Below are 52,179 nucleotides of genomic sequence, written 5' to 3'. Positions count from 1 at the left end.
GAAAATGTATATCGTTGGCAGAAGAAATTATTTAGACCAATCATCAAAGACTTCATTGATGACTTTATTCTCGATAAAAATCATCTCCTACCACAGAGAATCTATAAATAATAGTGCGTAAGTCCTATATATTTCAGGCTGTGCAGATGAACAGCATTTGATTGCTATTCAGAAGCAATTGCAGGAGGCCATTGAGCTTGGTACAGATCTGAATTGTTTTCGGTTATACCATTCGGACTACAAAAAAATCACTAATCCATTGTTACTACATTATCGTGTTGAAAACTCTCAATATGGCAACGATGTAGAACAGGGAAAGTTGTACCAATGGAAACATGTTTTTTTTAACCCATATGCGCAGTTCATTTTGCAATATTTAAAAAAGTTGAAAGCTACTCAGAAAGAATTTTGTCTGCAACATTCAGTTGAAGATTGTATTTTAGAAAGCTTGAGTAAGATAGGCAGGAAAAAAAGTCTTGGGGATCTGCAATATCAAATTAAACGCCGTGGATTTCGTGCATTTAATGATGTGCAAATGGTACTCGAATTTAATCCAAACCTCAGCATAGATATATTTTTGAGTAATGTGCTTCAGCAAGAGATTAATACTGTTGCTTTAAGGCCATCCGAATTTAGATTGCTGTGGAATAATGATTACAATCAAGTCACAGAACCAGATAATCGCCCTATTCATTTTGAACAAGAGCAGTTACTTCCTGAAGTTCCGACTGTTCAAAGCAAATTACAAACGATTCCGTATGAGTTGATGTTGTTTGGTCAAAAGAAACGTAAAGGTCAAAAAGTTGAGCGTTTAGATAAAAAGAGGAATAAAGAAGAACGCACGCTACGTTTTTGGCAAGAAACTAGAAGGGTGTTAGAGGAGAAGATAGTTGATGCTAATACGGAGGAAAAGTCTTTAATTGATGCTCAACTACGCTTAATTCACTGGTTAATGCATTTAAAAAAACGAGGGCTTCAATTATCAACTATTGAAAGCTACTTAGGATCGTTTGGCAAAGAATTTATATTTGAGATTTGGCTCAATAAATTAGATTTAAAGCAACAATCCATAGATGACTATGAGGATTTATATCGGCAGCTATTGAAATACAGCAGTGAACGTGATGAAAAAGCAGTTCAACGAGATTCGGTGAAAGGAAAAACCTCTCGTAAGATGCACCAAAGCGCAGAATACCGTTTTGGTCGCCTAAAAGATTTTCATCAATTCTGTATAGAGAATTATGATGCTCCAGGGGTATTGGTGTTACAGAATTCAAGTTTTAAGCATTTACAAATTTGCAATGCACGGCTAGTGAGTCCTTTGCTATTTGGCAAATTATTGGAAAAACTAGAAAATTTAAGTCAAGAGCCAACGGCATCAGAGTGGGTCGATCATCTGAGTTGTTTAAAGCTGATGTATTTACTAAGTTATAGAACTGGACTTCGATTAAATGAAGTTCGTTGTCTTAAAATACAAGATATTATTTGCCCAGAGCTACTTTATAAAGAAAAAGAAAATACAGTTTTTAATAATATCACGCTTCATATCCAAGACAATTCATATCGCCGTCTGAAAACGCGAAGTGCGAATCGTCAAATACCATTGAAAATTGCATTGTCAGAACATGAGTTTTTAGTAGTACAACGTTACATACAACATCGTTATGAGCAATATTTGGTTAATCAGCAGGATGATCAACTTTTTAGTGTGAATCATCGTGTATTAACTGATCAATGTATCAGCAAAATTACAGTAGATTTGTTTAGTCAAATATTAGGTATGCATCATGGCTTTAGTTTTCATACATTACGCCACAGTGCTGCTAACTATCTAGCAATAACTTTGCTCGGTTCAAAAGAAATGATCAAGACCTACACAGATTGTCCTTGGGTAAAAGCAAAAAAGATGAGGGATTTATTGTTTGGTATGAAAGCACGTGCTCAAGAAGAGATTATTCAACATAAATGGCAGGTGCTCGCCTCTTGGATGGGGCATAGCAGTATTGAGCAAACGGCTTCAAATTACCTTCATGTTTTGGATTTATTAGCAGTCGATCGAATTTATAATTCGCCGTGTATCATTTCAAAAAAAGTATTAGAACAGTGTTTTGGTCCAGTGAAGTCAAGTACAGAGTACATAAACTTAAATCGTTATACTCAGCAGCAGAAATGGTTTGATTCTTATCATCAGCAAACACAGCCATTCACAATGGTTGGCCAACAAGAGAAGAAGTTTAGTATCGAGAATAGTACTCTGACACCTTATCAACGTTTGATAAATTTTAGAGATGCCCGTAGCAAAGATCCCCAAGCTCAAGTATGGCTGCAGCGATGTCAATTGATGTGCACTAAATGGATGAGCCCCCAAAAATTTAACTTAAAAGTTGAAAATATTGAGGGAGAGATTATAGATGAAGGTTGGTTTGAGGATCTTCACAATAAAGCCAGGAAATTGTCTCGTTCTAATGAACGCAATACCTTCCTTGATTTGTACGATCAAGAAGAGAATAGGCCTGACATATATCAAAGAAAGAACAAGATTGATGCTCTAAAAATATTATTACACTTTGGTAAGTTACGTAAGAATTTTTTGCATTTTGTATGTCGAGATCAAGACGATGAGCAACGAATTAGAAGTTTTATTGCTGGAATGAAGCCAATATTAGGAGAAGAGCTAAATTTAGGTATACAAAATTATCCAGTTAATATGAATGCACCTGAGCGAAGAGTTCAATTCAGTTTTCAAAGAATAGACTCTAATAAAAATGTGACAGTTCTGGTTTTATTTAATCTAATGTTAAAAATCATGCAGGAAGATGAGCTTTGGATTAAATAGCCTAAGCTAACTAAAAGGTATTGTTTAAAAATTTCTTTGGTCATAAGTAAACGGCTTTTTTGCTCAAGCCTATACCTTAAGTCTACCGTACAACGAATTGGTGCTCTTACAATAAATCCTTGATCAATCGAGGAAACATATCGATAGGGTAAGCTCAACCACAAGATAAACAGGGATCAAATTAAGCTTATTCTGAGGCAGCTTGGGCAAATTTAATCTTCAAATCTTTGGGCAACAAAGCCGAGCGTTACCGAAATCGAGGTAAAAGACTGCGTATGGGATTTCTTTTAATTGTTGGAATTTACAATATAGAATTGAGAAAGAAATGATTTGTGTAAGAGAACTATTGTTATTCGTATAATTTTAAAACAAGATATCAACTATTTAAAATTGTGATTTTAGCATTTTAAGCATGCCATTAATTCGGTTTGATTAAATTGCAAAGGGGATAATAATGCTAGAAGATGAAAATAACCAACAACTTGATCCAAAATATTCATTGCAGGTTGATTGTGCTTCAGCTTTGAATTTTGTTTTACAGCAAAATTCAGTTCCTCTGATTCGACAAATCCTAATCTCTTCAACTGAAACGATTTCTGGTTCTCGAATCGTTATTCGTTCTAATCCTGATTATTTCAAAGAACACACTATCAATATTGCGAACTTGGAAGGCAATCAATTCTTGGCTCTTGATAAGCCAAAATTAGTTTTTGATATCAAACTATTGCAGGAGTTACCTGAGAATCTTAAAGGCAGTATTGAAATCCTTTGGTTGAATGAAAAGGAAGAGATACTGGCAGAGCAGCGGGCAGAGATTGATTTATTAACCATTGATACTTGGGGTGGGGAACGCCAACCCATAGAATTATTGGCGAGTTTTTCACAACCCAATGCTTCAGCACTCAGCCCAATTTTGGTTAAGGCCAGTGAAATTTTAAAAGCAAAAGAACTAGGTTCATTAAGTGGTTATCAAGAGCGAGATAGAGATTCTGTGCTATCTCAACTGAATGCCTTATGGGAGTCTTTATTACAACAAGATATTCATTATATTGTTAACCCAGCAAGCTTTGTTAAATCGGGCCAAAGAATACGTTTGGCAAAGCAGATTTTTGACGAGAAGTTAGCATGTTGTTTAGACACGACAATACTTTTAAGTGCCTTGGCTGAACAAATAGGCTTAGATACTTTACTTATTATTGAAGAAGGACATTCGTATCTTGGGGTTTGGTTAAATGAGACGCCAAATGTTGACTTGATCATTGATGATATTCAAGCATTAAGAAAGCGTTATGATTTGGGTGAAGTTGTTTTTATAGAAACAACGCTGCTCACACAACAAGTAAAGTTTGCATCCGCACTTGAAACAGCAAAACAGTACATTAAAGATGAATCCCGCCAGCATAAGTTCTATCTTGCGATTGATGTTCGCCAGTCCCGGTTGCGTGGCATTAAACCAATTTCCTCATATCAGGATAAGAAAAATCATCTGGATGAAACAGAAATTGAATGGGCGCCTGCATCTATTCCTGTATATGATGTTGAACGTCCTGTAGAAAGTAAAGCCACGCGGGTTGACCGCTGGTTGCGCCGTTTGCTTGATCTAAGTCTCCGTAACAAGCTCTTAAACTTTAAGGACAATCGTTACAGCATACCCTTACAATGTTCTGAGTTAACACTGGGGAAACTTGAAGATGCATTGGCGAACCAAGAGGGTTTCTTATTTAAGGGGATTGATAGCATCTCGCTAAAAGATGTCCAGCGTGACAATGAAAGCCAACATATCAATCAATATGTTGATGATAGCCTGTCCAGAAAACTATTGTTTAGTCCACTTGATACACCCTTACTGGAAAAGCGCCTAATTGAGGTTTACCGTGCCTCACGTACTGCTTTAGAAGAGGGAGGAGCGAATACACTATTTCTTGCTATTGGCTTTCTGGAATGGAAAGAGTCAGAGCGTTCAAAACGCACTTTTAAAGCGCCACTACTACTTATTCCTGTGCAGATCACCCGCGAGACCGCTAAAACAGGTTATCGCCTGTATATGTATGATGATGAGCCTCGCTTTAATTCAACTTTATTACAATTATTAAGACAGGATTTTGAACTAGATATTTCGGGTTTAAACCCTTTGCCGGCAGATGATTCTGGGATAGATGTTAACCAAGTCTTACATATTGTGCGTAAGGCTATTGTGAATATACCAGGATGGGAAGTTAAAGCTGAGGCTGCCATTGGTCAGTTCTCATTTTCAAAATATTTAATGTGGCTTGATTTGTCTACACGAATGGATCAACTTAAAAATCAATCTGTAGTAAATCATCTGATTGAATCACCACGAGAACCATTCATTAAACAGGATGATTTTCCGCAACCCGCTCAACTAGACCAACGATATCAACCTCAACAATTTTTTACACCGTTATCATCTGACTCGTCACAGTTAGCAGCAGTTATGTCCGCCGCATTAGGACGTACTTTTGTACTTTCTGGCCCTCCTGGGACAGGTAAGTCCCAGACCATTACAAATATGATTTCACAGTGTCTAGCAGATGGTAAATCTGTGTTGTTCGTTTCTGAAAAGATGGCAGCTTTAGAGGTTGTCTATCGTCGTTTGACACAGATTGGCTTGAGTGAGTTGTGCTTGCAGTTACATTCTTCCAAAGCGCAGAAAATGCAGGTTTTGGATCAACTGCGGGAAAGAGCACAGAAGAACAATGACCCATATTTTCTAAGTGCTCAGCTAAAGACAACAGAATGGCAAAAGTTGTCGGACAAATTAATCCAGTCTCGTGATGAACTGAATCAGCATGTAAATAATCTCCATACCGTACATGCGATCGGTTGGAGTCTGTATGCCGCAATGAGTGATGAACTTTGTTATCGGGATACACCACATCTACGTTTTCCTGAGATTGAAATTTCAACACTAACATCAGAAAAGCGTGAGTTGCTGAATAAGACGGTGACACAAGCAGTAAGCTTGCGTCAGCTAGTAAATGAAAATGCTAAAGACGTATTGGATGGATTTGCGGAGGGCTTGTCCGAACCTATCTGGAATCTGGCATGGCAGGAGCAATATCAACTATTACAGGACCAACTTGTAGGTCAGATACAACAATTACAAAAGTCTATTTCTGCTTGGCAACAGGTTTTTGGATTCAGTGAAAAGCAGAATCTGAGTCAGGTTAATCAGGATGTTGCGATTTTTAAAGCAATATCTAATCTGGTTCAGCAAACAGACTTAAAACTCTTAAATGCGATTAAAGATATCGATTTAAAAACCATTACCCAGACAAAACACTTAACGCAAGATCTTAAGCAACAGCGTTCTTCATTAGTAGGGAAATACCAATCTCAAATTTATCAAGCAGATTTAAGTCAAATTGGCTTTAAATGGCGTGAAGCAGAATCAAAAATGTTCCCATTTTCATGGTTTGCTAAATTCCAGCTGAGAAACTTAGTCAAAACTTATCAAGACTCAACTCAACGCCCAACAGCTTTGGCAGTTGCCCATGACTTACCAATCTTGCAGCATATCCAAAGCCAACAATTACAATTTACTGAATGTGAAAAACTGTTAGCGAGTAAGCTTGGTTCTTATTGGCAGGGTGAAGATAGCGCATGGCAAAGTTTTGAAGCTATTCACAATCAGTGGCAAGAAATTAAGCAGATAGTTGCGTTGTCAATTACTGATCAAGCAACTTTATTAAAAGCTGTAGAGTTTAGTAAAAATCATACTTTGGATGAGCTGACACAGAATATCGCTCAGGTGGAGAATACGTTTAGGCAATTGCTGAATGATCATGTCCTGAAGAGTGATACTGCGATTACCTCATATTCAGATATTGATTTTAATAAAATTATCGAAAGACAACAGCAGTTGCAGCAACACAGTTCATCTTGGAGACATTGGTTAAATTGGCAGGCTATAAAGAGCCAGTTGATTCAACATGGGTTAAAACCATTGGCATTTGAGCTTTTGAATGCCCCATTGAATGTGGATGATGCCCTAAAACGCCTGAATATTAATTTAGCGAGACACTGGATTACGCATCAATTTAGTCAGCATCCAGAGTTAAACCAATTTAACAGCCAACAACATGAACAGAAAATAATGTCCTTTGCCCAGCAGGATAAAGAACACCAACTTTCTGCAAGTCAGGAAATTATTCACCGTTGGAATAATATTTTTATAGAACAAAACCACTACAAAGGGCAATGGACTGTTCTTAACAAAGAGTTGGGTAAGAAACGCCGTCATATTCCTGTACGAGAGTTGATGCGTCAAATTCCTGATGTTTTAGTTGGCTTGAAACCATGTTTATTAATGAGTCCATTATCAGTTGCCCAATATCTGGACACAGAAGCAAAATTTGATGTAGTAATTTTTGATGAAGCATCACAGATTCCTGTATGGGATGCAATTGGTGCATTAGCGAGAGGTAAACAGTCAATCGTGGTGGGTGACAATAAACAAATGCCACCAACCAGTTTCTTCGGTAAAGGCGATTCTGAAGAAGAGGTTGATGAGGAGGTGACTGAAGATCTGGAGAGTATTTTGGATGAATGTCTTGCTGCTCAGTTACCAGAATTAGCTTTGAATTGGCATTACCGTAGTCGTTATGAAAGTCTCATTCAATTTAGTAATCAGAAATACTACAAAGGTGGTTTATTTACTTTCCCTGCACCTGTTGCTAAGGATACAGCTGTAAAACTACATGTGGTTGAGGGTGTATACGACAAAGGTGATACACGTACCAATAGTAATGAAGCAAAGGCAATTGTTGAATTTATTATTCAGCATTTACAGTCACAGTTAGGGCAAGAGAATCCTTTGACTTTAGGTGTGGTCACTTTCAATATGACTCAGCAGAAGTTGATTGAAGATTTGCTGGATAATGAATTGGCTAATCACCCTGAGTTAGAGACATTGAGTAAGTCAGGCATTGAACCTTTATTTGTTAAGAATTTAGAAAATGTGCAAGGAGATGAACGTGATATTATCGTTTTCTCAATTACTTACGCAGAAGACCGTGATGGTCGATTATCTATGAACTTTGGCGCGCTTAATCGTCAAGGTGGTCAGCGCCGTCTAAATGTAGCAATTACTCGCGCTCGTCAAGGATTACATGTTTTCTCTGCTTTGAGTCCTGAAGAAATTAATTTGGCACGCACTAATAGTGAGGGTGTAAGGGATTTAAAAGACTTCTTAGTTTTTGCTCGTAGTGGTCAGTTGCATTTAAATTATGCTGACCAAAGTAAACAGCAGGCTAAAAAAGAATTCCTACAGTACCTACAAACTAAGTTGCAAGAACAAGGCTGGAGTGTGGACCTTGGTATAGGTCAGGGAGATAGTTGTGTAGATATAGCAATTAAGGATAATTTGAATTCAGGTAGTTATCTTGCAGGTATTATAGTAGATGGTGAAAACTACGCTAAAGCAGCTACAGCAAGAGACCGTGATCAGCTCAGACCAACAGTATTAAATGGGTTAGGCTGGCAGGTATTATCAGTGTGGACAGTTGATTGGTGGCTGGATCCAGAGCAGAACTTAGCTAAATTGGTAAAAGAATTGGATGAGATCAAAATTAATCAACAGGTTGCTTAAATTGTCTGAAACCTTAGGGATGAAAAGCATGCTTTAAATCAACTCATTGACTTGGGTTGCATGGTCCATGCGAGTCGTAAATTCTATGAACTATATGTGACGGGGAAAAGTCAGATCAATGAACAGGCATTTTTAAGGGTCATCAGATTAAGTGCATTTTGATAATGAATAAAGCGCCGTTTGGCGCTTTATTCATCCTAGGGACCGCTCACCACCGAGTCCGAGAAGAGCGAGCAAAAAGGCTTTGCCAACCTGCTGATCGGCCTGTTCGGCGCCGTGCGCAATCCGCTGACTCATGCGCCCAAGGCGAATTAGCCCATGTCCGAACAGGATTCACTGGACATCCTGACGCTGGTATCGCTGATTCACCGCAAGCTGGATGGCACCACGAAATTAGCGGCCGTATCGCCATAAGGGAAAGACAAGAATGGACGAGGCGATCGTAGTCTTCTCTCGGAAAGGGATTTTCCAGACTACGATTGCCGCGCGTGACGTTCGCAGCCGGGAACATGCACGCAAGCTGTGGCCCCTGGTGTCTCCCGGCGCATCACGGCAGATGGTGACATGGGTCAGCCCCTCCTTTGAGAGCGGGAAGTTGCGTCGGAGATCCCACTTCCGCGTGCTTCCTGCCCAACACACCTTTAATCCGAAAGCGCACTTCGACGATGAAGAAGCCAGCCGGTGGCGCGCTGTGCAGGAAAGCCCCGAACACCGACAGGCGAAAGAACTTGTCGCTGCCGAACTCTCCCGACGCTTGAATGCCGGGCTTGCGATGCCGTGGGCGTTCAAAGATACGGATGCGTCGGACTATGCGCTGGAAGGCAACTTGTTGCTGGGTGCCGACCGGGTGGCAACCGAGCATCCTCTGGAGACGCCATTCGGCAGCAAATTCCGGCTCGACGTTGCCGTGCTCGGGCCGCCGGTTCAGGTCGAGCCGATGGTGCTTGGCGGCGTTGAAATCGAACTCAGCCACGCCTTCGACGGCCGCAAGGCGCTGATCGGGAAGTCGCTCGGATTTCCGTTGATCTCCATCGACATCACGGAGATGATGCTGGACGAACTCACGCCTGAGTGGGCACAGCGGGTACTGACCACAACCACGCGGAGCCACGAGCAAGGACGCCGGCAGACCTACATCTATCTCCACGACCTGCTGTACCACCTCTACGCGCAATTGCCAACGATGAGACGCTGAACAAGCTGGTGCGCTGGATGAACCTGCTCGCGGAGAAGCTAGAGTACCCGAAGGGTACGGTCGCCGTTGCCTTGGTCAATGGAAAGAACTAACAGTCGCGCAAGATGCTGGAACGCGCGGGACAAGTCGTTGGCCCCGACTGGAGTGAATTCAATGACCAGCGCTGCTTAGGGCTGACCTTGCCGCGCCCCAAAGGCCCAGCCGATCTCCAAGCCCATCGCTTCCACATGACGATGGCGCGCATCCTGCTGTCGCACACTGATGCGCACGTTAGCTACAAATACTGCAACTGCGTGGACAACAACCACCCCGAAGAAGACGTGTGGGTGGCGCATCGCTGGATTGCCGACCTGAAAACCCATACCCGGCACCGCGTATTGCCGGAGTCACCTTGCGGGCAAACACTACAACGGAGCCAGGCGCCTGTTTGCTTGTTGGACAGTTCTCAGTCCGTCGTCGGTTTTGGTGCTCTTTTCCGCGGAGCCGAAGAAGGCAAAGACGGCAAGCACTCGAATAGGCGTTCTGCATAGACGAACCCCATCCGCCTGACTGCGCTCTGATCGAAATACAGTAGCCAAGCGGCCAGTAACGCCAGCGAAATGAGCAGCGTTAGGCCAGCAGCCAGCCCCGGATCAGCAAAATGCACAGGGTCAAAATGTGGAGGCGCAACCTGCAAGATTTTTGCAATCAGCAATCCATAAAGGATACCCAAGAGGCACGACAAAATGCCAACAGGTTTCATCGCTAACATATTGCGATGGAATCCGTATGCAATATTCTCTTTGAGTAGGAGCTGCTTGTTGGAACGGGTGAGTTCACGAAGTCGCTTGGTTGCCCCAATGTAGGTATCGTCCGCCTTGTCCTGATCTGCTGATTCCTCCTCTGCGTTCGGCATGGCAATACCCAGCTTAGCTGTAATCGCGGTGTGATATCGCTGCTTGCTGACGCTATCCAGAAATTTGTCGCGATGGCGCAGGGCTATGGTTGTTGGCATTCCGCCCCATTTTTTCACTAGGGATTCTTCCAACTTTTTTCCCCGCCCACGGGCTACGCTTGCGAGTGCATAAATGGCACCGCAGCCACCCAGCAGTCCAATCACGCCTGTAAGTACCGGGTGCTTTGCGCCGTAGACACACAACAAGGGAACGAGCAGCGGCAAAGCTACAAGAAGTCCTGGAATTACGCGCGCCTTGCGCTCGTAGGGGTCTTTGACCAGTTCAAAAATATTCGTCATAGGTGCTTAGCTTTGGGCCGACAAGGCATCAATATAGGGTTGAATTTCATCGCGGTTTTTCAAAGTGATCTGCTGCGCGAGGGGGTCGGGTGCTTCCTTGGTATGCAAGCCCAAACGCCTCAGTGTGTAGTACAGAAACGCTTGGCGGCATGGAAGTTTGACCTGTCCACCCTCCATTCCATAGTCCAACTCCAGGACTCGTTTCTTGGCAGCGGGTAAATCGGGATGCGGTGCAAGCACCAGCGTCAATACAGTTTGCCAATGCGAATCCTGGCTGGCGTCCACTTGGCTCGCCTCGAAGCCATCGATGCGCAGGATTCGGGCGAGGACGAAATCGCTGAAGCGCTGGCGCTTATGGCAAAACGCGCGCATGTGCCAGCGAAAACCGTCGTTGCCCAGAGCGTGCGGCGACAGCAGACGAACCGATTCGTCCAAGGACGTCATGGACTGGTAGCTCACCCAAATGGCTTCCTGCTGCCGAATTGCCCGGACCACTGCTTCGACGGTTTGTTCATTGATGGTGCGCCAAGGGGACGGTGCCCAATCTGCCTCAGGCGCTGAGCCAATAAAGCTGGACGCTGGTTCGATGACGCCCATCTTGGTGGCCAGCAGCTCCGCTAGATAGTGTTGCACCGAACTTCGCTGGTAAAGCGGGTGAAAACTCGGTGCTGCCGTGTAAGTCTTGGAACTGCGGTCATAAATCAGGTTGTTCGGCGCTAACTCCGTGTACTTGGCAATGTCCAGTGAGGCCTGGGGAATCGATATGCCGAAGTGCTCGGTGAGATCCATTCGATTGATGCGCCGCTCCCAGCGCAAACGGAAATCGATGAATTGAAGTCTGCTCTCTAACCCCCAGCTTAGCCCTTTGGGCTCAGCGGGATCGGCGGCAGTTACAGGAGGCTCTTGCATTATTTGCGCCTAATAAGTAGACGGATATAAAAAATAGTCGTACATTAACTATACGCGATCATCCTTCGGTCGTCTACCCGGAGACCTCAATGCCCACAACCATCACCTTTTTCCCCGTCGACAACGGGGACATGACACTCATCAAGTTCGGCGATCTTGACGCGACGACCCTGCTGATCGACGTAAACATCAGACAAGATGCCGATGATCCTGGGAAGGACGTGCGCGATGTCGCCAAGGATCTGCGCGAACGACTGAAAAAAGACGAGAACGGCAGGCCATATGTCGATGCCTTTTTGTTGAGCCACCCGGACCAGGATCATTGCCGTGGGCTGACGCGGCATTTCTACCTGGGACCGCTGGACAAGTACCCGGATGACAAGAAGGACGACAAGGACAAGAAAATCGTGATCCGGGAGATGTGGTCGTCTCCCATCGTGTTTCGACGCGCAAGCAAGACGCACACTTTGAGCGACGACGCCAAGGTATTCAACACGGAGGCGCGTCGGCGGATACAACTGAACCGCGACAAGAACTTCGCCGTCGGAAACGGCGACCGCATCCAGATCATGGGCGAGGACATCGATGGAAAAACCGATGATCTCACCTCGATTGTGCGGAAGGTGGACACGCGCTTCTCGACGATCAACGGCAAGAGTTCCGCATTCTTCTCTGCGTTTCTTTTGGCCCCCCTGGATGCCCAGGACGACGAAGAAGAGGAAGAGTGCCTGGTCAAGAACCAGTCCAGCGTGATCCTGAACATCACGTTAGCCGCTGATGCTCAGACGCCGGATGGCGCAAAGTTCCTTACTGGTGGCGATGCTGAGGTGTTCATCTGGAACCGCCAGTGGCAGCGCCACGAGACCGAAGCCGATGTACTTGAGTACGACATCATGCAGGCACCGCATCACTGTTCTTGGCATTCGCTGTCCTATGACAGTTGGTCCGACTACGGCGAGAAGGCCAAACTCGATGCCGATGCCCGCAAGGCGCTTTCGCAGACCCGTGACGGCGCCGTCATCGTCGCCAGTTGCAAGCCGATTGCAGACGACGACAGTGATCCACCCTGCATCCGCGCAAAGCGTGAGTACGTGGCGATCGTAGACGAAGCAAAGGGCGAGTTCTATTGCACGGGCGAGTACCCGAGCGAGAAATCCTTGGAGCCCCTCGTTTTCACCGTCACCGCTCAGGGAGTGCAGCCGCCCTCGAAGAAGGAGTCCGGATCGAAGGCCGCTGCCGTGATCACCTCCGCGCGCACTCCGATGCCGCACGGGGCATCATGACGGGCGCCATCGCTGACGCACTACATCAACTTCAGCGGCATCGGGGCCTGATTCGCGTTGGCGAGCCCAAGGCAAGCGGTGCATCGACGCAAATAGAAGTCGATGTTGCCGTCCAACTGCCAAACAGGTCACGGCGTAACGGCGTCTCCGAAACCGGAGTGCGCGCTGTCGAGACATGCGTGCTGGTATTCGGCAGTGATTGGCCCCTGTCCGCGCCCAAGCCTTTCTTGCGTGCGGACTTTCCGCTCAATTTGCCGCACATCAACCCCCATCGCGAAGGTGAGCTGGTCTCGCCTTGCCTGTTCGAGGGGTCCTTGGACGAACTGCTGCATCGGTTTGGTCTAGACGCCATTGTCGATCAGTTGGTCGATTGGCTGCACAAGGCTGCGGCCGGAACATTGCTGGACTTGGAACAGGGGTGGGAGCCGACGCGCCGAGACAGTTGTCCTTCGACCATTGTATTCAGTGCCGAAAAGGTTGCGGCCTCCGCACCTGCTGACGGCACGATTCTGGTAGTTCCCGCAGGCTACGTGACGATTGATGGCGGGCTATACGCCATCCTCAATGCCGAACTGACCGCACAAATCGATGCAGTGTTCGTCCATGATGTTCACAACGACAAATTGGGCAAGTGGGGAAATGGCCATACTGCGGCCTTCATTGCGCGGGCTCCAATGACCGACGGCCACCCGCACATGGTCGGACGCTACCAACCGGAGACGGTTGTCGATCTCGCGACGCTGCTTGATCTAGCAGCGGAACTTGGCATTGATCGCGACGCGTTGGCCCAAGGCTTGGATGGTTATTACGGACGCTCGATCCTGGATATGCAGCAGGACTCGCGCGGCTGGGTGCATGGCTTGTACGCGATTGTAATTCTGACGGTACAACGGCCAGCGTCGCTTGTGGGTTCACCAGGGAGAAGTGTCGAGGTATTGCCCTACGCGGTGCGCTATGAACTCAACGCTAAAGCGCTCCTGGAGCGAAACGCCACGGTTCACCCAGCCTTTCACGCGCATGCGTTGTCTCCTGAGTTGCTAGCAAGGACATCCGGCATTCCACCAGCAGCCACATCGCAGCCGCTAGTCATACTCGGCTGCGGAAGTGTGGGATCGAAAATCGCGATGCAACTGGGGCGAGCAGGTTTCGGCTCAATGACTTTCGTCGACAACGAGTCCATGTCACCTCATAACGCGGCACGGCATGCACTCATTGAGCGGACATCGGTACTGGTCCCACCTCGGAAGTCGGCGCGGATGAAGACGGCCTTTGAGGAGCTGTCGCATCTTCAATCGCGCGCGTTCGACACCGACGCCGTGACCCTTCTGGTCGATCCGGCACAGTTCGCCACAGTCATTCCGCAGGATGCGGCTCTCATCGTGGATGCGACGGCCTCACTTCAGGTGCTGGCCGCAGAAACACAATCAGCAGTACTGAACCAGTCTCCTGCCCGCCTGGTACGGATCGCGATGTATGGTCAGGGCCGCTGTGTCGCGGTTTTGCTTGAAGGACCTAGTCGCGCCGGTCGGGTTGACGACCTCACGGCATTCTTGTTCGAGTGCTGTCGGTTTGTGCCGGAACTGCGGGCATCGATTGCTGGGGATACGTCGGAGCCGACGCGCATTTTTGTGGGCGACAACTGCCGTTCACTGACGATGCCAATGTCTGATGCCGTTGTTTCGCGTTCTTCGTCACTGGCCGGTCTGCAACTGGAACGCTGGCTCGTTGGCGGGCTTCCGAAGGAGGCGATGCTTTGCACCGGGATCTCGGATGCCGAAGGCCTCGGCATGGCATGGACCCGCGCCAGTCTTGGCCCGACCACTGTGCTCGACGTAGCTGATGATGGTGGCTGGAACATTCGGATTCTGCACCCAGTCGTGCAAGCGATCCATGCCGATGCGCTGCACTGGGGCGCTCTGGAAACAGGCGGAGCCTTGGTCGGCCGCATCTCGTTTGAAAATCGAACCATCACCATTGCGGGCATCGTGGACGCGCCGCCTGACAGCATTCGAGAGGCCGCCTGCTTCGTCCTCGGAACGGATGGACTTGTTCAGAATTTGCGTGCGGCAAATGGAGCCTCTTTAGGGTATCTCACCTTCATCGGAACTTGGCACAGCCACCCGAAAGGCGGCCCACACTCGGGCATAGACCGAAACACATTGCGCAACATCGCCGAGGATGCTGGTGGTCTTCCCGCCGTGTCGTTGGTATGGACTCCGACAGGACCCACATGTGCGGTGGATCGCTGGTAGGGGTAAAGCCACCAGCACTTTATTGGCATAAAACAAGAGGGATGTATGGCTGACTACTTCGAGATCGATTTTCTTGGCGTCGAAACAGCAAAAAGCGGAGATGCGATCACGCTTCGCTATTCTGTGAATGGCACTGAGGGCGTGCACGTCGTTGACGGAGGATATCTGGATACGGGAGATCAGATTGTCGAGCACCTGAAGACCTACTACGGAACAACAGTCATCGACCATGTGATTCTCACGCACCCTGATCGCGATCACGCAAATGGTTTGCGAAAAGTTCTAGAGCAGTGCACGGTCAGAAATCTTTGGATCAACAGGCCGTGGATCTATGCAGATCAGTTGATTGATCGATTCGAGACCTATGAATCGGTTGAGGCGCTGAGACGGAAGTTGCGCTCCATCTACGATGCCACGGCAATTCTTGAGGATCTGGCGGTAGAAAAGGGAATTCCAATCCATGCCCCCCTTCAGGGGCAGAGCATCGGCCCCTTCACTGTGATGGCACCAACCCTGGGGCGCTATTTCGACCTGATTGTGGACTCCACGAAGACACCGGAGGCTGTTGAAGAAAGTGCTTTGGACAGCGCGTTGAGCGGCATATTCCGGGCAATGAAGGCCGCGACCGCCTACATCAAATCCCTGTGGGGCGAGGAGTATTTTCCGCCTGAGCCTACCAGTCGTGAAAATGAAATGAGTGTGGTCCAGTCGGCTGTCCTGAACGGTCATCGTGTCATGCTTACTGGCGATGCCGGGCGTGAGGCGCTGCAAGAGGTTATTGACTACGCGCCATTTGCCGGACTCGCGTTGCCAGGCATTCGGTATTTTCAGGTGCCCCACCATGGCGGGCGGCACAATGTCTCGACTGAAATTCTGGACCAACTGGTTGGTTCACGGTTGGACAGTATGCCGATCCAGCATACCTGGAATGCCATTTGCAGTTCTGCCAAAGCCGATGAGGATCACCCGCGGAAGTCCGTAATTCGCGCTGTATTACACCGGGGTGGGCACTGGGCGGCAACCGAAAGCAAGAATCTCCGCATCGGGGCGGGCATTACCCGCGATGGTTGGGTATCAATTCCTCAAGCGGAGTACCCCGAAGAACAAGAGAGTTGAGTCTATGAATGCGATGTCGCTCTCTGAGTTACCAACTTCAGTGCTCGAACTCCACACATGGCCGTGGTGGCGAAGATATTGGAATCGACCGCCGGAACTGGTTCGGAAGCGGTGTGAAGCTTGGTGTGAACTATTGGAGCTTAGGGAGGCGGCAGGAAAAGGCGTGCGCCTCAACACCCCAAAATCGAAGATTTTTGATGACTCACGCCGTCGATGGAGCATCCTGGATAAACTCGACCGTGGCAACTTTACTTTGCGGAGTCGCTTTCCGGTCTCAGCCTGGGGCGCTAAGGAGGATTTTCCAAAGTCCACATGGATCGCTAGTGCAAGTGACGATGGCGCCTCACTTTGAATGCGACGCAAGCGATATAGAGGGCATCTCCTCAAGTAAGTCAGCAGGCATGCCGCACGAAAATGTGGATGTCTTTGGTGCCTACTATATTGATGAGCAGAATCGATATGCCAGAAAAGGAAAGCCCTCGCTCTGACTGGATGATGCGAGCTTAAAAGAGCTTTGTTCACATGGCGAAATCCGGCTAATGCACGGACGTGGCTCCGACACGTTTAGCGTGCGAGCTTGGGATGGCCGTTTTTCCTTGATAACAGTGGCGGATCTCACCATCTTGCGGGCGCCGTGCATGTCGCCACGCGCATTGGCGCGAGCATTCACCACGCCTCGAAACTCTATCTCTACCAGCTCAACCATTTGACTGTGCAATGGCTGCTCGATGGATTTCATCTGGTATTGCTCCCCAGGTATTTGGATGGACAGATGCTATGGACTGTGAAGAGCTTGGTAGGTTCTGGTTCGAACATGGAGTTCCCACCTGTACTGGGCGAAGGTTCGCTTTTGGCGTTCCCTCGGGGTTCGCAAATCGCCGAGTGCGTGATGGCAGAACTATTGAGTCAGGGGCACCACGATTTAGGCAATGATTTAAGGGAGGCACTGGCTGCGTAACAGCAGTTCTTGACTGAATCGACGACTCCATGGACAAAGCAATTTTCATCTCCAATCTGCTGACAAGGATGTCTATGAATCACAGATAGTTGGATTTCATGGCACAGTATCTATTCTTAGTAGTAATATTAAAAAATTAACCTTTAGGTTGAATATTTAATCCAATATGTTGAATAAAAGATAAAGTTAATATAAGATTGGTTAATACTGTAAAAAGTATTTACTCTTTCAATAATGAATGAGTAACGCAATAGGGTTACGAAAATGTCTAAACTAACAGATTTTGGAAAAGCGATTAGGAAACTTAGGATTGATTATGATACCAATCTTAATGAACTAGCGACTTCAATTGGCGTTAGTTCAGCTTTCTTATCAGCTGTGGAAACAGGAAAAAAGCCAATAAGTGCTGAATTAATTACAAAAATTACAAACGCATTAGGTTTAAGTAAAGCAGAGGAAAATTTGCTTACACATGCTGCTAGTCAAAGTGTTGATAATGTTACTGTTCGAACAAATAGCCCAGAAGAAGCAGAAATTGCTTTGATGTTTGCTAGACGAATTCAAGACGATACTTTGAATATGGCGCAACTTAGAAAAATTCTTGAGGAGAATTGATATATGACATCTGGATGTATGCCTAGAGGTGTTAAAGTCGCGCCTTTAAGTAAACAAAGCATAAAACAAAAAGCACTCATTATTCGTGACAAGATTTTTAAACTGTCACTAAATCAGTCAATAGATTTAAGTCGAGGCTTAGAACATCGATTGCATGAATTAGGTGTCATTTTAGAAGTCTGGGAAATTGAGGATATGCCTGATGTTGAGGCTTTAACTAATCCAGATGCTATGACTATTATTCTTCGTGCAGATACTTATGATGCTTTATGCGATGTATCTGATCCAAAACATTGCCGTGCGCGATTTACTGTAGCACATGAAATAGGGCACTTAATTCTTCATGAGGGTTTTGCCTTAGCACGTGGTGCAGTCAGGCATAAACATTATGAAGATTCTGAATGGCAAGCTGATACGTTTGCGGCAGAGTTACTGATGCCAACACAAGCATGTATTAATTTGTCTATTGAAGACATTCAAGAAAAATTCAAAGTTGGTTATAAAGCGGCTAGAAATAAATTTAGTTCTTTAAAATGAAAAAACTGATATGAAAGCTATCTTTCATATCAGTTTCGGATAGTACACCCAAGGGCTATTCGGCTTACTCAGATGACTACTATAAAGCGTGAGAACTTCATTGTAGATCATTTAAGTCAGCTTTTCAAATCTCCTTGGGAGAGGAGGTGAGCTATGTGCTTAAGAAATTAGGTACTCAAGAACCGCCGAAAGGCATGAAATGGATCTTTTGTAGATTCCGTAAAGTACGAGGCAATTCTGGCAAGGTGTTAGATGCGCATGAGTATGGTTATGAGGCATGGGCTTTTTTAGTTCCATGTGCAACTTAAGTGATCTGGTGCACAGGCATTCGTGCTTGTGTGCTTTCTAAAATTAACAATGGAGTATTAAATATGTCTAATTACTTAATCAATCACAAAAATTGCCCTGAATGTGGTGGGCGTATCAAAGGTTATTATTATTACTGTGGCCGTTGTGGGAATCAGGATGTCGTAAATTGGAAATTTACAGGCATATTCCTGATGATTGCAGGTGCTATTTTCTTTCTTGTTATGTATTTCTCAACAAAAAAAATCTGTGAAAATACCTTTTTCTCGCAAGCTATATTCTGCAATTTTTTTTAAATAATTTATAGGTTGAGTATTAACATGTTTGAAGGATTCATACCTAATTATTCATGTTTATTGCATGCTAGAGATCTTGAAGGAAATATAATCGAAATCCATTTTTTTTCGAAATATACGCCAGAGCAAGCAATTGAAAAAAGCAAAGATTATTGGACTTATGATCTTATAAGGTTTATAGATTTTCCGACTCCTCAAAGATTTGAGTGGGGGAAAAAGACTATAGTCCATCCATTGGATAAAAAAGAATATACTGTTATATATAAGTAGGTTAGGAATGAAAGTTAAAGATTTAATTGAAAAATTAGAAAAGTTTGATCCTGAATTAGAGGTTTTAATTGCCAATGAGGATGATGAGATCATTGGCCTAAACAACATGGTACGATTCTTTGATGTCAGTCATGTTTCTTCTGTTCATGCGGAAACACGAAGAAATGATGTAGAAAGGAATGTTGAATTTACATTCGTAGGAATGCCAACTAAACATTCTAGAGAGTTTATTTTCATTGATGTCGTTTCACAATTTTAGAATTTTTTTTTGAAATTACTTATAGAAGATTGTATGAACAATAATTGTGAAAAATGTACTGTTTTATCTATAGATAGTATGCCGTTAGGCTGGAATACAATAGTAAAAGAAGATTGGGTTGACGATCTAAGTGGCGGTACGGAATGGAAGCAATTTGAGTGTATCCATTGCAAATCTATTCATAATATTAAGTATCGTGATGTGGGTGCTAGTCGCTCACGTTGGTTTTTCAAAAATGAATTGCCAAAATACTTAGGATTTAATGATTAAATTCATGCAAAAATCTGAAAGAAAAAAGCGCCGTTGGGTGCTTTTTTTAATTGTTCAAACCCTTCCTATGATCCTAGACACCTAATTTCAGGGCGATTGCAGCTACAGACTTGTGTGAGGTTGAAAGTGCATAATCAATTGCTTGCTTTTTAAATTCTGGACTAAAGCCTTTAGCCATTTTTACATCTATAAAGTTAACGTTACGTTATCTTTAGAAGTAAGCATTGTCCATATGGGCTGGGCTAGGATCAGTATAAGACTTATTTAACATTGATCACAGATAAGTAAGTTGTTGGGAAATTAAATTAGAGGTGGTACTCATGATGGTTACTAAAACTAAAATATTTTCAATAATAAACATATAAAACAATATATTACAAATATATATGATGCGTAACATACGCATCATATATATTTTCTTCTATTTTGATATAATGGATCTCGTCAATCCGCTGATAGGTTTCATTTAAATTTCATGAGTCTTACTGAAATTAAAGTTCGCCAAGCTCATTGCAAGGAAAAAACTTGTTTTTTATCCGATGAAGATGGACTTAGCCTGAAGATTGAGCCGACTGGAAGAAAATCTTGGTGCTATCGCTATACAGATCCACAAACAAAAAAACGTCGCCGCATTCAGTTGGGGCTTTATCCTGATTTATCGCTGAAAAAGGCACGACAAGTCAAAGATGACTTTAAAGACAATAATTATTGTTTTGAGCATGATACTGTCTCTAATGTCATCACCTTTCGTAAGGTAGGGGAGGAGTGGCTGCAGTTCAAACTGAAAAATGCATTTAATGATTCACCCCGCTGCGGTGTACTACAGTTAGCAGAAAGATGTTTACAGCAAGATATTTATCCAGACCTTCAGGATTTACCTTTTCAAAACATCAAGCGTTATGACCTGGTTTCAGTAATCAAAAAAATAGAGGGACGCCAAGTAAAAGAACCTGTCAAGAAAGCTTGTAGTTATTTGAACCAAATTTATGACTACGCTGTAGCGATGGGTTATTGTGAATTCAACATCGCGCATGGTTTAAATAAAATCGCCATTAACAGTAAAATCAAGAAGAATTATCCGTATTTGAAAGCGGAGGATATATCAGATTTTAAGAAAAATTTATTAAAATTGGATGCCCATCCGATTATTAAAAAAGCACTGCTGTTCAAATTACATACTGGCGTGCGAGGGGCTGAATTGTTATTGGCTGAGCCTCATCATTTTGATTTAAATGAAAAAATCTGGAAAATACCTGCCTTGCATATTAAACAGTTTCGACGAAAAGTCATATTAGGCCATGAGATTCCCGACTTCTTAGTTCCACTTTCAGATCAGGCTTTAGATATTTTAAAAGACGTCATGCAATGGTCATACGGTGAAAAGTACATTTTTGCTAGCCCACGGAAACATAATCAACCGATTCATTTTAATACATTAAATATGGCTATACGTAAGATGGGCTATGGAAAACATCAATTATCCTCTCATGGACTACGTTCCACTTTTAGTACCATTTTGAATGACTCAGGTTTGTTCCAGGATAACTGGATTGAGGCACAACTTTCACATATTGATAAGAACCGTACCCGTGCCAGCTATAATCACGCTGACTATTTAGCCCAGCGGACTGAAATGATGCAGTGGTGGGGTGATTATTTAAGTACTGCTAAGTGAAAATCGTACTTTTATACATAGACTTAAAACATTATGGGGTTTCAAATGGATAGTAAACAATATACTTGCCGTGTTACATGGTCAGCAGAATATAATGAGTATGTTGGGTTGTGTGCTGAGTTTCCATCATTGTCTTGGCTTGATGCGGATCAGTCTAAAGCATTCTCAGGAATAGAGGAGCTCGTTGCTGATGTTGTCGCTGATATGATTAGCAATAATGAAAAAGTTCCTACACCACTCTCCGGGAAAATATAGTAGGCAGTTTGTTGTCCTTGTTCTCAGTGGTTCAACAAAAACTAGCCCTCGAAGCCGCAGAACGTGGCGTGGACATAAATTGTTTAGTATCAGTAAAAAGAGCGATGTAATTTTAGTACGAGTGAGTGATAGAGCAGGAACCTATGCTTCATATATTCAGTAAATGGTATGTTTTTGAATTAATAGGTATTTTTAAATAAAGCTTTCTTTGATTTAGTGCTTTTTATTTAATAAATTAATTTTAAAAACAACTTAGGCTAATTGATAAACACTATCTGGAAAGATTAAAAGAAAATATTTTTTAATTTCTGCTAATTCATTTAAGGCAGGTTCCCTTTCAAGCAGTTGAAATGTCCAAATAAGTACAGCCTGATGATTATCATAGCAAGTATTTACTCCAAGAAAATTAGCCATTCCATAACTTCTATTGATGTTCATTTCTTTAATTAATTGATTTCCTAAGTCACGAGCTTGCTGGCTGATCAATAACTCATTTGGTAACACGGCGGTCATCTCCACAAAATAATCTAATGCAGGTTCAATCCTTATATTTAAAAAGTTATAATTTAGTTGAAATGGATAAAATATACTTTCTATAAGTTGTAATAACCTGCTGTAGGTTAATTTTAGCAAAGTATTACTCAGTCAACAACTTCAAATAACCCACAGCAAGTTATTTTTTGTAAATTAATTTAAATATGATTACTTGTAAGTTATCTAGCCTCATGGGCGATAGAAAAATTTTAAAATTAAGTGAAGTGGTGCATGCAACAGGTATCAATCGCAACACGCTCACAAGTATGTATTATGACCGTGCTGTACGTATTGAATTACCAGTCGCCGATAAGTTGTGTAAGTACTTTAACTGTACGATGAATGATTTGTTTGAGTTTAAGGAAGAAGTTGAAGAAAAAGATTAACTTAATACTTCGTTTGATAAGTTTTTCGAAGAAAAAGACTAGCCAATACTTAGTTTGATAAGTTTTCCCTACAGGTCTAATACTGAATTTTATAAAGCTTCATCGAAAACATATATTTACTTTATTATTTATATAAAGGAATCAATCGAATGATAGAGGTATTTTTCTTATACCTTAATTAATCTGAATCGCGGATAAGAAATTAACAGAGATGGATCCGGAAATTTGAACAACTGCTATAAGTGATATTCTGCTCCTCAAATGATGTTATAAACATCAATATATGGAGTATTTTATGGCACGTAGACCAAGAAGAAATCATTCAAATGATTTTAAAGCTAAGGTAGCACTTGCTGCGATTAAAGCAGAAAAAACACTTGCTGAATTGAGTTCTGAGTTTGATGTTCATCAAAACCAAATTATTGACTGGAAAAATCAATTAATCTCAGCTTCCTCGCAAGCTTTCGATCAATCAAAAGCTCCATCAGAACCCCCCATTGATCTTAAAAAGTTACATGCAAAAATCGGTGAGCAGGCATTAGAAATTGATTTTTTAGAAGGTGTGTTGAAGAAACTGGGCCGCTTCAACCACAAAAGTTAATCGACGACTCACTTCAGATTTCAGTATCTAAGCAAGCTAAGCTGCTGAAAGTCTCCCGTGGTTGTTATTATTATCGCCCAAAACCTGTTAGCTCATCAGATCTGAAACTGATGCGGTGTATTGATGAATTACATATGCAATATCCTTTTGCAGGCAGCCGTATGATGCGTGATTTGTTGAATCGTCAAGGGCATCATATAGGACGACGTCATACACGTACTTTAATGAAGAAAATGGGTATTCAGGCGTTATATTGCAAACCAAATTTAAGCCAGGCGAATCAAGCTCACCGTAAATATCCATATCTGCTCTAAGGGTTGGCTATTCAGCGCAGTAATCAAGTGTGGTCTACGGATATAACGTATATCCCTATGGCAAAAGGCTTTGTTTATTTATGTGCTGTGATTGATTGGCATAGCCGCAAGGTACTTGCGCATAGGGTATCGATTAGTATGGAGGTGGATTTTTGTATTTCGGCTTTAAATGAAGCGATTGAAAAATATGGTCGACCTGAAATATTTAATACAGACCAAGGCAGCCAGTTTACCAGTGATGCATTTATTGATGTATTGAAATCAAATGGCATTCAAATCAGTATGGATGGTAAAGGTCGATGGGTAGATAATGTGATGGTTGAACGATTATGGCGGAGCGTTAAATATGAAGAGGTGTATCTCAAAGCTTATAGCAGTGTCACAGATGCGAAAAAGCAATTAAGTGCATATTTTGAGTTTTATAATTTGAAACGACCTCATTCGAGTCTAGACAAAATGACACCAAATGAGTTTTACTATGATCAGCTACCCCAACAAAACAAGGTGGCTTAACTAGAGCGGAATATCACTTATAAATACGCTTTTAGTTGTTCAAACAAGTGGGACCACCTCTATATCTCGATAGGTATAGTAGAGTGATATCTCGATAGGTATAGTGTTTTGCAGTTTAGAGGAGATATCGCGATGCATACGCGGAAGGCAATAACGGAGGCGCTTCAAAAACTCGGAGTCCAAACCGGTGACCTCTTGATGGTGCATGCCTCACTTAAAGCGATTGGTCCGGTCGAAGGAGGAGCGGAGACGGTCGTTGCCGCGTTACGCTCCGCGGTTGGGCCGACTGGCACTGTGATGGGATACGCGTCGTGGGACCGATCACCCTACGAGGAGACTCTGAATGGCGCTCGGCTGGATGACGAAGCCCGCCGTACCTGGCTGCCGTTCGATCCCGCAACAGCCGGGACTTACCGTGGGTTCGGCCTGCTGAATCAATTTCTGGTTCAAGCCCCCGGCGCGCGGCGCAGCGCGCACCCCGATGCATCGATGGTCGCGGTTGGTCCGCTGGCTGAAACGCTGACGGAGCCTCACGAACTCGGTCACGCCTTGGGGGAAGGATCGCCCGTCGAGCGGTTCGTTCGCCTTGGCGGGAAGGCCCTGCTGTTGGGTGCGCCGCTAAACTCCGTTACCGCATTGCACTACGCCGAGGCGGTTGCCGATATCCCCAACAAACGGTGGGTGACGTATGAGATGCCGATGCTTGGAAGAGACGGTGAAGTCGCCTGGAAAACGGCATCGGATTACGATTCAAACGGCATTCTCGATTGCTTTGCTATCGAAGGAAAGCCGGATGCGGTTGAAACTATAGCAAATGCTTACGTGAAGCTCGGTCGCCATCGAGAAGGTGTCGTGGGCTTTGCTCAGTGCTACCTGTTCGACGCGCAGGACATCGTGACGTTCGGCGTCACCTATCTTGAGAAGCATTTCGGAACCACTCCGATCGTGCCTCCGCACGAGGCCGTCGAGCGCTCTTGCGAGCCTTCAGGTTAGAGGCCGTCGACAATGATAATCTGGATCAACGGACCTTTCGGCGCCGGAAAGACGACGCTCGCTAAGCGGCTGCGCGATCGGCGTTCCAAATCGCTGATCTTTGACCCCGAGGAAATCGGGTTCGTGGTGAAAGAAACGGTCCCCATGCCAGCGAGCGGAGACTATCAGGATCTCCCCTTGTGGAGGGGACTTACGATCGCGGCGGTCAGGGAGATTCGAAGGAATTACTCGCAGGACATCATCATCCCAATGACGCTCGTGCACCCGGACTATCTGACTGAGATACTCGACGGGGTAAGGCGGATCGACGATCAGCTGCTGCACATCTTTCTGACGCTCAACGAGGACCTATTGCGTCACCGGATCGCGAACCAGACCATGCATCCTGACCCGAATCGAAATGCGGAGATTCGAGAGTGGCGATTAGCGAATGTCGCCCGATGCTTGGCCGCAAGGGAACGGCTTCCATGCACAACCCGTGTTCTCGATAGTGGTGCACACACCAGCGATGAACTCGCAGCGATGGTGCTCGACGGAATCGATGGGCGCACCTGATCGCCTTCGACGCCTGCGCAAAGCGTAGCGCGAGGGTGGCGGGCTCACGACCAAACGCCCAGAGGTCGATCATCGCAGGGATGTTTGGCTTTGTGGTGCGGACGACGGGACTCGAACCCGTACTCTCACAGAGAAGCAGATTTTCGTACCACCTCGACTTTCGCCGCCGTCTGATGACGTTCGTGGTCTGGACTGTCCCTTCGCCATTGCCCGAAGGCTTTAGGCGCCGCCCGTCCAGTCTCTACACCTTCCCCCGAAGGGGCTTGGCTCGGGATTGGCTTAGGGTATTGCCCGTTAGCGTTCCCCGACTTTGAGCGGTTCTACTCCGCGGATTTCCCCGCGGGCACTCCAATTTTAAAGTCTGCTGCGTCTACCGATTTCGCCACGTCCGCCTTTTTTCGCCGTTCCTAGCGCTCGTGCGATGCACCTATGTTGCACCTAGCGCCGAATCGTTCTTCGTCATCCTGAAAAACCACGTCTCCTAAAGCCTTGCATAGCTTATCTTTTCTCCACCACGAACTTTTTTGTGGGATGGTAGAAAAAAAGACTTTTTAAGTCCGCTGGCTTGCCAGGCCTTGTTAGCTTGTACGGTCATGGTTATCGGGTAAAGAATATTGACGGCATCGCTGGTGTCGGTGGCTGAAAAGCCGGCTCCCATCAGGGCAATAGCCATTTCAGATGCAGGCGTACAGGGCAATGGTCAACAGCTACAGCCTGTCTGACGATTCCGGCGTCATGGCTGCGGCGGCTATCACGCATTTTTTGTTCGGTCAGGCGGTGTTTTCGTACCTCAATGGTTGGAGCGTGTTGATCGGACCTGGTACAGGTTTGGACAGCACGGGCTGCAAATACGCAAGGGATTTAATGGGCCTGGTGGCGTTCACGGCTTTTATCGTGACGTTTCTGTTCAGGGGCTACTCATAATCTCGTGGCTCGGCGGTTCCCGGCACACCATGACAGTAAGGAAGGACCCTGTGTCTCAACTCTCCCAGCTTCGAAGCCCCGCCGCCGTGCAGGCTGCCATCGATGAGTTCGTGCAACTGGGCCGCACGAAATTCCTGGCGCGCCACGGCTACGGCAAGTCCCGCGACTTCCTGGTACGTGATCCGAAGACCGGCACCGATTGCGATTCCAAGGCCATCGCCGGTGTGGCCTTCGGCAAGCAATTTCCCGAGCAGGGCCCGCTCACTGCTGACAGCTTCTCCGGTGGCGAGGCGACCGTCGTTCCGGCGCTGACGCGGCTCGGGTTTCGCATCATTCGCATCGGCGAAGACTGGTCCGAAGAAGAGGTCCTGGCCACGGTCGAAGACTATTTCGACATGCTGCGTGCCGAGGCGGCTGGGGAGCCGTACAACAAGTCCGAGCACAACCAGGCACTGCGCCAACTGCTGAACGGTCGCAGCAAGTCTTCAGTCGAGCTCAAGCACCAGAACATTAGCGCCGTACTCGATGCCCTGGGCCTGCCCTATATCAACGGCTACAAGCCACGCGGCAACAGCCAACTGCTGCTGCGTAAATCCGTACACGCCTACGTTCTGGAACATCAGCAGACGGTCGGCGCTCTTGTCGATGCCCTGGAGGAGGTAAAACTTCCGGGTGACAAAACCTACCGAGCGGCTTTGGTAGAACCACCCGCCCGTGAAGTGCTTGTGCGTACCCCGGCATCTCTACGGCAACGCCTACCGCGAAAGTTCGATTATGCCGCTCGCGATGAAGCCAACCGCAAGCTGGGCCGGGCAGGGGAGCAGTGGGTGATTGGCTACGAACAGCAACGCCTGACCGAGCTCGGCCACCCAGAGCTTTTTCAGCGGCTGGATTGGGTGTCCGACACCCAGGGAGACGGTGCGGGGTTCGACATCCTGTCGTTCGAAGAGGACGCCCATGAGCGCTTCATCGAGGTGAAAACCACCAATGGCGGGGTAGGCTCGTCTTTCTTGGTCAGCCACAACGAACTCGAATTCTCCAAGGAGGCGGGCGATCAATTCCATCTGTATCGCGTGTTCCAGTTTCGGGACGGTCCGCGCCTGTTCACGCTACCCGGCGACCTCAGCCAACATGTGCATCTCAAGCCGACGGACTACCGGGCGAGTTTCCGGAGTTTGGTGGGGTAAAGGCAGGGTTCTGTTGAGCCGAATGGCTGTGTGCGGCCGATTCTGTTGAAAAAGTAGCGGCCTCCCCATGCCGTTGGCAAAATTGCTTTGTCAGCGAGCGTGGGGGCGAACAGCATGATGGGACAGTTACCGGGAGGACAGCAGCGCCTGTTCTACTCGTTCAATCTGGAAGATCACGTCCCGGCCCAACATCTCCTGCGCAGCATCGACCAGTGCTTGGATCTCAGTGATCTACGTGCCTACCTGGCAGATTTCTATAGCCCCATCGGGCGTCCCTCGATTGACCCGGAGTTGATGGTGCGCATGCTGGTCGTCGGCTACTTGCTATGGCATTCGTTCCGAGCGGCGATTGTGCGAAGAGGTGCACCTGAACCTGGCCTATCGCTGGTTCTGCCGGTTGGGTCTGGAAGACGAAGTCCCCAATCACTCGACCTTCTCGAAGAATCGCCATGGGCGTTTTCGTGACAGCGATCTATTCCGCTGGTTATTCAATGAGGTGCTGCGGCGCTGCATGGCAGCCGGCCTAGTCAAGGGTGAAGGTTTCGCCGTCGACGCCAGCATCATTAAGGCGGATGCCAGCCGGCAACGTGGGGTGGCGGGAGATGAGGTCGATTGGAACGATCCAAAGCTCAGCAGCCGCGCAGTGCGCGAGTACCTCGAAGCCCTTGATGAAGAGGCGCTGGCTGAGGCTCTTCCCAAGAAAATTTCGCTCACTGATCCTCAGTCCCGTTGGACAGCAGCGCCAGGTGGCCCGGCCTTTTTTGCCTACTCCACGAATTACCTGATCGACACTGAGCACGGTGTGATCATGGACGTGGAAGCTACCCCGGCGCACCGTACCGCCGAAGTCGATTCGACTAGGACGATGGTCGAGCGTGTCGAGGCGCAGTTCGATCTCACACCGGAACGCCTTATCGGCGATACCGCTTATGGCACCGCCCCGATGCTGGCCTGGATGGTCGAAGAAAAGGACATCGAACCGCATGTGCCGGTGTGGGACAAGACCGAGCGCAAGGACGACAGCCTCTCCAGTAACGACTTTCACTGGAGTCAGGACGCCAATGAATATCGCTGCCCAGCCGGCAAACCGCTACGCAGTGAATGGCGCGCCTTCACCCAGCAAAGGTCGCGGGTAACTAAGGCCAAAACCGTCATTTACCGCTCCAGCCAAACCGACTGCGCCACCTGCCCGTTGAAAGCGAAATGCTGCCCCAACACGCCGAATCGGAAGATCGTCCGCAGCATCCATGAGGCTGCCCGCGACGTGGCTCGACGCATCGCCAAGACACCGGAGTACCTCGTCTCTCGCTGCGAACGAAAGAAGGTGGAGATGCTTTTCGCCCACCTCAAACGGATCATGAAACTCGACCGTTTACGACTGCGTGGCCTAACGGGTGCCACTGACGAATTCACCTTGGCTGCGATGGTGCAGAACCTGCGCCGCATGGCCAAGCTTTTGCCTCAAGGGCCACCGCTGACGGGATAGGTATGCCTGCTACGAGCAGAAACCCTCAAATTAACCCTTAAACCTGAGCAAGGACGCTCAGTGAAACGCCGGAAGGCAACTTGAAGTGGCTTGCAGCCACTTCGACAGCAGGCACACCTGATCGGCAGGCTGCCGCTAAAGCTACTTTTTCAACAGAATCGGCCGATTTGTGCCGGTCGTCAAGGACCGCTTCGGATCACTCTCAACCGGATCGCGGGCCAGCTGATTTGCTAAAACCCGCGCCAAACTCAACGAAGGATTTCGCATGATCCGTTTTTTTTGGCGATCACGCTCGGCCTGATGGTTGGCTGCTCGTCGAGTTCAAGTTCGATCTGATCAGTGAGCGGTAGCGCAAGTGGATCGCCTCAGCCAAGCAGCGTTGTTGCCGGCGGCCGGAAGAAAGCCTTGAACTAGTAGCGGAAAGGATGAAACTTTATTTTTACGATTCTCAGCATTTTCCAAGGTTGAGCGAAAATTAGGATGATACTTTAATGATTCCGGCCTCCATCCCCACAAAACGCTTGCAGATGGCAGAATTGAAATAAGTCATTGTTTTAAATGGATTTTTGCAGGAATTGCTACGTTGCAGGGTCCTGTAGTTAGGATGACACTTTATTTTCCTCCCACAATCAAAGCATCCATCCATGCATTTGTGAAATCAGAACCCATTGAACGCATTGAGTTTGAAAAAAACTTGCTGAACTTAGGTATCGTGAACAATTATGAAAAATATATAGACTACAATAATTTGCTGTTTCACGTTTTGTTTAGCAAATGGATTAACAGTCCAGTTGACTTTGGATATTTTGTCGATCAAAACTTTTACGGTGCCAGCTAAGCTCACTCAAAACATCTACGGTGTAATACACCGTAAAAAGAATTGCACCTGGTACTTGCCACTAAAAAATGACAGTGAATGACATTTTGAGAGAAAAAAATTGTGGGGTAGTGCCTTTTCTACTCCTTTGAGAATTTTAATTATGACAATTCCGATACACCTAACAATAACTTCATATTTTTCTTTCTTGAACTAAGATTCAATAACTTAACTAATTTCTATTTCAATCATAAAATATGATATGTTGACCTTAAGAATAATTCATAAACTTTACTATGTTTGCTTTAAAAACAATTCATTTAGAAAAGAAAGTCTCAAACGAAAATCAAATTATTCTTTTATTTGATTTAGATTCATTCTGTCCATGTATGTACCCTATGCTGTACACCATGAAATTTCTTAGATTTCAAAGTATCTCTACGCAGCATGCAGATTTAATCGCAATAAAATTTTGGTATGAATTTTGGTTTGAAAAGTTTGCCACGTCCTTTTGTGAGTCGTTCTATTCGACATCCTATAATTTTGAGATCATTCAATGTGAAATTGATAATTTCATTGTTTACTTAGAAAATAATAAAAAACTTGAAAGTAATCTTATACGGCTAAGCAATTCAGAACATATTAATTACACAACAATTGGTCATAGAGTTAGATCCTTCTTAAAGTTTTACAACTTCTTGATTAATGAATACTTAAGCATGCAATCACAGCCACAACTTACGTTGAAGGAAATTCAAAAAATTAAAGAAAACTTGAATAAATATATGACAATAAAGAAAAAAATTATAAATAATTTTTCAAAAGCCAATAAGACAATTAAAAGTGAGATAAATCATAATTTTAAGAGCATGAATCAGGAAATGATTAAAGGATTGTATTCAGTCATTTCACCAAGTAACTCTAATAAATACAATGAATTAAATCCTTTTAGATCTAAAAATGTACAACTCAGAAACTTTCTGATCATACATCTCATGCTCAACTATGGTCTTAGAATTGGTGAGCTTATGCTACTAACAACCAACTCTATTAAAAAATCAATTCAGAATCATAGTTTTAGTTTAATTATTACAAATACAGATGATGAGTTCGATGATCGATCAAAAAAGCCAAAAATCAAAAATGAATATTCGTACCGAGTAATTAAACTGCAGGAACGAGACTACAGAATTCTTCAAATCTATATAAATGAAATCCGAAAAGAAATTCCTTCACATATCTTATTTACATCCTTAAAGCCTCCCTATTCTGCTTTAAGTTTTCTAATAAAAGATCTAAATACGTATCTTTCATCAATTGAGATTCATTGTTATTCAATATATTGTAGGTTGAAAGTATCAAATGTGAAAGTTGAGGATCAGAACGTAGGGTTGATTCGATAGCAAGTTCGATAGGCTCATTAAATATTCCTTCATAGCTTTTTTTTAACCATGCTGGATCTAAATGCATCATTTTATAAGTGAAGCCGAGAGGATCTGGTGCATTACCATCATGAACTTCTTCAGGTTCAAGCATGAAAGTTTGACCTTGATAGCTATCAATAATTTTTTTTCTACAATTGAATTGTTGATGTCCTAACTCTGTTACCCCTATAAGATAACTTGAGTGTAGATGAGGATCGTATGCAAAGCCTTTGAAGTGGGCATGAATTAGTTCTATACCTGTAGACTTATCCTGTGTGACATTGACCCAATTGCTCATATTTACTTAATTAGTCCTAATGGATTTAGCTTATCAAAAATTATCTAATGAAGAAATTCTAAAATTAACATAATACACCTTATACAAAATGCCCTTGTAAGCCCTTAATCAAGGGCATTTTTAGTCTCTACTTAACATAAAATTTTGGTGGTGCTTCAAAAAGTATGCTGCCTTTAAATGAAGCCATTATTGATGTAAAAGAAAAGAAGGCTAAATCAAAAGCTTTAAAATGGTTTTCAAGCTTTTTTGAAAAATTACAGCTTCTTCTGAAGCTACGCCTAATTCTATGCCTTATTTTGCAATTATTGCCTTCAATACCTACAGTAAAAAATTTACCAATACTTTGCTTACCATTTTTAAAAGCAGTGATGAAACTGTCCCAATGATCACTTGCAATTCGGGTGTAGTGAATATCTAATTGTTTAAGCTTTGTCTTCAATTGTTAGACTGTAGCTAAATCTCGTTTACCCCAAACATAAGCAACAATTTCACCTGTTTCTCGATGATAGGCGTAAATAAGCCATTGTTTATTCTTTTTATTTCCAACAAAATTCCAGAACTCATCTACTTCGAGAGATTCATAATGACTTTGCTGAGGCTGAATTTCATAGGTTGATTCAGTTAAAGTACGTAAAACTTTACCGATACTGATGCGCTCAACTTCAGCAATATCTCGTATACCGCTGCCTCTGACCATCAACTGTAATATTTTACGAGTAATACCTGACTTACATCCTAGATAGCTCAGTGCATGATCACCAATAAACTGACGTTTACAGTCTTTGCACTGATAGTTTTGTTTCCCATCTACTTTGATACCATTTTTCTTTATACTATCACTGAGGCAGGTTGGACATTTGATTGCTAGAGTTATTTGCATTTCTCTATTTTATCAAAATCCAATCGGCTTTTTCTTCAGCATACTTTTTGAAACACTACCAAAAATAGATTAACCTCAAACTTCTAATTCTTATAAATAATGAAAAACACCCAACTTATCTAGCACATCTAAAGACAATTGTTTACGTAGAGCAATATCATCACCAGCTTTCATTTGCATATTTAAAGCAAATGCCACCACTTGCCCATCTGCCTTTTCAACAAAACCCACATACCAACCCACTTGCGGGTCTACAGCCATTCCCCAGCCACTTTTAGCATATAGACGATTCTCCCCTCTGCGCTCTACATACAACATCTCTTTCACTTGTTGCTGAACTTCAGGTTTAAAAGGCAATTGCCCTTGGGCTAAATCATACACAAACTTTACTTCTTGTATAGGTGTAATTGTCAAAGGCCCTTTCAACCAAAATTGATCAACTTCCGTGCCTATTTGCATATTGCCATAACCAATACGTTGCAATTCACTTTGCATTAAGCTTGGACCAATACGACGTGCCAATTCTTGATATACAGGCACTGTAGATGCTTGCATGGCTTCGCCCAAAGTAAAATCTTTGTCCCATGCTTTAAAAAAACGTGGCTTTCCATCCCACTTAAATATTTCTGTAGATGTTGCTTTATGATTTTCTAAACCAATTAGTGCATTGGCAATTTTAAATGTAGATGCAGGAATATAAGCTGTTTTTGCTCGGTCTAAATGCGTGCCATATTTTTTAATATTTTGACCATCATATGTGACAAACACAGCATCAGCTGAGATTTCATTAAAAAGCGCTTGAACATTCTGATCGATGATTGAGTTATTCACTTGTGGAATTGTACTTGTTTTTGCTCGACTCATACTATGCTCAGCACAAGCCCCAATACTTATGCTTAAGCAAACTAAACTCAATATTTTTAATAATTTCATGATATACAACTTTAAAATTTGGTAGTGTTTCAAAAAGTATGCTGAAGAAAAAGCCGATTGGATTTTGATAAAATAGAGAAATGCAAATAACTCTAGCAATCAAATGTCCAACCTGCCTCAGTGATAGTATAAAGAAAAATGGTATCAAAGTAGATGGGAAACAAAACTATCAGTGCAAAGACTGTAAACGTCAGTTTATTGGTGATCATGCACTGAGCTATCTAGGATGTAAGTCAGGTATTACTCGTAAAATATTACAGTTGATGGTCAGAGGCAGCGGTATACGAGATATTGCTGAAGTTGAGCGCATCAGTATCGGTAAAGTTTTACGTACTTTAACTGAATCAACCTATGAAATTCAGCCTCAGCAAAGTCATTATGAATCTCTCGAAGTAGATGAGTTCTGGAATTTTGTTGGAAATAAAAAGAATAAACAATGGCTTATTTTTGTTCAAAAGTCATATTTTACCTCGGAGAAACCGGACATTTTTATTGGTGAGAATATAGACACTTTAAATGGGTTCTAACACTCTCGTTTCGTATAACAGCCATTATGTTAAATGAATGATAATTGACATTTTGTTCATTAATACTGATATGCAACGAATTTTATTATATGTCACCCCTCAATTACAAATATAAATGACTGCTCGTCTAATCATCTCCATTACACAATTAAATGTTAAAATGCATAGCTACTTCATCTAAGATAAAATATATGTATCCAAATCTACAGCACAGCTTCGAAAACAGCGTCATTCTCGTTGTAGAAGATGATTATGATATTGGTGACATTCTTGAAAAATACATAAAAAATGAAAACATGCAGGTCATCCGTGCATTGGATGGACAACAAGCTTTAGAGTGCCTAAAAGCCAACTCTATCGACCTGATTCTCCTTGATATTAAATTACCCAAACTAAATGGCTGGGAAATTCTACAAATCATCCGTCAAACAAGTCATTTACCTGTCATTATGCTGACTGCCTTAGATGATCAAGTGAATAAGATCATGGGGCTAAAAATGGGTGCTGATGACTTTATTATTAAGCCATTTAACCCAAACGAAGTGATTGCACGAATACAAGCCGTACTTAGACGAAGTACAAGCCAAAATATGGAAATAACTAATATTATTCGTTATAGAAATATTGAAATTAATCCAGATCATCATCAAGTTTACATTTCAAATGGTCAAAGAAATCAGTTGCTCAACCTTACGTTAACTGAGTATAAGATACTGTTTTTGATGGCAAAAACACCGAATAAAGTCTTTACACGTAATGAATTGATCCAAAACTGTATGCCTGAAAGTGATGCTTTAGATCGCACTGTAGATAGCCATATCAGCAAATTACGCAAAAAACTTGAAGAAAATGATGTAAATGGCTTATTAATCAATGTCCGTGGCGTGGGGTATCGCTTAGATCAAAATCATGAAATTTAACTTTTTTAAAAATTCTGTTGGAATTAACTTCCAGTTTATTATCATGATGAGCCTATTCAATTTAGGCATTACGCTGTTATCTTTCATGATTGGCTATTTTGTTTATAGCTGGGCGATAAAAATAGGTTTTCTAAATACACAAGTTATTAATTCAAATGAATTTTCAGTTACCTCCGTTGACTTTATCTGGCTGTTTTTAGTGCTATTAACAGGCTTTTTTCTTTCTACTATCCTCGCCTTTAAATATGGAAAACGCTATACACAGCCAATTAGTGATTTAGCAGATGTTATTCAACAAATTCAACAAGGCAATTTAGCACTCAGAATTAAACAGCCACATCATGATATTCCACATGAAATCAAGTCTCTTATTGAGAACTTCAATGAAATGGCAAACCAACTTGAAGTATCAGTTAAGAATTCAACTGTTTGGAATGCTGCAATTGCACATGAATTACGAACACCTGTGACAATATTACAAGGTCGCTTGCAAGGTATTGTCGATGGTATATTTATTGCCGATAAAGCTTTACACCTAAGCTTATTGAACCAAGTCGAAGGCTTATCTTACCTTGTGGAAGATTTACGGACACTGACACTTATTGAAAATAAACAATTACGATTAGAACTAGAAAAGACCAATTTAAAAAATAGTATTGAAAAATGTCTGCAGATGTTTAATGAACGGTTTCATGTTAAAGGTTTAACTATTGTTTTAAATTTGACGGATAAATTGGTTTGCGTTGATATAAGAAGGATGGAACAGGTCTTTATTGCATTGTTCTCTAACTTTCTAAGATATTCGAATGCTGGAAAAATAAATATTACATCTGTAACCACAGCAGAACATTGGGTATTGACGTTTGAAGATGAAGGTCCTGGTATTGATGAATCGCATCTTAAACACCTGTTCAAACCCTTCTATCGACTGGAAGACTCTAGATCATGTCTAGATGGCGGTACTGGATTAGGCTTGGCAGTGATTGATGCAATTATTGAAGCACACCAAGGTCATATTTATTATTCTAAATCCAAAAACTTAGGTGGCAGCTGTTTTACTATTCAACTAAATCGTAAGACATCAACTCATTTATAATGTGTTAAGTTCAGATTAATACGGCTTAATTTAAACCATAAATTTAAGATAAATTGATGTCTGAACTTAACCATTCTGTTTGATGATCCTCAAATAAATTTCATCACAATGAATTCTCATCTCGATATTTAGCTAGCATAAAAAATACCACAATGGAGAGTATCCCGATGATAATCCCTGCTGTTAATAATAAATTAACATGAGCTGAACTGAAGGCAATTTTACCTGCGTTAATCAATGCTGTACCTTGTTCAACGGGTAACTGGCTCGCCACTAAATAGGTATCACCAATCGAAAGTCTGGCTTTTTCTGCTAAAACAGCAGTTAAATCTGACGGCACTTGAAGATGACTGCCAAATATATAGGCCATGAAAACACCAAATAAAGTAATACCTAGTCCTGTACCCAGTTCATAACCTGTACTTTCAAGTGAACCTGCCGCACCGCCCTTTTCTGCAGGTACTGAGCCCATGATCGCAATGGATGAAGCTGTTAAACCAATACTCAGTGTTAATCCAATCGAAGCTAAAATAAAGGGAACGATGATTCCCGGATGATGAAAATCTGAATAACTCAAACTGACCAACGCAATTGCTGCCAATATTAATGACATGGTCGCAACCAGACGGAGTCCAAATTTATTGGATAAAAAACCAGCAATAGGCCCGCCAATAGCGGCCGCAACCATAATCGGAACCATAAAAAGACCGGCTTGCAGCGGTGTTAAACGAATGACATATTGCAGCTCCATTGCCAAAGTTAACTCAACCCCTGCCAAAGCGCCTGCAGCAACCATTGCCATAATAATGCCGGCTAAAATAGCAGGACGTGAAAATAGCGAAAGATCTAGCATCGGCTGAGGAGAATTCAGCTGTTTGCGTACAAATATGGTTAATAAGCCGATAGATAAAACGACCAAAGGCAAGACAATCAACAACGACTGTTTACCGCCTAAGCCTGCTTTTAGTGCATATACAAACGAAATCAAACCGACAATCAGCAATAGCGCTTGACCAAATGCCCAATGTCCAGGGGTTATAGCTTCTTTTCGGGACAATAAGAAATAGCACATTGGTGCGACAACCAGCATGATTGGGACGTTAATCAGGAAAACTGAACCCCACCAGAAATATTCTAACAATCCCCCACCAATGAGCGGTCCAATGGCGGCACCGGCTGATCCGATTGTGCCCCAAATACCCAGCGCAATGGCACGTTCGCGACTGTCTTCGAAGGTTCTGCGAATAATACCCAATACACAGGGCATAATCATGGCACCGCCTAATGCTAATAAAGCACGTGCGGCAATCAGCATAGAAGCCGTTTGGGAAAATGCCGCAAGGACTGAGGCAATTCCAAATATAACCAAGCCAATCAGCAGAATCTTACGATTGCCGACACGATCAGCCAAAGTTCCCATCGGAACTAAAAGTCCAGCCATAAGTAATGGATAAATATCAATAATCCATAAGACTTGGTTACTTGTGGCACTCAGCGATTGGGTTAATGAGGGAACCGCAACATGCAGTACAGTCATATCAATCACAATCGGCAGAAATGCAAGCACGACAGCGAGCAATATCCACCAGCGTTTCGGATCAAGATTGGTAGCTTTCATGATTAAACCTATATTGATGGTTTATTAAATCAATTCTGAAATAAAGATGTAAATGAAAGATTTGTTGTGGGCTAAACTCGTTAACCCACAGCTTTTATTCTCAGTTTTGATGCTTAATGTGCCGCTTTACGTTTCGAGAATTTCTCAACCATGCTCATGACGACAATAAAGAAAATCGGTACAAAAATAACAGCTAGAATTGTTGCGCTGATCATGCCGCCAAAGACGCCTGTACCAATCGCTTTTTGAGTTTCAGAACTAGCGCCACTGGCAATGACTAAAGGAATAACGCCACAGGTAAATGCCAAAGATGTCATTAGGATTGGACGTAAGCGCAATTTAGCGGCTGCAACGGTTGCCTCCACTAAACCCATTCCTTCTTCTCTTAGTGCTTTTGCAAACTCAACAATCAAAATAGCATTCTTTGCAGATAGACCAATAATCGTGATCATGCCGACCTTAAAGAAAATATCATTTGGCATACCACGTAACATTACTGCTAAAAAGGCGCCAATCAACCCTAGAGGGACAACTAGCATCACAGAGAATGGAATTGACCAGCTTTCATAAAGCGCTGCCAAGACAAGGAAAACGACTAACATCGACAACAGTAATAAAAACAAGGTTTGTGATTCCGACTGTTTTTCTTCTAGAGAAATCCCAGTCCACTCATAACCCACACCTTTCGGAAGTTGTTCAATCAAATTTTCCATCTCAGTCATGGCTTGTCCTGAAGATATACCTGCTGCTGGACTGCCAGAAATACTCAATGATGGACGACCGTTGTAACGATTGTATTGTTGTGGGGAATGTTGCCAAATTGGAGTAATTATTTCAGACATTGAAACCAATTTACCGCTTTGACTGTTCACCTTAATCTGAAGAATATCTTCAATACTCATGCGTGATTTGGCATCAAGTTGCACAATGACTTGCTGCATACGGTCATGATTTGGAAAATCATTGATATACATCGAACCCATTGAGGTTGAAATAATATCGGTCACATCACTGAAATTAACACCTAATGCCTGCAATTTATCTCTATCAATTTTAAGCTGTACAGAACTGCCATCTGGCAAACCTTCAGGATAGACCTCCGCCACGATTTTACTTTGTGCTGCTAATGCTAAAAGCTGATCTTGTGCTTCTCTTAAAGCAGGCATGCCAATATTGCCACGATCTAATAATCTCAGTGAAAAACCAGATGAGTTACCCAATTCATCAATTGCTGGTGGTAACACAGACATGGTTTGACCTTCTGAACTTTCAGCCATCGCTATATTGGCATTATTCACGACTTCTTGTGCCGTAATAGTACGCTCTTCGAATGGCAATAGATTGGTAAAATACATCGCTGTATTCTGACCAGATCCACTAAAACCAAAACCTAAGACCGCCATATTGTCTTTAATCCCCGTTTCTTGGTCTAAATAATTTTGAAACTCAGCAACGACTTTACGGGTACGTTCTTGAGTTGCATCCGCAGGAAGTTGAATCGAAGTCATAAACCACCCCTGATCTTCTTCTGGCATAAACGCAGTCGGAACGTGTTTAAAACTAAAAATCAGCACAATGACAATGCCTAAGAAACATAACATTGCGAGGGTTTTATGTTTAATTACTTTAAATAAACTGCGTTCATAGCGATTGTTCAGCTTCTCAAAACTGCGATCAAACGATGCAAAAACACCCTTTTTCTGATGGTCTTGATCAATCGGTTTTAACATCGTTGCACATAACGCAGGGGTTAATGTCAGTGCAAGGAAAGCTGAGAATAAAATTGAAACCGACATGGTAATGGTGAACTGACGATAGATAATCCCCACTGAGCCTGACGCCAATGCCATCGGCAAGAATACAGCGGCTAACACTAAGGTGATGCCAATAATCGGATTGGTAATTTCCTTCATGGCTTTAGATGTGGCTTCAACTGGAGATAAGCCTTCTGTCGCCATAATGCGTTCAACATTCTCAATGACCACAATCGCATCATCGACAATAATCCCGATCGCAAGCACCATACCGAACATGGTCAGCACATTAATCGAAAAACCAGCAAGCAGCATGACTGAGAATGTGCCAAGCAATGCAATCGGTGCAACAATCGCCGGAATTAAGGTGTATCGAACATTGTGTAAAAAGATAAACATGACAATAAAAACTAATGCCATAGCTTCAAGCAATGTCATGATTACTTTTTCAATCGAGATTTTTACAAAAGGTGCAGTGTCGTAAGGTATAGAGAATTTCATACCATCAGGCAGTGCTGAACCTAACTGTTCAATTTTCGCTTTAACACCTTCTGCAGTCTTGACAGCGTTGGCACCAGGACTCATTTGTATCGCCACAGCTGTAGAGGCTTTGCCATTTTCTAAAATCGCAAAGTTATACATCTGTGCCCCGATTTCGACACGAGCGACATCCGACAGTCGAACATTGGCGCCATTTTGTTGAGCACGTAAACTAATTTTCTTGAATTGCTCTACAGTTTCTAATTGACCTTGAGCAGTTAAAGGAATAGTAATTTGTTGCCCCGTCAAAGCAGGAACATCACCAATACGACCTGGTGATATCGGCAAGTTTTGGTTTTGGATGGCTGTATTCACATCTTGAATACTCAATCCATAAGAAACCAAACGATCTGGATCGACCCAAATCCGCATGGCTTTTTCAGCACCAAAATTTTGGACTTTACCAACACCGTCAACCCGCTTTAATTCTTCAATCACATAGCGAGTCATATAGTCACTGACATCAATTTCACTATATTTGCCATTCGGTGAACTTAAGCCCACCATCATTAAAAAACCAGACGACGCAGCATCGACCATCAGCCCTTGTTGTCGCACTGTTTGAGGTAAGCGTGACTCAATGGCTTTAATTTTGTTTTGCACATCAATTTGTGCAAGTTCTACATCTGTACCTGGTTTAAATGTTGCGGTGATTGTTGCTGTTCCAGAACTATCTGAACTTGAACTGTAATAAAGTAAGTTTTTGACACCTGACATTTCCCGCTCAATCAAGGTCACAACACTATCATTCAATGTTTTTGGCGTAGCACCTGGATAGATTGCCGTAATACTAATCTGTGGTGGCGCAACACTTGGGAATCGTGCAATAGGTAACTTGGGGATGCTTAGTACACCCAACAGAATAATAAATAAAGCAATCACCCATGCAAAAATAGGACGCCTAATGAAAAATTGGGACATTATTGCTGTCCTCCATTTTCCTTAATATTTGTAGGTTGCCACTGCTTAATTTTTAATTTTTGCTCAGGCTGTATACGATCAGCCCCTTCAACAATGACTTTCTCACCTGCTTGTAACCCTTGTTTGATCACATAGTTATTTTGATAACGTTGACCAAGCTGAACAGGCTTGCTTTGCGCTAAACCTTTTTGATTAACAATCGTAACATTGGCTTTACCACTAATATCATGTTGAATCGCTTGTTCTGGAACTAGGAGCGCATTTTCAACTTGAGCTCGGCTCATATTGACTCGAACATACATGCCTGGCAAAAGTTTTTGATTTTCATTATTGGCTAAAATACGGATTGTGACATCACCCGTATCAGGATCAACTTTAGTATCCGAAAATAGGATTTCACCTGTAACGTTATAAGGTTTACCCTGACTATTTAGGATTTCAACCGTATGTTTGGTATTTGACACGTCACCTTGCTGTAAAGCTTCCTGTAGTTTTTCATAATCACTAATTGATTGCTTTACATCAACATAGACTTTATTAATCTGTTGTATTACGGCCATTGCATTAGTATCACCTTGACCAACTAATGCACCCTCAGTCACTAAGATTTCACCAATCGTTCCCGAGATAGGGGCTGTAACAGTCGCATATTTAAGATTAAGTTGTTGTCTGCTTAACATGGCTTGCATTTGCGCCACATCGGCTTTTGCTTTTTGATAATCTGCTTCGGTATTGTTGTATTCCTGCTGACTAACCGCATTTACTTTTACTAATTCAGTGTAGCGTTTTAACAGCACCTGCAAACGTGTCACCTCAGCTTGTGCACGGTTTAAAGTGGCTTGATTGCTTTTTACATCTGCCTGAAATATTTCAGAATTCAATTTAAAAAGCGGTTGACCTGCTTGCACATAAGAGCCTTGCTTAAAAAGTACTTTATCAACAATTCCACCTACTTGCGGGCGAATTTCAGCAATACGGTAAGCGACAACACGGCCTGGAAGATTTTCAATTAAATTCATGGAATGCGGTAATACCGTGATGGTACTGACAACCGCTGGTGGCATTTCTGTTGGGGACTGTTCAGCATCTTTGGCTTGTGTACAGCCGATTAAAAGTACAGTTGTAATAAGTATTGAACCTATTAAATGATAATGTGTTGACATGCTTTTTCAGAGGGGGGGTTTTAGATACTACTATTTTGAAATAGCAGTGTTTATGAATTGCTGATGTTGTGTGGAGATTGTGTGGAGATTGTGTGGAGAGATTAAAAGATTTATTTTTTAATGACACGCTTAAACAGCGTGGCTTGTAAATTAGTATAAATAATTTTGTTGTTCTACAATTTTGATCGTATCTTAGTTTTTTCTCATAGTTCATGAACTTTAAAATTCTAAACCAAGACTAATATTTATATAAGCAATTGAAAATACAATACATAGTTTCTTTATACACTTATGAAGTGAACTTTAGGTGAACATAAGTTAAATAGAAATTTTTAATTAGTTCAGCACAAACGTACAATCTTTAAGGCCTATAACTCGATACCGTTCTCTCTTTGATGTTTATTGCTATCTAATTGAGTGAACTCTGTGGAAATATTTCTTTATACATTAAGCGTTATGTATAGCCCAGGCCCTGTAAATTTTATGGGGCTAAATTCTGGCCTTACAGGTCAATTAAAAAAGACTATAGGATTTTACCTAGGCATTGGTTTCGCCATGTTGATCTTATTCGTATTGTTTGGCTATATAGGTGAAGCTGTTATTCCACATGGATTGATTCATTATATTGCTTTAGCGGGTGCAATTTATACATTCTACTTGGCTATAAAAATGATTAGGGCGAATGTAGAAACAACTCAACAGCAAGAAAGCCATCTAACATTCTTAAATGGCTTATTTATTCAGTTATTAAATCCAAAAGCCATTCTCGTCATTCTACCTGTTACGACAATTATGTACCCTGCAGCCAAAATCACAGGAATCATGATCTTGATAGTTTCTTTACTGATTTCACTTGGTGCTGTTGGCGCACCATTCACCTATGCTCTGGTTGGAAAAGTATTAGGCAACAAAATTGCTAATCCTATCTGGTTTAATCGGCTAAATAAGCTGATGGGTATACTCTTGATTTTATCAGGGCTTTTTATGTTCAAAGATTTTCTTAATGGAATAAATCTGCTGTAGGACAAATTAGCCGTTCAAATCGAACGGCTATCTTTTAATATTTATCATTTTCCATTGAGTGGGAGTTAAACCAAATGTTTTTATAAAATGTCTGGTCATATGACTCTGATCAAAAAAGCCTGCATTTAAAGCAGCATTAACAATAGACTCCCCTTGAGCAAGGTAGAACTTAACTGTTTCTAAGCGACGCATGATCATATAACGGTGTGGGCTAGTTCCAAATAATAATCGGAAATCACGAGAAAGGCTCCAGCGGTCACGATCAGCATGTTTCTCTAAATCTGACAAACTTAAGTTTTCATGTGGATACGCCAAAATACACTCACGCGCTCTCTCTGCTGCCTTGTAGTCAAATTTTTTGTTTTGGTTAGATGAAGTATCTGAAATTTCACACAGTGTAGTTGCCAAATCAAATAGAGCATCTTCCTCTTCTAGGGTATCCATATAATTATTTATATTATTTAGAAAGCTATCCATTGCCCTAAACAGGCGAATATCATTACTTAAGCCATGTCTGATAAAAGGCAAAGGTTTACCCTTTAAAATGGTTTGGATCATCGCTGGTTCGATGTAAATCATTCTATAGCGATAGCCATCTAATGTTCCTGATTCACCATCATGCTTTTCATCCGGGTGTAGAACCATAGTCATGCCTGGCAAGCTATGTTGCAATGTACCTTTGTAATGAAAGTTTTGAACTCCGGAAAGAGTCCTGCCAATAGCATAAGTATCATGTCGGTGAGGTTTATAAGCATAATTGGAAAGAAATGCTTCAATTCTTTCTAATTTATGATTTTGAGTGGGGGATCTCACAATCCAATTATTTCCACTGGAGAAATCAGGCATAATTGATGGCCAATTTTTCGTAGATTCTATTGTAGATTATTTTTCACTTTTCCTAAAATTAACATAATACACGTTATACGTAATGCTTGATATTTCTCTTTAAATATCATTATATTAAAGCAAGCCGTTCTGAAATATAGGGCACCAGCAGAGCGGCTTTTTATTGATTATTCATGTTCCACGCTTAAAATTCGAACAGTGTTTCATGATTTTTATAAGTTAAACTAAATTTAGTTGCTAATCCCAATAAGCTATTCACTAACTTGTAAATATCGGTATACCGCCTGACGACTAATCCCAAAAGCTTTCCCTAATGCCATTTTCGATGGATACTTCCCCTCCTTCCATGCTTGTCGTAAAGCTTCAGCTTGGTCAGGCTTTAGTTTATGCACCCGACCTTTGTACTTCCCCTGAGCAGAGGCGAGTTTTATTCCTTCCTTTTGCCGCTCTAAAATGATCTCACGTTCGAACTGTGCAAAAGCACCCATCATTTGAAGCATCAAATTATCCATCGGGGTGGATTCGGCTGTAAAAGTAATATTTTCTTTTACAAACTGGATGGCGATCCCTCGTTTGACCAGTTTATCTACTTCAGTGACCAAATCTTTTAGGCTTCGCGCAAAACGATCCATTGAATGTACAATCACCCTGTCCCCTTCCCGGACATAGTTCAACATTTCCTGAAATTTAGGTCGGTCAGTATTTTTACCTGAAGCACGGTCAACAAAAATCCGGTCGACCTCAATTCCTTCAAGTTGACGTCCAGTGTTTTGCTCGACAGAACTTACCCGGACATACCCTACTTTTTGGGGCACTGTTGCAAATAGGCTGACATGATAAGCTAAATATCTTATTTATTTCGAGATACAGCAGATGAATCCCTTCCATGGTCGGCACTTTCAAGGTGAAATCATTCTTTGGGCTGTTCGTTGGTATTGTAAATATGGCATCAGCTATCGTGAACTTCAAGAAATGCTCGCTGAACGGGGTGTGAATGTTGACCACACCACAATTTATCGTTGGGTTCAGCGTTATGCTCCAGAAATGGAAAAACGCTTACGCTGGTATTGGCGTAATCCTACAGATTTACATTCATGGCATATGGATGAGACTTATATCAAAGTGAAGGGGCGATGGACTTACCTGTATCGTGCAGTTGATCAACGTGGTCATACGATTGACTTTTACCTTTCCGCTAGACGGAACAGTAAATCAGCCTATTGTTTTTTAGGAAAAATCTTCAATACGGTGAAAAAATGGCAAATTCCACGGGTCATCAATACAGATAAAGCAGCGACCTATGGCCATGCTTTATCACGGTTAAAGCGAGAAGGAAAATGTCCAGTAGATATTGAGCACAGGCAGATTAAGTATAAAAATAATGTCATTGAATGTGATCATGGTAAGTTAAAGCGGATCATCAGGGCCACATTAGGATTCAAATCTATGAAGACGGCTTATGCCACAATTAAAGGTATTGAAGTCATGCGTGCACTACGTAAAGGACAAGCATCGTCATTTTATTATGGTCAGCCTCAAGGTGAAGTGTGTCTAATCAACAGGGTTTTCGGTCTCTAAGCACTTTTAAAAAGGAACTTCATCGACTCAAATCTCTATTTGCAACAGTGCCCTCAAATCTCTATTTGCAACAGTGCCCGCTATTCCACGATAAACGATTGCGAGCATCAGGATATTAATATTTCGTTTTCCCCATTTCCAATTGGTTCTATCTAAAGTCAGTTGCACTTGGTCGAATGAAAACATATTGAAAATCAACTGAGAAATTTGACGATAATCAAAATACTGACCTGCAAAGAAGCGCTGCATACGTCGATAAAATGATTGTGGTAAGCACTTGATGGGCAAGGCTTTAGATGCAGAAGAAAGATTACATGTTTGCTTTAAAATAATCACAAGCATGATGAGCGCAAAGCACTTTAAATGTGACTTGTTCCATTTTAGAGATTTGTTTAAGATAAGATATAACTCATTGAGATGTGTCATAGTATTCGTCGTTAGAAAACAATTATTGTGACATTATTTCAATGAGTTATCTATTTTTGTCGTGTACAGAGATTATTATAGAAGCCCCCATGAATAAATCGCTCATCATTTTCGGCATCGTCAACATAACCTCGGACAGTTTCTCCGATGGAGGCCGGTATCTGGCGCCAGACGCAGCCATTGCGCAGGCGCGTAAGCTGATGGCCGAGGGGGCAGATGTGATCGACCTCGGTCCGGCATCCAGCAATCCCGACGCCGCGCCTGTTTCGTCCGACACAGAAATCGCGCGTATCGCGCCGGTGCTGGACGCGCTCAAGGCAGATGGCATTCCCGTCTCGCTCGACAGTTATCAACCCGCGACGCAAGCCTATGCCTTGTCGCGTGGTGTGGCCTATCTCAATGATATTCGCGGTTTTCCAGACGCTGCGTTCTATCCGCAATTGGCGAAATCATCTGCCAAACTCGTCGTTATGCATTCGGTGCAAGACGGGCAGGCAGATCGGCGCGAGGCACCCGCTGGCGACATCATGGATCACATTGCGGCGTTCTTTGACGCGCGCATCGCGGCGCTGACGGGTGCCGGTATCAAACGCAACCGCCTTGTCCTTGATCCCGGCATGGGGTTTTTTCTGGGGGCTGCTCCCGAAACCTCGCTCTCGGTGCTGGCGCGGTTCGATGAATTGCGGCTGCGCTTCGATTTGCCGGTGCTTCTGTCTGTTTCGCGCAAATCCTTTCTGCGCGCGCTCACAGGCCGTGGTCCGGGGGATGTCGGGGCCGCGACACTCGCTGCAGAGCTTGCCGCCGCCGCAGGTGGAGCTGACTTCATCCGCACACACGAGCCGCGCCCCTTGCGCGACGGGCTGGCGGTATTGGCGGCGCTGAAAGAAACCGCAAGAATTCGTTAACTGCACATTCGGGATATTTCTCTATATTCGCGGTTCAGCAGGCATGTCCCCTTTGAGGGCGACCCGACGACAGGATAATCGACCTTATGGTGCGCAAATATTTCGGCACAGACGGTATTCGTGGCAAAGCCAACGAAGGCGCGATGACGGCGGAAACCGCCTTGCGCGTCGGCATGGCGGCTGGCCGTGTCTTTCGTCGCGGTGACCACCGCCATCGTGTCGTGATCGGCAAGGATACGCGCCTGTCGGGCTATATGCTTGAACCCGCGCTCACAGCCGGTTTCACCTCGATGGGCATGGACGTATTCCTTTTTGGCCCGCTGCCGACAACGTATAGGAAGAATAAACGCCCTTTTCACCCAAGTCCAACAGCTTTGGACCGCAGTTGACTCTTTCGACACCCCTGCGATGCAACCCAATCCGGCTGACGGGGAGCCAGCAACGCTGAAAATTTACCCTCCTCTTTCCCACTAGCGGCTCCTTTTCCGACAACCAGCACGGCGGATCCCTGCCGCGGCGCTGTGAACGCAGCATTTTGATTGGTATCGTTGGCCTTCAGGCTCGTCAGTCAAACAGACCCAGGAGCAGCTCAGCCGGTGGCGCCCGGCTTTCGGGTAACGCCCTGGTCCCGCTGGTTTCGGCTTTGTGCTTCAGGTGATCAAGGATCTGCTTGATCACTATAGGGTCTTCAATGCAGGCGATGACTTTCATGGCGCCGCCGCAGCCGCTGCAGGTCTCGATGTCGATATTGAAAACACGCTTGAGCCGTTGCGCCCATGTCATCGACGCTCGCCGTTGTGCTGGTGTTGCCGGTTCATCAGCCACCCTGACCTTGTTGCCCCTGCCCCGTTTTGCCGGCGTGACCAACGCCCGGTGCCGACTGTTGGGTGCGAACACCCCGTGGAAGCGGGTTAGGTTGACTCTGGGCTTCGGTACCAGGGCGGCCAGCCTTGCAATGAAATCCAATGGTTCGAAAATGACGTGCGTGGTGCCGTCCCGGTACGGCGTCTTGAGCTGGTAGCGCACGTTGCCGCCTCGTGTTAACGACAGCCGCTTCTCGGATACCGCCGGGCGGCTGATGTACCGGCACAGCCGTTCGAGCTTCTTGCGTTCATCGGCCCTGGCCGCCACGCCGGCGTGCAGGCTGGACCCGGCTACCTTGCCAATCCCGTCACCGAACGGATCACCACTGGTCGGCAGAGTTTGCAAAGTGAACACCTTTCGCCCCGCCTGTGAACCGACAGCGATACGGTAAGTGATCGAGTGCCCCAGCAGGGGTGTCATCGGGTCGTCATCCACCGCATCCGAGGCCAGATAGCTGTTTTCGACATCCCGTTCCAGCAGGCCTTGCCGTTCCAGATAGCGACCCACCCGGTGGGCGATGGTGTGCGTCAGCGGCACTGTTGCAAATAACCACGAATGGTAAGCTGAAGACTGTTTTAGCTAAAGGTGCAGCATATGAATCCTTTCCATGGTCGGCATTTTCAGGGCGAAATCATTCTTTGGGCTGTGCGCTGGTATTGTAAATATGGCATTAGCTATCGTGAACTGCAGGAAATGCTGGCCGAACGGGGTGTGAATGTTGATCACACGACTATTTACCGTTGGGTTCAACGTTATGCTCCTGAAATAGAAAAACGTTTACGCTGGTATTGGCGTAATCCTACAGATCTGAGCTCGTGGCATATTGATGAAACCTATGTAAAAGTGAATGGACGATGGTCTTATCTGTATCGTGCAGTCGATCAACGTGGCGATACCATTGATTTTTATCTTTCTTCTAGACGTAATACCAAATCAGCATATTGTTTTCTTGGAAAAATTTTAAATAATGTGAAGAAGTGGCAAATTCCACAAGTGATCAACACGGATAAAGCACCCACATATGGACGTGCTTTATCACGGTTAAAACGGGAAGGTAAATGTCCACCAGACCTTGAGCACAGGCAGATTAAGTATAAAAATAACGTGATTGAATGTGATCATGGCAAGCTAAAGCGGATCATCAGGGCCACATTAGGATTCAAATCTATGAAGACGGCTTATGCCACAATTAAAGGTATTGAAGTCATGCGTGCACTACGTAAAGGACAAGCATCGTCATTTTATTATGGTCAGCCTCAGGGTGAAGTGTGTCTAATCAACAGGGTTTTCGGTCTCTAAGTACTTTTTAAAGGGAACATCATCGACTCAAATCTCTATTTGCAACAGTGCCAATTATAACGCATTACGTATAAGGTGTATTATGTTAATTTTAGAAAATCTTTCTAATCAGAAATTTAGTTTTCTATTAAGTTCTATAGTGCGGATCTAAGCGTAATACTGTATTCACATCATATTCAGCATCAAAAAAATCACAAATTTTTGATACCTTACCTTTAATTAATAATTTCTTATCTAGATAGATGATCAATTTATTTTTATTTTTATCGAATATTACTCTTCCCCGAGGTACATCGTCATATTCAATTTCCCTTAGCTCAGAAAATTTATTTCGTAATTCATCCCAATAAGATACATGGTTGTAGGCACTATCAATCATACCTAAAGAATCTGAGCTATTAATATCAAACTCATGAGAAATACCAAGAACTTGATTTTTATAAAACCAAAATATACCTATTTTCAATGTTATTCTCCTAAGTTTTCATATATAACTTAAAAAAAATTAAGCAAGTAAACATACTATGATTGAATACTCAGAAAATTTAAATAAATTAAAAAATAACCTTATTACACATAAGGATTATCACCCTCTTTTACAAAAAATCAGCTTACCTTTCATTCCAGATTTTTTAGATAGTTCTTTTGACCAATCCAAAAATAAAGTAGTAATTGTTGGCCAAGAAACTTCTGGATGGGGGAAATTGAAATTAGATAGCTTTATATTAGGAAATTTAAGTACAAATGAATTAATTTCTGAAAGTAAAATTAGATACCGTAATCTTTATGAAAAGCCACCTGTGAGATCACAATTCTTAAAATTCTTAGGTAAAGTCAAAGAAAAAAATAATAACGAGTATATACAATGGTTAAACTTCTACTTCTTTGATTATAATAAAAAATCTTTTAACTTATTGAATTCAAAAAATAAAAGTATAGATTTGTATGAGCATCTTAAAGATATATCAATAGAAAACTTAGTAAATCAACTTGATAGATTAGAACCTAAAAATATTTTTTTCTTAGGTGCATATCATGGAAATTGGGAACAGTTGAAACTCAATTATGTTAATGACGAAGATATTCTTAACTTCAAAGAATCTATAGAAGGATTTAGCGTAAGATTCTGGAATAAAAAGACTTTAGTAATTCGACTCCCTCATCCTGCTTCTCGTGTTCCAAATAAAGGAAAAATTCAACAACAAGCTTTAACTTACTTTGATATTTTTAATAATCAAGCGGAGCAAAATCCTGAAAAATTTAAAGAATTGATAAGAGATAAATTACTTAACTAAAATATATTTAACATAATGGGCGTTATACGAAATGCACAAATTGAAAAATATAAAAATCAAAAACTTATGATATAAATTATTTGCTCGATGATGTTCAAAAGCCGACTTGGAAACAAGTCGGCTTTTTTATGAGCAGTTTTGATAGTTCTTGCCAATAAATTTGACTAAAAATTACGCTTCTCAACTTGAGTTATACAATTTTGTGATACATTATTGTATATACAAATTTGAATGTTTTTTATGGAACAGTATTTTGAATGGGATGAGGCTAAGAATCGAAAGAATCAGAAAAAGCATGATATCTCTTTCGAAACTGCAAGCCTTGTTTTTGAAGATCCATTACGGATCTCAATCCAAGACAGACATACCGATGGTGAAGAACGTTGGCAAACCATTGGACGAGTTAAAGGCGTACTAATGTTATTGGTGGCTCACACCATTTTTGATGAAGATGACTGTGAAATCATACGAATCATTAGTGCAAGGCAAGTGACTAAAGCGGAGCGAAACAAATATGAGCATGGTTAGATACTCACGCAAAGAGCTGAATGAGAAATTTGGTGAGAAGCAAGATGCTGAAATTCAACGCTTGCTTGCTAAAGGCACGGTTCCTGATGATCAGCTAGATCTATCAGATATTCCTGAAATTACCGATTGGAGCAGTGCTGTACGCCAAAATCAATTTTACCGCCCAGTGAAGCAACAAACTTCAATTCGGTTAGATGCTGATGTACTTGCTTGGTTCAAAGCACAAGGCAAAGGTTATCAAACACGAATGAATGAAATTTTACGGGATGCTATGCTGAAAGAATTAAAAAATCATCAATAAAAATGGGAGCTTAAGCTCCCATTTTTGACTTCGCATAACGCCCATTATGTTAATTTTAGTTTTCCTTAATACGACAAAAATATCTACTTCATTTCACGAGAATTTCTTTTGCTAAAAGTTCTTCTTTCGTTACACCGAAATATCTTATTTCTAATTTAGGCCTGCCTAACATCTTTAAAAGATTGTTTTCATCATTTATATTTTTTATAGCTTTGCTTACACAATCAATTACGTCATTAGTTTTAGAAATAGCTTCTTTTTCAGATACTTGATCGCTTACTTTTCGAGATATTAAGTCATCAAAATATATCCTATATTCTTCACAAACTAGATAAAAATAAGGGTCTAATCTATCTAAATCATATTCAGATTCAAAGGGTTTACGATCTAATAAATCTTTTTCAGGATAAATAATCAATTGTCCTGCATCGAACCAAAACTCCACAGAAAAATTATCAAACTCAATTCCATTTAAATCATTACTAAAATTTTGAAAATACTGTAATAAAAGATTTTCTATATCCTCTAAAAACTCTTTATTCTTAATATCAAATATTAAAGATTCATTAGAAATAGCTTTGATACAATCTTCTTGAATATCTAACCCCTTTAAAGTCATTTTTACTCCATTTAAATTTTTAGGTTTTGGTGCATTAAGAATTTTGATTAACTTAACATAATGGCGGTTATACGAAATTCACCGTTTCGAGCCCCAAATATCAAGTTTGGCAGAGTAAAACTTGAAGTGCGACATAAACCACCTAATTAATTTAAAGGGTTTATGGAGTATATAAAATTGTCATACCATCATCTTAACTTTGAAGATCGTACTGCATTAATGCTTGAGTCAAGA

General features: G+C 43.0%; 45 protein-coding genes and 10 pseudogenes. 38 read left to right on the top strand and 17 right to left on the bottom strand.

Annotation, left to right across the window (positions count from 1 at the left end; all coding sequences use genetic code 11):
- The 6 genes and pseudogenes from HYG88_RS10805 to HYG88_RS10780 all read left to right on the top strand — a co-directional run.
- Positions 1-111 (top strand): annotated as a pseudogene (locus HYG88_RS10805) (IS701 family transposase); the annotation flags it as partial.
- Positions 112-130: 19 nt separating this feature from the next.
- A complete protein-coding gene (locus tag HYG88_RS10800; protein ID WP_178883069.1) occupies positions 131-2,836 on the top strand; it encodes a site-specific integrase in 2,706 nt (901 codons plus the stop codon).
- Positions 2,837-3,290: 454 nt separating this feature from the next.
- Positions 3,291-8,447 carry a DUF4011 domain-containing protein gene (locus tag HYG88_RS10790; RefSeq protein WP_039047814.1) on the top strand — a complete coding sequence of 1,719 codons (5,157 nt, stop codon included), beginning with the start codon at positions 3,291-3,293 and terminating at the stop codon, positions 8,445-8,447.
- A gap of 213 nt (positions 8,448-8,660) precedes the next feature.
- Positions 8,661-8,762, top strand: a pseudogene (locus tag HYG88_RS15310) (TIGR02391 family protein); the annotation flags it as partial.
- Positions 8,763-8,765: 3 nt separating this feature from the next.
- The gene (locus tag HYG88_RS15305; RefSeq protein ID WP_228130596.1) at positions 8,766-8,861 is read left to right on the top strand and encodes a TIGR02391 family protein; all 96 of its coding nucleotides are present in this window, start codon (positions 8,766-8,768) and stop codon (positions 8,859-8,861) included.
- A 13-nt stretch (positions 8,862-8,874) separates the two neighbouring features.
- Complete coding sequence (locus tag HYG88_RS10780) at positions 8,875-9,642, top strand: hypothetical protein (protein WP_016165495.1); 768 nt, start codon at positions 8,875-8,877, stop codon at positions 9,640-9,642.
- A 167-nt stretch (positions 9,643-9,809) separates the two neighbouring features.
- On the opposite strand, the gene HYG88_RS15300 is transcribed toward HYG88_RS10780, so the two are convergent.
- From HYG88_RS15300 to HYG88_RS10770, 3 genes are all read right to left on the bottom strand, one after another.
- Positions 9,810-10,004 (bottom strand): hypothetical protein, encoded by a 195-nt coding sequence (locus HYG88_RS15300; protein ID WP_228130595.1) that lies wholly within the window; start codon positions 10,002-10,004, stop codon positions 9,810-9,812.
- A gap of 83 nt (positions 10,005-10,087) precedes the next feature.
- Positions 10,088-10,876, bottom strand: a complete 789-nt coding sequence (locus HYG88_RS10775; RefSeq protein ID WP_016165493.1) for a hypothetical protein — start codon at positions 10,874-10,876, stop codon at positions 10,088-10,090.
- Positions 10,877-10,882: 6 nt separating this feature from the next.
- Positions 10,883-11,785 carry a WYL domain-containing protein gene (locus HYG88_RS10770; protein WP_016165492.1) on the bottom strand — a complete coding sequence of 301 codons (903 nt, stop codon included), beginning with the start codon at positions 11,783-11,785 and terminating at the stop codon, positions 10,883-10,885.
- Between the two features lie 89 nt (positions 11,786-11,874).
- Here HYG88_RS10770 and HYG88_RS10765 point away from each other — a divergent pair, with 89 nt between their 5' ends.
- The 13 genes and pseudogenes from HYG88_RS10765 to HYG88_RS10705 all read left to right on the top strand — a co-directional run bounded on the left by HYG88_RS10765 (position 11,875) and on the right by HYG88_RS10705 (position 21,877).
- Positions 11,875-13,068, top strand: coding sequence for a hypothetical protein (locus HYG88_RS10765; protein WP_016165491.1), 1,194 nt, complete (start codon positions 11,875-11,877; stop codon positions 13,066-13,068).
- Complete coding sequence (locus HYG88_RS10760) at positions 13,065-15,320, top strand: ThiF family adenylyltransferase (protein WP_016165490.1); 2,256 nt, start codon at positions 13,065-13,067, stop codon at positions 15,318-15,320. Before HYG88_RS10765 ends, HYG88_RS10760 begins: the two co-directional genes overlap by 4 nt.
- A gap of 45 nt (positions 15,321-15,365) precedes the next feature.
- A complete protein-coding gene (locus tag HYG88_RS10755) occupies positions 15,366-16,436 on the top strand; it encodes a hypothetical protein (RefSeq protein ID WP_016165489.1) in 1,071 nt (356 codons plus the stop codon).
- Between the two features lie 8 nt (positions 16,437-16,444).
- A pseudogene (locus tag HYG88_RS15440) lies at positions 16,445-17,394 on the top strand (DUF6685 family protein).
- Positions 17,395-17,658: 264 nt separating this feature from the next.
- Positions 17,659-18,009 carry a helix-turn-helix domain-containing protein gene (locus tag HYG88_RS10745; RefSeq protein ID WP_016165486.1) on the top strand — a complete coding sequence of 117 codons (351 nt, stop codon included), beginning with the start codon at positions 17,659-17,661 and terminating at the stop codon, positions 18,007-18,009.
- 3 nt (positions 18,010-18,012) lie between these two features.
- Entirely contained in the window at positions 18,013-18,546 is a 534-nt protein-coding gene (locus HYG88_RS10740) for an ImmA/IrrE family metallo-endopeptidase (RefSeq protein ID WP_016165485.1), read from the top strand.
- 146 nt (positions 18,547-18,692) lie between these two features.
- The gene (locus tag HYG88_RS10735; protein ID WP_155757786.1) at positions 18,693-18,854 is read left to right on the top strand and encodes a hypothetical protein; all 162 of its coding nucleotides are present in this window, start codon (positions 18,693-18,695) and stop codon (positions 18,852-18,854) included.
- A gap of 63 nt (positions 18,855-18,917) precedes the next feature.
- Positions 18,918-19,148 carry a hypothetical protein gene (locus HYG88_RS10730; RefSeq protein ID WP_016165483.1) on the top strand — a complete coding sequence of 77 codons (231 nt, stop codon included), beginning with the start codon at positions 18,918-18,920 and terminating at the stop codon, positions 19,146-19,148.
- Between the two features lie 24 nt (positions 19,149-19,172).
- Positions 19,173-19,418 (top strand): hypothetical protein, encoded by a 246-nt coding sequence (locus tag HYG88_RS10725; protein WP_016165482.1) that lies wholly within the window; start codon positions 19,173-19,175, stop codon positions 19,416-19,418.
- A 7-nt stretch (positions 19,419-19,425) separates the two neighbouring features.
- Positions 19,426-19,677, top strand: coding sequence for a hypothetical protein (locus HYG88_RS10720; protein WP_016165481.1), 252 nt, complete (start codon positions 19,426-19,428; stop codon positions 19,675-19,677).
- 33 nt (positions 19,678-19,710) lie between these two features.
- Complete coding sequence (locus tag HYG88_RS10715; protein ID WP_016165480.1) at positions 19,711-19,947, top strand: hypothetical protein; 237 nt, start codon at positions 19,711-19,713, stop codon at positions 19,945-19,947.
- A gap of 475 nt (positions 19,948-20,422) precedes the next feature.
- On the top strand, positions 20,423-21,622 hold the full coding sequence (locus tag HYG88_RS10710; RefSeq protein ID WP_000059658.1) for an integrase arm-type DNA-binding domain-containing protein: 1,200 nt from the start codon (positions 20,423-20,425) through the stop codon (positions 21,620-21,622).
- Between the two features lie 33 nt (positions 21,623-21,655).
- On the top strand, positions 21,656-21,877 hold the full coding sequence (locus HYG88_RS10705; protein ID WP_001986288.1) for a hypothetical protein: 222 nt from the start codon (positions 21,656-21,658) through the stop codon (positions 21,875-21,877).
- Between the two features lie 252 nt (positions 21,878-22,129).
- On the opposite strand, the gene HYG88_RS10700 is transcribed toward HYG88_RS10705, so the two are convergent.
- Positions 22,130-22,381 (bottom strand): hypothetical protein, encoded by a 252-nt coding sequence (locus HYG88_RS10700; RefSeq protein WP_004658363.1) that lies wholly within the window; start codon positions 22,379-22,381, stop codon positions 22,130-22,132.
- Positions 22,382-22,575: 194 nt separating this feature from the next.
- Between HYG88_RS10700 and HYG88_RS10695 the strand changes: the two genes are divergently transcribed.
- The 4 genes and pseudogenes from HYG88_RS10695 to HYG88_RS10680 all read left to right on the top strand — a co-directional run bounded on the left by HYG88_RS10695 (position 22,576) and on the right by HYG88_RS10680 (position 25,773).
- Positions 22,576-22,797, top strand: a complete 222-nt coding sequence (locus tag HYG88_RS10695) for a helix-turn-helix transcriptional regulator (protein ID WP_004658364.1) — start codon at positions 22,576-22,578, stop codon at positions 22,795-22,797.
- Between the two features lie 283 nt (positions 22,798-23,080).
- Positions 23,081-24,225 (top strand): annotated as a pseudogene (locus HYG88_RS10690) (IS3-like element ISAba14 family transposase).
- A 132-nt stretch (positions 24,226-24,357) separates the two neighbouring features.
- Positions 24,358-25,218 carry an aminoglycoside N-acetyltransferase AAC(3)-IId gene (gene aac(3)-IId / locus HYG88_RS10685; protein WP_000557454.1) on the top strand — a complete coding sequence of 287 codons (861 nt, stop codon included), beginning with the start codon at positions 24,358-24,360 and terminating at the stop codon, positions 25,216-25,218.
- A gap of 12 nt (positions 25,219-25,230) precedes the next feature.
- Entirely contained in the window at positions 25,231-25,773 is a 543-nt protein-coding gene (locus HYG88_RS10680; RefSeq protein WP_000587837.1) for an AAA family ATPase, read from the top strand.
- Positions 25,774-26,254: 481 nt separating this feature from the next.
- Here HYG88_RS10680 and HYG88_RS10675 read toward each other — a convergent pair whose 3' ends face one another.
- On the bottom strand, positions 26,255-26,446 hold the full coding sequence (locus HYG88_RS10675; protein WP_000951934.1) for a hypothetical protein: 192 nt from the start codon (positions 26,444-26,446) through the stop codon (positions 26,255-26,257).
- A gap of 23 nt (positions 26,447-26,469) precedes the next feature.
- Here HYG88_RS10675 and HYG88_RS10670 point away from each other — a divergent pair, with 23 nt between their 5' ends.
- The 4 genes and pseudogenes from HYG88_RS10670 to HYG88_RS15385 form a co-directional block, all read left to right on the top strand.
- Positions 26,470-26,697, top strand: a complete 228-nt coding sequence (locus tag HYG88_RS10670) for a hypothetical protein (RefSeq protein WP_000248278.1) — start codon at positions 26,470-26,472, stop codon at positions 26,695-26,697.
- 50 nt (positions 26,698-26,747) lie between these two features.
- Positions 26,748-27,884 carry a DUF3883 domain-containing protein gene (locus tag HYG88_RS10665; protein ID WP_000080860.1) on the top strand — a complete coding sequence of 379 codons (1,137 nt, stop codon included), beginning with the start codon at positions 26,748-26,750 and terminating at the stop codon, positions 27,882-27,884.
- Positions 27,885-27,998: 114 nt separating this feature from the next.
- A pseudogene (locus HYG88_RS10660) lies at positions 27,999-29,370 on the top strand (IS1182-like element ISCfr1 family transposase).
- 1,113 nt (positions 29,371-30,483) lie between these two features.
- Positions 30,484-31,470: pseudogene (locus tag HYG88_RS15385) on the top strand (site-specific integrase); the annotation flags it as partial.
- Here HYG88_RS15385 and HYG88_RS10655 read toward each other — a convergent pair.
- The 3 genes and pseudogenes from HYG88_RS10655 to HYG88_RS10645 form a co-directional block, all read right to left on the bottom strand.
- Positions 31,433-31,909 (bottom strand): AraC family ligand binding domain-containing protein, encoded by a 477-nt coding sequence (locus HYG88_RS10655; RefSeq protein WP_074163966.1) that lies wholly within the window; start codon positions 31,907-31,909, stop codon positions 31,433-31,435. The pseudogene HYG88_RS15385 and the gene HYG88_RS10655 sit on opposite strands and share 38 nt — an antisense overlap.
- A gap of 173 nt (positions 31,910-32,082) precedes the next feature.
- A pseudogene (locus tag HYG88_RS10650) lies at positions 32,083-32,789 on the bottom strand (IS1 family transposase).
- A 90-nt stretch (positions 32,790-32,879) separates the two neighbouring features.
- Positions 32,880-33,722, bottom strand: a complete 843-nt coding sequence (locus tag HYG88_RS10645) for a carbapenem-hydrolyzing class D beta-lactamase OXA-58 (RefSeq protein WP_002002480.1) — start codon at positions 33,720-33,722, stop codon at positions 32,880-32,882.
- 80 nt (positions 33,723-33,802) lie between these two features.
- On the opposite strand from HYG88_RS10645, the pseudogene HYG88_RS10640 reads away from it, so the two are divergent.
- The 3 genes and pseudogenes from HYG88_RS10640 to adeS all read left to right on the top strand — a co-directional run.
- A pseudogene (locus tag HYG88_RS10640) lies at positions 33,803-34,171 on the top strand (IS1-like element ISAba3 family transposase); the annotation flags it as partial.
- A 269-nt stretch (positions 34,172-34,440) separates the two neighbouring features.
- Complete coding sequence (adeR, locus tag HYG88_RS10635; RefSeq protein ID WP_032073130.1) at positions 34,441-35,169, top strand: efflux system response regulator transcription factor AdeR; 729 nt, start codon at positions 34,441-34,443, stop codon at positions 35,167-35,169.
- Positions 35,159-36,265, top strand: a complete 1,107-nt coding sequence (gene adeS, locus HYG88_RS10630; protein WP_032073131.1) for a two-component sensor histidine kinase AdeS — start codon at positions 35,159-35,161, stop codon at positions 36,263-36,265. The genes adeR and adeS overlap by 11 nt, the downstream gene beginning before the upstream one ends.
- 103 nt (positions 36,266-36,368) lie before the next feature.
- Here adeS and HYG88_RS10625 read toward each other — a convergent pair whose 3' ends face one another.
- The 3 genes from HYG88_RS10625 to HYG88_RS10615 form a co-directional block, all read right to left on the bottom strand.
- A complete protein-coding gene (locus HYG88_RS10625; RefSeq protein ID WP_032073148.1) occupies positions 36,369-37,883 on the bottom strand; it encodes an MFS transporter in 1,515 nt (504 codons plus the stop codon).
- A 113-nt stretch (positions 37,884-37,996) separates the two neighbouring features.
- Positions 37,997-41,101 carry a multidrug efflux RND transporter permease subunit gene (locus tag HYG88_RS10620; protein WP_270915313.1) on the bottom strand — a complete coding sequence of 1,035 codons (3,105 nt, stop codon included), beginning with the start codon at positions 41,099-41,101 and terminating at the stop codon, positions 37,997-37,999.
- Positions 41,098-42,261, bottom strand: coding sequence for an efflux RND transporter periplasmic adaptor subunit (locus HYG88_RS10615; RefSeq protein WP_032073150.1), 1,164 nt, complete (start codon positions 42,259-42,261; stop codon positions 41,098-41,100). The genes HYG88_RS10620 and HYG88_RS10615 overlap by 4 nt, the downstream gene beginning before the upstream one ends.
- A 426-nt stretch (positions 42,262-42,687) precedes the next feature.
- On the opposite strand from HYG88_RS10615, the gene HYG88_RS10610 reads away from it, so the two are divergent.
- Complete coding sequence (locus HYG88_RS10610; RefSeq protein ID WP_074163998.1) at positions 42,688-43,284, top strand: LysE family translocator; 597 nt, start codon at positions 42,688-42,690, stop codon at positions 43,282-43,284.
- A gap of 27 nt (positions 43,285-43,311) precedes the next feature.
- On the opposite strand, the gene HYG88_RS10605 is transcribed toward HYG88_RS10610, so the two are convergent.
- Entirely contained in the window at positions 43,312-44,130 is an 819-nt protein-coding gene (locus HYG88_RS10605) for an AraC family transcriptional regulator (RefSeq protein WP_032073151.1), read from the bottom strand.
- A gap of 251 nt (positions 44,131-44,381) precedes the next feature.
- Positions 44,382-44,945, bottom strand: coding sequence for a recombinase family protein (locus tag HYG88_RS10600; protein ID WP_032073152.1), 564 nt, complete (start codon positions 44,943-44,945; stop codon positions 44,382-44,384).
- 58 nt (positions 44,946-45,003) lie between these two features.
- On the opposite strand from HYG88_RS10600, the gene HYG88_RS10595 reads away from it, so the two are divergent.
- The gene (locus HYG88_RS10595) at positions 45,004-45,708 is read left to right on the top strand and encodes an IS6-like element IS1008 family transposase (protein ID WP_001067790.1); all 705 of its coding nucleotides are present in this window, start codon (positions 45,004-45,006) and stop codon (positions 45,706-45,708) included.
- Between the two features lie 78 nt (positions 45,709-45,786).
- On the opposite strand, the pseudogene HYG88_RS10590 reads toward HYG88_RS10595, so the two are convergent.
- Positions 45,787-46,134: pseudogene (locus tag HYG88_RS10590) on the bottom strand (IS4 family transposase); the annotation flags it as partial.
- Between the two features lie 89 nt (positions 46,135-46,223).
- Between HYG88_RS10590 and sul2 the strand changes: the two are divergent.
- Together sul2 and HYG88_RS10580 are read left to right on the top strand one after the other, a co-directional pair.
- Entirely contained in the window at positions 46,224-47,039 is an 816-nt protein-coding gene (gene sul2, locus HYG88_RS10585; RefSeq protein ID WP_001043260.1) for a sulfonamide-resistant dihydropteroate synthase Sul2, read from the top strand.
- 86 nt (positions 47,040-47,125) lie between these two features.
- Positions 47,126-47,428: a phosphoglucosamine mutase gene (locus HYG88_RS10580; protein ID WP_000251875.1), complete on the top strand. Its 303-nt coding sequence runs from the start codon at positions 47,126-47,128 to the stop codon at positions 47,426-47,428.
- A 175-nt stretch (positions 47,429-47,603) separates the two neighbouring features.
- Here HYG88_RS10580 and HYG88_RS10570 read toward each other — a convergent pair.
- Positions 47,604-48,434 (bottom strand): annotated as a pseudogene (locus HYG88_RS10570) (IS91-like element ISVsa3 family transposase); the annotation flags it as partial.
- Positions 48,435-48,497: 63 nt separating this feature from the next.
- Here HYG88_RS10570 and HYG88_RS10565 point away from each other — a divergent pair.
- Entirely contained in the window at positions 48,498-49,202 is a 705-nt protein-coding gene (locus tag HYG88_RS10565; protein ID WP_001067784.1) for an IS6-like element IS1006 family transposase, read from the top strand.
- Between the two features lie 127 nt (positions 49,203-49,329).
- Here the strand turns inward: HYG88_RS10565 and HYG88_RS10560 are convergent, their stop codons facing one another.
- Entirely contained in the window at positions 49,330-49,668 is a 339-nt protein-coding gene (locus tag HYG88_RS10560; RefSeq protein ID WP_032073153.1) for a hypothetical protein, read from the bottom strand.
- Between the two features lie 58 nt (positions 49,669-49,726).
- Here HYG88_RS10560 and HYG88_RS10555 point away from each other — a divergent pair, with 58 nt between their 5' ends.
- The 3 genes from HYG88_RS10555 (at position 49,727) to HYG88_RS10545 (ending at position 51,326) form a co-directional block, all read left to right on the top strand.
- A complete protein-coding gene (locus HYG88_RS10555; RefSeq protein WP_032073134.1) occupies positions 49,727-50,497 on the top strand; it encodes a hypothetical protein in 771 nt (256 codons plus the stop codon).
- Positions 50,498-50,737: 240 nt separating this feature from the next.
- Positions 50,738-51,025 (top strand): BrnT family toxin, encoded by a 288-nt coding sequence (locus HYG88_RS10550; protein WP_000438825.1) that lies wholly within the window; start codon positions 50,738-50,740, stop codon positions 51,023-51,025.
- Positions 51,012-51,326: a BrnA antitoxin family protein gene (locus HYG88_RS10545; RefSeq protein ID WP_004728120.1), complete on the top strand. Its 315-nt coding sequence runs from the start codon at positions 51,012-51,014 to the stop codon at positions 51,324-51,326. Before HYG88_RS10550 ends, HYG88_RS10545 begins: the two co-directional genes overlap by 14 nt.
- A gap of 88 nt (positions 51,327-51,414) precedes the next feature.
- Here the strand turns inward: HYG88_RS10545 and HYG88_RS10540 are convergent, their stop codons facing one another.
- Complete coding sequence (locus HYG88_RS10540) at positions 51,415-51,945, bottom strand: hypothetical protein (RefSeq protein ID WP_000172759.1); 531 nt, start codon at positions 51,943-51,945, stop codon at positions 51,415-51,417.
- Positions 51,946-52,179 lie beyond the last annotated feature (234 nt).

It is taken from the genome of Acinetobacter sp. SwsAc4 (assembly GCF_013391535.1).
In the GTDB taxonomy this organism is placed as follows: Bacteria; Pseudomonadota; Gammaproteobacteria; order Pseudomonadales; family Moraxellaceae; genus Acinetobacter.
Note: the sequence above shows the minus strand (reverse complement) of the source record. Positions and strands in the feature narration are given on the sequence as shown.

Excerpts from the sequence above, each read along its gene's own strand:
- HYG88_RS10790 (WP_039047814.1), top strand. The coding sequence starts at position 3,291 with ATGCTAGAAGATGAAAATAACCAACAACTTGATCCAAAATATTCATTG.
- HYG88_RS15305 (WP_228130596.1), top strand. The coding sequence starts at position 8,766 with ATGTCCGAACAGGATTCACTGGACATCCTGACGCTGGTATCGCTGATT.
- HYG88_RS10780 (WP_016165495.1), top strand. The coding sequence starts at position 8,875 with ATGGACGAGGCGATCGTAGTCTTCTCTCGGAAAGGGATTTTCCAGACT.
- HYG88_RS15300 (WP_228130595.1), bottom strand. The coding sequence starts at position 10,004 with ATGGGTTTTCAGGTCGGCAATCCAGCGATGCGCCACCCACACGTCTTC.
- HYG88_RS10775 (WP_016165493.1), bottom strand. The coding sequence starts at position 10,876 with ATGACGAATATTTTTGAACTGGTCAAAGACCCCTACGAGCGCAAGGCG.
- HYG88_RS10770 (WP_016165492.1), bottom strand. The coding sequence starts at position 11,785 with ATGCAAGAGCCTCCTGTAACTGCCGCCGATCCCGCTGAGCCCAAAGGG.
- HYG88_RS10765 (WP_016165491.1), top strand. The coding sequence starts at position 11,875 with ATGCCCACAACCATCACCTTTTTCCCCGTCGACAACGGGGACATGACA.
- HYG88_RS10760 (WP_016165490.1), top strand. The coding sequence starts at position 13,065 with ATGACGGGCGCCATCGCTGACGCACTACATCAACTTCAGCGGCATCGG.
- HYG88_RS10755 (WP_016165489.1), top strand. The coding sequence starts at position 15,366 with ATGGCTGACTACTTCGAGATCGATTTTCTTGGCGTCGAAACAGCAAAA.
- HYG88_RS10745 (WP_016165486.1), top strand. The coding sequence starts at position 17,659 with ATGTCTAAACTAACAGATTTTGGAAAAGCGATTAGGAAACTTAGGATT.
- HYG88_RS10740 (WP_016165485.1), top strand. The coding sequence starts at position 18,013 with ATGACATCTGGATGTATGCCTAGAGGTGTTAAAGTCGCGCCTTTAAGT.
- HYG88_RS10730 (WP_016165483.1), top strand. The coding sequence starts at position 18,918 with ATGTCTAATTACTTAATCAATCACAAAAATTGCCCTGAATGTGGTGGG.
- HYG88_RS10725 (WP_016165482.1), top strand. The coding sequence starts at position 19,173 with ATGTTTGAAGGATTCATACCTAATTATTCATGTTTATTGCATGCTAGA.
- HYG88_RS10720 (WP_016165481.1), top strand. The coding sequence starts at position 19,426 with ATGAAAGTTAAAGATTTAATTGAAAAATTAGAAAAGTTTGATCCTGAA.
- HYG88_RS10715 (WP_016165480.1), top strand. The coding sequence starts at position 19,711 with ATGAACAATAATTGTGAAAAATGTACTGTTTTATCTATAGATAGTATG.
- HYG88_RS10710 (WP_000059658.1), top strand. The coding sequence starts at position 20,423 with ATGAGTCTTACTGAAATTAAAGTTCGCCAAGCTCATTGCAAGGAAAAA.
- HYG88_RS10705 (WP_001986288.1), top strand. The coding sequence starts at position 21,656 with ATGGGGTTTCAAATGGATAGTAAACAATATACTTGCCGTGTTACATGG.
- HYG88_RS10695 (WP_004658364.1), top strand. The coding sequence starts at position 22,576 with ATGATTACTTGTAAGTTATCTAGCCTCATGGGCGATAGAAAAATTTTA.
- HYG88_RS10680 (WP_000587837.1), top strand. The coding sequence starts at position 25,231 with ATGATAATCTGGATCAACGGACCTTTCGGCGCCGGAAAGACGACGCTC.
- HYG88_RS10675 (WP_000951934.1), bottom strand. The coding sequence starts at position 26,446 with ATGGCTATTGCCCTGATGGGAGCCGGCTTTTCAGCCACCGACACCAGC.
- HYG88_RS10670 (WP_000248278.1), top strand. The coding sequence starts at position 26,470 with ATGGTCAACAGCTACAGCCTGTCTGACGATTCCGGCGTCATGGCTGCG.
- HYG88_RS10655 (WP_074163966.1), bottom strand. The coding sequence starts at position 31,909 with ATGAGCAATTGGGTCAATGTCACACAGGATAAGTCTACAGGTATAGAA.
- HYG88_RS10645 (WP_002002480.1), bottom strand. The coding sequence starts at position 33,722 with ATGAAATTATTAAAAATATTGAGTTTAGTTTGCTTAAGCATAAGTATT.
- adeR (WP_032073130.1), top strand. The coding sequence starts at position 34,441 with ATGTATCCAAATCTACAGCACAGCTTCGAAAACAGCGTCATTCTCGTT.
- adeS (WP_032073131.1), top strand. The coding sequence starts at position 35,159 with ATGAAATTTAACTTTTTTAAAAATTCTGTTGGAATTAACTTCCAGTTT.
- HYG88_RS10625 (WP_032073148.1), bottom strand. The coding sequence starts at position 37,883 with ATGAAAGCTACCAATCTTGATCCGAAACGCTGGTGGATATTGCTCGCT.
- HYG88_RS10615 (WP_032073150.1), bottom strand. The coding sequence starts at position 42,261 with ATGTCAACACATTATCATTTAATAGGTTCAATACTTATTACAACTGTA.
- HYG88_RS10605 (WP_032073151.1), bottom strand. The coding sequence starts at position 44,130 with ATGCCTGATTTCTCCAGTGGAAATAATTGGATTGTGAGATCCCCCACT.
- HYG88_RS10595 (WP_001067790.1), top strand. The coding sequence starts at position 45,004 with ATGAATCCCTTCCATGGTCGGCACTTTCAAGGTGAAATCATTCTTTGG.
- sul2 (WP_001043260.1), top strand. The coding sequence starts at position 46,224 with ATGAATAAATCGCTCATCATTTTCGGCATCGTCAACATAACCTCGGAC.
- HYG88_RS10580 (WP_000251875.1), top strand. The coding sequence starts at position 47,126 with ATGGTGCGCAAATATTTCGGCACAGACGGTATTCGTGGCAAAGCCAAC.
- HYG88_RS10565 (WP_001067784.1), top strand. The coding sequence starts at position 48,498 with ATGAATCCTTTCCATGGTCGGCATTTTCAGGGCGAAATCATTCTTTGG.
- HYG88_RS10555 (WP_032073134.1), top strand. The coding sequence starts at position 49,727 with ATGATTGAATACTCAGAAAATTTAAATAAATTAAAAAATAACCTTATT.
- HYG88_RS10550 (WP_000438825.1), top strand. The coding sequence starts at position 50,738 with ATGGAACAGTATTTTGAATGGGATGAGGCTAAGAATCGAAAGAATCAG.
- HYG88_RS10545 (WP_004728120.1), top strand. The coding sequence starts at position 51,012 with ATGAGCATGGTTAGATACTCACGCAAAGAGCTGAATGAGAAATTTGGT.
- HYG88_RS10540 (WP_000172759.1), bottom strand. The coding sequence starts at position 51,945 with ATGACTTTAAAGGGGTTAGATATTCAAGAAGATTGTATCAAAGCTATT.